Genomic DNA, 57671 nt, shown 5'->3' on the forward strand with positions numbered 1-57671 from the left:
CGGACTAAAATCCTCTTTTTTACTAAAATTGCAACGTTTTGAGGAATTTAACGTTTTTTTGACACATCTGGCTGCTTTGATGCTGCCGATTTTATGAGAAGTCACCGCTTAAACTTAAGCCGGCTTCCTTCTAGCTTGTGCCAAAACAATTACCACTAGCTGTAATCCAGCTTGTGATTACTTAATACTTTTTAACTTATCACATTGGTTCTGCTTTACGCCTGGTTTACATCAGTAAATCGGGTATTAAAAACAAACCTATTAAATATTATCAATATCAGAAATTTTACAATCTGACACAACTTTTCTCAGAAATCTTAAAATAAACTTGCAATAGAGCCTGCTCCAGTGGCAGACTTTTAAAGGGTAATTGTCAAACACCAAGGTAGTCCCATGACGACATCAACAACCATTAACAAAGGCGAGCCGCCTAATGATAATGGCTTGGCTTCGCAAGTTTTGCATCAAAAAGTTATCGGTTCACGTCGGTTTAGTAACTACTGGTGGGCAACTATCGTCACCTTGGGAGCTACAGGCTTCTTATTGGCTGGGATATCTAGTTACCTAAGAGTAAATTTACTCATAGTTACTGATCCAACTCAACTAGTATTTTTCCCCCAAGGTTTAGTGATGGGGTTGTATGGTGCGGCAGGCTTGCTTTTAGCTTCATACCTATGGATAGTAATTCTATTGGACGTGGGTGGCGGATACAACGAATTTAATCGGGAAACTGGCAAAATCAAAATTTTTCGTTGGGGATTTCCTGGTAAAAACCGCCGCATCGAAATTGACTGTAACACTCAAGATGTACAATCTGTACGAGCGCAAATCAAAGAGGGTTTGAATCCTGTTCGCGCCTTGTACTTGCGTGTTAAGGGACGGCGTGACATTCCCCTAACTAGAGTCGGACAACCCATGTCACTAACAGCGTTAGAGACGCAAGGCGCAGAATTAGCAAAATTTTTAGGAGTGCCTTTAGAAGGTTTGTAGGTAATTTAAGATTTGGGATCAAACACCAGAGTTTGGCAACTAGCAGTAAAAGTCAAAGAAATAACGAAAAAATCAGCTACTGGTGACCGAAAACAATATCTTTAACAGTGTCAGTTACACTTACAGAAGCTAAGATACTCTGGTTGAGTCTATAACTGGCGATGCGGTTAAAAATTTCTGAATTTTTAGTTGTGCTTGTGATTGTTGGTAGCTTGATAGTAGGCGGATGTTCTACACAGCAAGTAGCTTCTAATGCTTCTCCTCCTGATTCTACAGCTACAGAAGCAAGCACAAAAACAACAACAGAGACAACCACATCTGTATCTGAAGTTACAAAAGAGGCTGTTCCTGGAATGAACAATTTACCAAGACTTGAAGGCAAAGCCACTGTGGAGATGATAGTTAATGGCTCGCCGATCACAATCGAAGTAGACGGCACCAATGCCCCCATCACAGCTGGCAACTTTGTAGATTTAGTTAAACGTGGTGTATACGATGGAGTCGCCTTTCATCGAGTCATAGGCCCTCAGAGTAACCCGCCGCAAGATCCTTTTGTAGCTCAAGGTGGAGATCCTCAAAGCAAAGATCCCAAAGTTCCTGCACAACGATTGGGAACAGGTAATTTTGTCGATCCGAAAACAGGTAGTCCGCGCTATATACCCTTAGAAATAAAACCAAAAGGGGCAAAGGAGCCGATTTACGGTAAAACAATTACCGAAGCACCTGAGTTACCTCATAAACTCGGTGCGATCGCCATGGCGCGATCGCAGGTGCCAAATTCTGCTTCTTCTCAGTTTTACTTTGCTTTGGCAGACTTATCTTTCTTAGATGGTAACTATGCTGTATTTGGCAAGGTTACTAATGGTATGGAAGTAGTAAGTCAGATTAAACAAGGCGATCGCATTGAATCTGCGAAAGTTACCCAAGGTGGAGAAAATCTTAAAAACGGCGGACAGTAATTAGGAGGGGAGAGTGGGAGAGTGGGAGCAGAGGAGCTTCAGGAGCAGAGGGGAGGGAAGAAGAGAGCAGGGGGAGAAAGGGGAGAATCGTTATTCACGTTTACTCCCCCAGCTTCCCCAACTTCCCCAGTCTCCCCATCTCTCCTTGTCCCCTTGTCCCCTTGTCCCCCCATCCTCTTTCTCCGTGTCTCCCCGTCTCCCCGTCCCCGTGTCCTCTTTCTTTGCCCATTCCCCATTCCTAAAATTCAGAATTGGTAGAGGTTGTTGTTACTGGTATTAGTTTAATTTCTGCTTTAGGTAAAAGCCCAGAAGATAACTGGCAAAAATTAATAGCAGGAAAAACTGGTATTCAAATCCATCAGCCATTTCCAGAGCTAAACTTGCGTCCTCTTGGGTTGATTGGCAAGCAACCAGCGCAAGTAAAAAAATTAACTTCTTGGCTTGTTACTTCTGCTTTAAAAGATGCTGGTTTAGTTCCTCCTTTACCGGATTGTGCTGTTGTCATTGGATCTAGTCGCAGCCATCAAGCGGCGTGGGAAAAGATGGCACGGCAGATGTATGAAGAGGGGGGGAGAGGGGGAGAGAGGGAGAATCTATCAAAAATATTCCCCTTGTCCCCTTGTCGACGGACACTTTGCTCAACGGAGGGAACCTCCGCACGCAAGTGTCCTCCCCTTGTCCCCCTGTCCTCCTCCTTCCCGGTGTCTTTTGAAAATTGGTTAGATACCCTACCGCACATGAATGCGATCGCTGCGGCACGACAAATTGGTGCTACTGGAATTGTGCTGGCACCGATGGCAGCTTGTGCTACTGGTATTTGGGCGATCGCTCAAGCTGTCGAATTAATTAAAACTGGGCAAGTAGCGCGAGTTCTAGTTGGTGCAGTGGAAGCCGCTATTACACCCCTTACTATTACTGGCTTTGAGCAGATGGGTGCTTTGGCAAGCACAGGGGCTTATCCCTTTGATGTGCACCGTGAAGGTTTAGTTTTAGGAGAAGGGGGAGCTTTATTTGTTCTGGAGTCGGCAGAATTGGCAAGGCGACGCCAAGCAAAAGTGTACGCTCAAATCCTCGGCTTTGGTTTAACAGCAGATGCATTTCATCCAAATGCACCAGAACCAACAGGAAAAAGTGCGATCGCCGCAATTAAGCAATCTTTAGAACGCAGTAACCTGACAGTTAACAATATTGATTACATTCACGCTCATGGCACGGCTACGCAGATGAATGACCGAATAGAAAGTTTAGTTATACAACGGTTATTTCCTCAGGGTGTGGCAGTAAGTTCTACCAAAGGAGCAACAGGACATACATTAGGTGCGTCAGGAGCTTTGGGTGTAGCTTTTTCTTTAATGGCATTGCAGCAGCAAATTTTACCACCTACTGTAGGGCTGAGGGAACCAGAATTCGATTTGGATCTGGTGAGAGAGGCGCGTGAAGCTGAAATTCGACAAGTATTGTGTTTAAGTTTCGGATTTGGGGGACAAAACGGGGCGATCGCGTTGGGTTTATCTACAAAAGAATTAATGAATGGCATTGTGTTACCTTAGTATTACTTGTAAAACAAAGTGTTGAACAAGTTAAAAGGAAATCATCATCGTCATCCAAAAGCAATTAATTAACTCACAAATCAAGTCACCTCAAGTCTTCTTGATCGATCATGAGAATAACAATCGTGGTCTTACTGACACCCACGAGGCTCTAGAGTTAGCCCAGAAGGCAGAGCTTGACTTAGTTGTAGTCTCCGAAGGCAAAGATGCCCCAGTGGCAAAGATTCTCAACTATGGCAAGTTTCAATATCAAAAGAAAAAACGTCAGAAGCAGAGTGCTAGACCAACACTCAAGGAAGTTCGGCTGCGTCCAAATGTGGGTGTGGCTGATTACAACTTACGCATCAATCAAGCCATTGAGTGGTTGAGTAAAGGAAATTCAGTAAAGTTTGTCATTCGTTTGCGAGGTCGAGAACACCAAAATCGCAGTCATGCTGGAGAACTGCTAGACCGCATTGCAACTAATTTAAGTCCAGTGGGTAAAGTACTGTCGCTTGATAAACGCTCACTGATTGTTCAAGTTATTCCTGCCTAAATTAACTAGAAATCTCTTCAGGATTTCCCAACAAACGGATTAAGCTAAATGAGCGATTTGAGTATACCACTCAAATATTTAATCCGTATGTTTCTATGGGGCATTAGTGAAATAACCTACCATAACCTACTTGTTCACAACAACAGCCCAATAGAATATTTGCACTACGCGTTTGTTTTAGAAAAAATGGTGAGCTTGTGGCAACAGTAAATTACAAACAAACAGGGAAATATCTCCCACCTGAGATATTTATTTTGGGAATATGTTTTGTTCCTGGGGTAACTGAAATTAGCAGCGAACAGCTAACTGAAATAAGAACAGTTATCAAAAGTGATCGTTTGCTTCAGCATTATTTGGAGCAGAAAATTCTGATTATCAAAGATTGAGGATTTGTCTCCTCAAACTTTGTCAATCATTTTAAGTGCAAATCGATATTATAAATGCCAGTTCTAAGAACCTTACCCTGCACTAGTAATGGTTATCTTAGTAATCGATTAAATTAAACCTGAATAAAATTTGAGGCATTGCTTACTCATGGGCTTTAAGTACAAATGGAAGCATGGCTCTGTCCCTTCGCGCGACAAGGCAGCACGCAGCAAGTATCTCCTAGAAGAAGGGCAGTTTAATAACAAAAAAGACCAAAATTTAGCAGAGCAAGAAGCTCGCAAATACTTAGGTGTACCAGTGCGAATTCCAGATGATGATCGCTCCATACTGGGATATTCGCAAGATTGGTAGCGATCGCCTAATACCCTCTATCTTCTACCTACTACCTTTGCCAAAACTTGGGAAAATTGAAACTTCCAAAAGAGCGACGGTAACGGCGAGCAGGTTTTCTTGTCCGCCGCCTGGTATTTGTTGTCAAAGCAGGCTGTTCTGCTTCGGCGTTTTCTGTAAATTCTTCAGGGAGTTGAGTTCTATATTCTTCCTTGCTTTTCCACCAAGCAATCGTCCAACCTCCGCCTATACCAGCTAAGGAACCCAGTAAGATACTTACGGGTGCTTGATACCCCAACAGCACAAAGCCAAGCAAGAAAAATAACCAGTATTTTAAACCAGCATCAATACCCTCAGTAGAGGCTACAGAACCAGCCTTAGGACTACCTTGGCTAGCTGTAGCCATCCAGCCTATAGACAAACCACCTAAAACACCAAAGAAAAGGCTTTGAGATAGCGGGTATCCTAGCGCCAGTAATACTAGTGTTAAAAACAACCCAAACAGTAGTTGATTAAAAAAATTGGGCGAGATGGATAGGAAATTGCTGTTGTTCTTTTCTGGTGCCATGAGGTTAAGACTAGTAGCTAAAGATTTGCTTTAATTGTGCCTGTTGTGGTTGAGTAGTGTCCAAAATTTTAACTAATGATTTTTCTTTTTCAGTAAAAGGTTCTGCCGCATCTTGTTGAGATGCCAGTAAATCGGCAGTAGCATCAGCAATATCGCCACGGCGGTGTTGCAGTCGCTCTCTTATTACTTCTAACGGTGCTTGACAATAGAGAATTTGTAAAGGAATGTGCTTTTCTGTGGCTTGAGCGATCGCTTCTTGCCGCAATGCAGAACGGTCATACTTAGCATCCAAAATTACACTAAAACCTTGGGATGCCAGCATTATCCCCACTTCCAGTAGTTGGGCGTAGGTTTTCTGAGTCATTTCGGGAGTATACAAATCATCTCCACCACGTTGCATCAAGGGAATACCAGCCAAATGCTTCCTAACAGCATCAGAACGAAGATGAATTGCTCCCAACTGTCGAGCTAAATACCGTGCCGTTGTACTTTTGCCAGAACCAGACAACCCAGACATTAAAATTAATTGTCCTTGACGGGGTTTAGTATAATTCCAGGCTTGTTTGTAGTAACCAGCCGCAGTATTTGCCGCCTCTTGCTTAACTGGGGCTGGCACACCAGGATCGTCTAACAAAAACGAAGTTACCTTAGCTCGAACATAGGCTTGACGGCTTAAATACAAAGGCAGCAACTGTAAACCTTCCCAGTCTCCAGTTTGCTCGACATACGTATTCAAAAATGCATTACCCAAATCTTGACGCTGTCGCGCTTCCAAATCCATCACCGTAAACGCCACATCATACATGACATCGACAAAGCGAAACGGCTCATTAAACTCAATGCAGTCGAACAACAAAATTTTGTCTTGCCACAAAGCAATATTTCTCAGATGCAAATCGCCGTGACATTCTCGAATAAAATCACCAGACATCCGGCTTTCAAATAGCTCTCTACGCTCTATAAAAAACTTATCTGTATACTGCTTAGTTTCTTCAAACTGTACCTGCGTTTGCGGCCCATTAATATATTTTTCAGTTTGTTGATAATTCTCATCAAACGCCGCTCGAATTTGCGACACTTCACCAAAAGAACGAATGTAATCGTTGGTGGCAGTCTGAGCGTGGAATTGTGCCACTACCCGCCCCAATTCTTCTAAGTGAGACTCTTGTAACTTGCCTTGCTCAAACATTTCGCTCAATAGCGCTTCTTGAGGGAACTGGCGCATCTTCAGCACGTATTCTACCGCCTCTGTCTTTCCTCCCAGCTGGTATTGCCCTTCTACCAAAGTCACAGGCAATACTTCCAAATACAGTTCCCCCGCTCCTCGTTGATTCAAGCGCAACTCTTCCTCAGCAAAATGATGCCGCTTTTCCAACGTAGAGAAATCCAAAAAGCCAAAATTGACAGGCTTCTTCACCTTATAAGCAAAATCCCCAGTCAACAACACATAAGAAATATGCGTCTGTATCAATTGAATCGGTTCCTGCACTGGATGAGGATAAAATCCAGGCTGCAACATTTGCTCAATTAAAGGCGGAATAGCAGCTTCTGTCATTTCTTCTCTTTGTGTCCTTTGTGCTCTTTGTGGTTAAATCAATAAAAAACCAGGGCTTTACCCCTGGTCTCTTCAGCAATTTATCACAGATTTTAAGCAGTAGCTTCTGATTCTGTTCCCGTATCGGTGCTTTTTTGTGGAGGTAAAACACTGACAACCATTCGCGTTCCTTCATCCAACGCTGTTACACCAGACGGCAGTGCTATTTCACTGATATGTAGGTTGTCACCAATATCCATTTGAGAAACATCTACTTCAATGTAATCAGGAATATTCTGCGGATCGCAACGTACCTGCAATTGTGTAATCACAGGATCTAAAATCCCACCATTTTGTTTGACACCGATCGCATCTCCCACAAAATGTAAAGGTATTTCGACATCGGTGGGGCCATGTCCTGCTACAGCAAAAAAGCTGAGATGGTAAGGTGTACCCTTGGCTGGATGGGTTTGTACTTCCCGCAGCAAAGTTTTGCCCTGCCAAGGTGCATCAGTCACTTTTAAATCAATCAAAGTGTTGTTGACTGAAGCTTTTTTTAGCAAGCGCTCTACAACCTTAGCGTCAATGCTCAAGGCAATTGACTCTGTACCTTTATGACCGTATAAATTACCAGGTATTTGCCCAGAACGACGCAGAGCCTTTGGCTTGCTACCTTCTGGACGCTTTTGACATTCAACACTAAGTTCCATACTTCAACACTTCAAGATTCAAAAATTAAAATTTGTGAGAACACTCACACACAAAGGACACTTGGCTGCTACAGAAACCGTAATTGCCAGTGTCCTCCCCAAGTCCCAAGCTGGGATGAAAATAATAACGTATCCCCTACGCACTCAGCAACGAAGCAGGCGTACCGTCAGCGTGCAACAAAGCGCGTTTAGGGCCGTGAATGGGGTCTTCAACAATGATAGTTTGATCGCGGCTTGCTCCTAAAGAAACGATCGCGATCGGAACTTCCATTAATTCTGCCAAAAACTTCAGATAGTCCAGCGCTTGCCGTGGTAAGTCTTCTAAAGTACGGCAGTTGGCTGTGGATTGCTGCCATCCCGGCATAGACTTATAGATGGGACGACAACGGGCAAACTTACGAGCGCTGCTGGGAAAATGTTCGCAACGTTCCCCATCAATCTCATAAGCCACACAAACTTTGATTTCCTCCAGTTCATCGAGGACATCTAGTTTGGTAATTGCCAGACAATCCATGCCGTTGATCCGCACAGCATAACGACCGATAACGGCGTCAAACCAGCCACATCGGCGTTTGCGCCCGGTTGTTGTTCCAAATTCGGCACCGCGCGCACACAATAATTCTCCCACTTCCCCGTCCAATTCGGTGGGGAAAGGCCCCTCGCCTACACGTGTAGTGTAAGCTTTAGCTACTCCAATTACACGGTCAATCATTGTCGGCCCCAGCCCTGTACCGACACAAGCTCCTCCCGCCACCGGGTTAGATGAGGTGACATAGGGATAAGTACCGTGATCTAAATCGAGCAGAGTTCCTTGCGCTCCTTCAAACAAGATATTGCGCCGTCGTTGAATTGCATCGTATATTTTTAAAGAGGTATCAACGACGTGGGGACGCAGCCGTTCTGCATACCCTAGATACTCGTCTATTACCTTTTGCGGATCTAAAAGTGGTAGATTGTAAAGTTTTTCTAGAATGACGTTTTTATAATTGATCGTCCACTCTAACTGGTTACGCAGCCCTTCAGCGTCCATTAAATCTAACATCCTGATACCCGTCCGCTCTGATTTATCAGCATAGGTAGGGCCAATTCCCCGACCGGTTGTGCCAATTTTATGGCTACCCCGGCGTTCCTCCGATGCCTGGTCAATCAATCGATGATAGGGCATCGTCACATGGGCTGTTTCAGAAATAAACAGATTATCAGTGGAAATTCCTAGTTGTTTGAGCTGATCGAGTTCTGCGATTAAAACCTGTGGATCGATTACTGTCCCACAACCGATAATGCACTCCGTGTTCGGGTACAAGATACCAGAGGGAATCAAGTGCAGTTTAAAGGTCTGACCCTTAACGACAATTGTGTGTCCAGCGTTGACACCCCCTTGGTAACGCACTACAACATCTGCGGAGCGGCTGAGCAAGTCGGTTATTTTTCCTTTCCCTTCGTCGCCCCACTGGGCACCTATGACAATGACGTTAGCCAAGTGTTTATTCTAGAGAGCTACAGTTTCCACAAACAACCATTATGCGCATATTTGGTTATTTTTGTCAAGGTTGTGAATTAGCGATCGCTCTATAGCTGGTTGTTTTTACGACTATATGTAGAAGGCAGGAGGCAGAGAGAACTCTGAGCGGCGGCTTCCGCCGATCAGAAGTTCGGTAGGGCAGAGGACAAAGGGCAGAAGAAAAAGCTTATCTTATCTAGTTTCTGGCGATAAGCATTTAGGAAATTTAAAGTTCAGTGTAATATTAATTTCATCTAGATTTTATGGGTTATTATCGGCGACAAAAACCTTTATATAGTTTGAGCTAAATGCAGTAGTTAGATGCTCATCTATTTTCAAAAGCCTTAAAAACGTATTCATTATTCAATCAAAATTTTAGGTGATATCAAAATTTAAATCTGAAAGCTAAAGATTACACAGGTATCTTTACCGGAATTATCACCCAATGAAGCTATCAATTACACAAAAGCTGGCAGTAGGATTTGCAACTGCATTGGCAGTTGTAGTTGGAAATGCCATAGTCTCCTATTGGAACACTTTACAGCTGATTGATAATGAGCGATGGGTACAACATACTCACAAAGTGCTAACTCAACTTGAGAGTACACTCTCGACATTAGAAGATGCTGAAAATGGGCAGCGTGGCTATTTAATTACAGGAGATACAAGTTATTTAGAATCTTATTTTGACACAGATGGGGAAATAAATGAAAATCTCAAGAAACTGAGAGAATTAACCGCAGATAACCCCAACCAACAAGAGCGAATTTCTTTACTTGAGCAGAAAATAATCAAGAGATTAGAGCTACTCCAACAAGGACTTTCTTTGCGTCAACAACAAGGATTCACACCTGCACAAGAGTTAGTCATGTCTGGTAGGGGAAAAAGGGTAATGGATGAAATCCGCCAGATAATTAAGGAAATGCAGCAGGCGGAAAACTCACTATTAGAAAAACGAAGTCAACTGTCGCAAGCAAGTTCTCAACAGACAATTGCTACTTTCACTCTGGCTGCCATTTTGAATTTTGCGCTCATCGTTGCGCTTTACATATTTATCAGACGTTACATCAGCCAAAATCAAAAGTCACAGCAGGCGCTAAAAAATAGCGAACAACAATTTCGCGCTACATTTAATCAGGTTGCTGTCGGTATTGCTCATATCGCCCCCAATGGTAAATGGTTACTAGTAAATGAAAAGATTTGCGAGATTGTTGGTTACACTCGTGAGGAGTTACTCAACCTAACATTTCAAGATATTACTCATCCAGAGGATCTCAATGCTGATTTAGAGTATGTCCGGCAAATTTTAGCGAATAAAATTCAGACATACTCGATGGAGAAGCGTTACATCAAAAAAGATGGTGATCGCATTTGGGTAAATTTGACTGTATCCCTTGTACGCGAATCGAGTGGAGAGCCTAAATATTTTATTTCTGTTGTCGAAGACATTACAAAACGCAAACAGGCAGAACAAGCGCTGCAAATATCGCTCAAAGACTTGGCAGACATGAAGTTTGCTTTAGATCAAGCTGCAATTGTGGCATTCACCGATGCTCAAGGAAAAATCACATACGTCAACGATAAATTCTGCGAAATTTCTCAATATTCTAAAAAAGAACTTTTAGGGCAAAATCACCGCATTATTAATTCTGGCTATCACCCGCGAGAATTCTTTCATCAAATGTGGGCAACTATTACCAAAGGACAGGTGTGGAGAGGTGAAATCAAAAATCATTCCAAAAACGGCACATTTTACTGGGTGGATACAACAATTGTGCCTCTTTTAGATGCTCAAGGAAAACCCTTTGAATATGTAGCGATTCGTAGCGATATCACTCAGCGCAAAACTGCCCAAGAGAAAATCCAAGAGCAAGCACAGCTTTTAGATCAATCACAAGATGGGATTTTTGTCATAGATATGGCAGAATGCATCGTGTATTGGAATAAAAGTGCGGAAAATTTGTTTGGCTGGACAAATGCAGAAGCGATCGCAAAAAAAGCCAGCGAACTTGTCTTTAAAAATACTTCTCCCCAATTGCAAGAAGTACAAGAAACTATTGCTCAATCTGGCACCTGGCAAGGCGAGTTATATCTGGTAAAAAAAGACGGCAAAGAAATCATCGTCGATAGCGGTTGGACATTGGTACGAAATGACAAGCAGGAACCGAAATCAATCCTAATTGTCAATACTGATATTACAGAAAAGAAAAAACTGGAAGCCCAATTCTTACGCGCTCAACGCTTAGAAAGCATTGGCACCCTAGCAGGTGGTATTGCCCACGATCTCAACAACGTACTAGCACCAGTTTTGATGTCTGTACAGCTGTTGCGGATGAAATTCCCCGAACCGCAGAATCAGCAACTACTAACATTGATGGAAGATAGTGTCAAACGCGGGGCGAATTTGGTGAAGCAGGTATTATCTTTTGCCCGTGGCTTGTCAGGCGATCGCACTATTTTGCAACTCAAGCATATCATTCGAGAAATTGAGCAGATTATCAAAGAGACATTTCCCAAATCGATTGAATTGCAAACAGATTTACCAAAAGACCTTTGGACTGTTTATGGCGATGCTACTCAAATCCATCAGGTATTAATGAATTTAGTAGTTAATGCTAATGATGCCATGCCTAAGGTTGGAGTACTCAAAATTGTTGCTGAAAATGTGGTACTTGATGAACAATACGCCAAAATGCATATTGATGCCCAAGCGGGGACTTATACAGTCATTACAGTCGAGGATACTGGCATAGGTATGCCGCCAGAAGTCCAAGAACGGATTTTTGAGCCATTTTTCACTACCAAAGAAGTAAGTAAAGGCACGGGGTTAGGTCTTTCTACAGTAATTGGCATTGTCAAAAATCACGGTGGATTTGTCAATGTCTATAGTGAAGTGGGTAAAGGCACAAAATTTCAAATTTACTTCCCAGCATCAGAGGGTAATGAAACTCAGCAATCTGCCCAAGAGAGAGAAGAACTTACAGGAAATGGTGAGTTGATATTGGTAGTAGATGATGAAGTTACTATTCGTGAAATTACTAAATCTTCTTTAGAAGCATACAACTACCGCGTCATTACTGCCAGCGATGGTGTAGAAGCAGTAACAATATATGCACAGCAATGGCAGGAAATTAGTATAGTTTTGCTGGATATGATGATGCCAGCAATGGATGGAGCGATCGCCATCCGCACGTTAGAAAAAATTAATCCTGATGTCAAAATTATTGCTACTAGCGGACTGCTGTCACAGCAAACAATAGCCGAATCACAAGGCACAGGAGTAAAAGCATTCTTATCAAAACCTTGTACGGCGAAAGAATTATTACTGGCAATTAGTGCAGTTAACAAAAGGGTACTGGGTACTGGTGATTAGGGACTGGGAAGAAGACGCGGAGACAACCAGACGCGGTGACGCGGGGAAAGAGGACGAGAAGAATACCCTCGTTACCAGGTTGAACCTGGTAACAAGAAAAATCTAAAATTTCTAGTCCCTAGTCCCTAGCCTCTAGCCCCTAGCCCCTATTTTCAAGAAAAGCTCACAAAAAATTCATCCAAGTGTCGGTTGTTTTTTTATTTGTTACTGTTAATAATAATTAACATTTATTCCTAGAAAGATTACTATGGCTTTATACGCAGAATTACACAGGCATCTGGGTGGTTCGGTTGTACCGCGAGTTCTGTGGCGATATTTTGAACGCCATTCTTCGGAACTAATTTCTCGGTTTGCTGACTATCCCGAATTTGAAGAGTTTTACACGCGCCCTCGCAACACATTAGATGAGTATCTAGAGTTGCACACCCTTGTGGAAAGCGTGCAAACAGTGGAAACTTTGCCTTACTTTATCTATCGCTTACTTCGGGGTGCTTACATTTTTGAAAATTTAGCGTATCTGGAACTACGTTACACCCCTTATTTGCGAACACCCGAACATCTCAGTCAATCTCAGAGAATTGACAAAATGGCGGAAATTGTTGATGTGGTAGGTAGGGCAAGCAAAATCTCAGAATACCCAATTGTTACCAGTCAAATTTTGTGTATGCACTCCCGCCTACCCTACGAGGTAAATAAGGCGATTGTTGATCTCGCAGCACAAAGCAGACAGTATGTTTGTGCAGTAGATATTGCTGGCGGGGATAGCTACTATCGCGATCGCCTCAAAGAATGGATCGAGTTATATGAGTATGCCTTATCTTTGGGAATTAATACCACAGGACATCTTTACGAAACCACTGCTGGCTTTTACCCAGAACTTCTACCATATTTAATGCGGATTGGTCACGGTATCCAAATACCCCTGTTGTATCCCGAATTACTCCCAGATTTGGCTAAACGAAACCAGTGTTTGGAAGTTTGTCCTACAACCTACCTAAAAACTGGTACGTTACAGGATATCCGCCAACTAAAGTTAGTTTTTGACCGTTGTTTCAATGCCGGAGTAGATATTGCCATTTGTACTGACAACGCTGGATTGCACAATGTCCGTCTGCCATTTGAGTACGAAAATCTCTTGACATACGACATTATCAATTTTGAACAGCTCCAGGCTTGTCAGGATGCTGCTTTTCGTCATGCTTTCGCTTGGCCTTACAGTCAACGTCCAGCATCTCTGTTAAATGGTTTACTCAAGCCTCAATCAGCCCAAATTCTAGCGATGAAAACAAATTAATCATCGCCAAACATGAGACACTTAATCAGAATACAAAAATGTTGCAGTAAGTGAATTTTTATTATTTTTATTCAAGTATTTGATGGAAATGCATACTGAGCTACAAACAGCCGCTTGGCTGCTAGCACAATATGTATTTCCCTTCAATCAAGTGAGTTTGATTCGCAAGATTACAGCTATAGACCTTAACAAGAACAGTACTGCACAACGTGCAGTACATCAATACGAAGCCAGTACTTAATAATTAGATTTCTTCTGTTGCACCTCCAACAGATTTCCAAGCAGCAAGCCCACCTTTAAGTTCGGTTACGTGAGAAAAACCTGCTTCTCGCAATGTATTTACAGCTTGGGCAGTTTCTGTATCATTCTCACCATAAACGAAAATGTCGCGCTTAGTGTGAAAACTCGATTTAGCACGTTCTGCTAAATCTTTTATAGGTAATGATACTGCTCCGGTAATATGACCTTTATTGTAGCTATGGCGATCGCGTACATCCAGGATTGTAAAACCCGGTTGACCCCATTCTAAACGCGATTTTAGGTCATGGGCAATAGAATCAATCATATAGCCACCTCTTGATACTTTTTGCTCGGTTATTTGCCGCTTTTCGCCTCAACAGCAATCTACCAAAAATTTGATTTTCATAGAGCTTTTTTTAAAAATAATAAATATTTTTTCAAAGTTTAAATTGCTTTATACCCTCGTTACTAGGTTGAACCTGGTAACGAGAACTAGTGGTAACGAGAACTAGAGCTTCTGGCTATCTCAATTTCAGAGTAAAAGATATGAAGTTATGTATATTAACTTCATGAAATTTGTTTAAATAATACAGTGGTTGCTTTCTCGCCTACACTGGACTGTATGGTATCTACGATACAAGCTTTACCAACAGAAGTCGTACATTTAATCGCGGCTGGAGAGGTAATTGACTCTTTAGCTTCTGTAGTGCGGGAATTGGCAGAAAATTCCATAGATGCTGGTGCAACGCGGATTGTAGTTGCGATGTGGCCAGAACAGTGGCGCGTGCGGGTAACAGATAATGGTTGTGGAATGAACCTAGAGGACTTGCAGCGAGCTGCATCAGCCCACAGCACAAGTAAAATCCGTATCTGTGCAGATTTATGGAAAATTACTAGTTTGGGATTTCGTGGTGAAGCGCTGCACAGTTTAACAACTTTGGCTGATTTAGAAATTTTGAGTCGCCCAGCCCCTTCTGTGGAAGGTGGGGTTTGCGGTTGGCGAGTAGTCTATGGCTATACAGGAGAAGTAGTACATTTAGAGGCAGCAGCGATCGCTCCTGGTACGGTTGTCACAGTCTCCAACCTTTTTGGTAATTGCCTGGGGAGGCGTCAAGGCTTACCCTCAACGGCACAGCAAATGAGAGCGGTGCAAACCACAATCCAACAAATCGCCTTATGCCATCCCCACATTGCTTGGCAAGTTTGGCAAAATGACCGTGAGTGGTTTACCATCTCCCCAGCCTCAACGATGGGACAACTAATACCGCAAATTCTTCATCAGGTGCGAGCGAGCGATTTGCAAGAGTTGCAGGTAGAAATACCTGAAAAAGAGTCACAAGCTAATGATTCAAAGCTGAATTTGGTAATCGGATTACCCGATCGCGCTTCACGCCATCGCCCGGATTGGCTGCGAGTCGCTGTCAACGGACGGATGGTAAAAACATCGGAACTAGAGCAAACTATTTTAGGGGCATTTCACAGAACATTACCGCGCGATCGCTATCCCATTTGTTGCCTGCATCTATTGATACATCCAGGACATATTAACTGGAACCGTAACCCAGCGAAAACAGAAATTTACCTCAACGATGTGAATTACTGGCAACAGCAAATTAGTCAGGCAATTGAACAAGCACTCCGCATTAATTCTGCCACCGTTAAAGAAGTAGTTCATACCAGTCGAGTTGGGAAATTAATCAAAGCTGCCGAAGAAAAAAGTAATTACAATATCAACCCTTCCCAGCCAGATGAACCAAATCAAACCTCCCACTACTTAACAGCAGTCGGTCAAGTTAATAACACCTACATTGTTGCCGAACATCCAGGTGGTTTGTGGTTAGTAGAACAGCACATTGCTCATGAGCGAGTTTTGTACGAGCAATTATGCGATCACTGGCAAATCGTTCCCGTCGAGCCGCCGATAATTCTGTATCAATTATCGCCAGCCCAAGTATCTCAACTGCAACGCATCGGTTTAGACATAGAACCCTTCGGCGAACAACTTTGGGCAGTTCGCAGCCTACCCGCACTGTTGCAACAGCGAGATGACTGTGCAGACGCAATTTTAGAACTGAGTTGGGGAGGTGACTTACAAACAGCGCAAGTAGCTGTTGCCTGTCGCAGTGCCATCCGCAACGGTACACCTCTGAGCTTACCAGAAATGCAGACACTACTAAATGACTGGCAGCGTACTCGCAATCCCCGCACTTGTCCCCACGGACGCCCAATTTATTTGTCTCTGGAGGAGTCAGCCTTAGCGCGGTTTTTCCGGCGTCATTGGGTGATTGGTAAAAGTCATGGGATTTAAACTACAGGTCTAGAAAGTCTAATACGGTATCGAGATTTGATACGGACAATTATTACGAAGTCTTGTAGACTATGAATATAGATAAGACTTGTAAATCTCCAATGGTTTTGAATAAATGAAAAATGATATTTCCTAACCCACCTATTACTGAAGCAATCTTCGATATAACAGTTAATCTTCGTGATAGTTTTAATCATGAAATTTTACTAACTTTTCACGAAGAAGTCAAAGAGTCTTTTCCTAATATTCAAAAAAGAATGGCATTTCAAGGAGGTATTGAATTAAAACTAGATAATCTTGATGAGATACATCCTCAATTACTTCCTATATCTAATAAACCAGAGGGATATATTTTTGTTTCTCAAGATGAAAAAAGAGTTGTCCAAGCTAGATTAAATGGATTTACCTTTAGTAGGTTAAAACCCTACGAAAGTTGGGAAAGTTTCTACACAGAAGCAAATCAGCTTTGGGAAAAATATGCTCAATTAACATCTCCTGTTAAAGTCACTCGTCTTGCTCTAAGATATATCAACCAAATTTTGATACCAGCTACAGGAACTGTAGAGTTAAAAAATTATATAAAAACAGTACCAGAGATATCGAATGATTTATCGGTAATAATGGAAGACTATTTCATGCGAATAATTGTAGCCCATGCAGATTATCGACCATCAAAAGCAATTATTAATCAAACAATAGGTCAAGTTACCGAAAATGAAAAGGGTGAGAGAGTAGTTCCTTTGATATTTGATATAGATGTTTTTCAACAAGTCAATCTTCAGCATGATGATGAAGAAATTAAAAATATTTTTGAATTAAATTTGCGAAGTTTTAGAGACGAAATATTTTTTAAGAGCATTACCGATCAAACAAAGGAGCTTTTCAAATGAGTAAATTACTTGCTCCAGATAAAGATCAGATTTTGGATTTTACTACTAGCAGTGGTAGTAGTCAAGAATACTATAAAATATTTAGAAAGGCACAACAAGCTCAAAAACATAAGCTAGAACCAATAGCATGGAAATACAATACGTCCTTTTACTTGTTCTCCAATCTAGATATTTCTGACTTTGAGAATAGAGTAGAAGAGATTCGAGATGAAATTATGGAAGGTCATCTTAGACTTTCTAAAGAAGACATAAACTTCCTGAAGAAGGATATTAAAAAATTGGATGTTTTTCAACTTATAACTGTGACACGACTTCTGGGGCCTCTTTTAGAAAGTGAAGACCATTCTCAGGATGCAGCTTCCATAATAAGTGTTCTTCTACAGCATCCTGCCGACGAAGTGAGATATGCTGCTTTAGAGGCAATAAGTTTTGCTTTAGGAGAAGTTTCTATTGCTGAAAAAATACTTGCAGAAGCCAAGAATTTACTTAAAAATGAAGAAAGTACATTTGTACGTGAATACTTGGAGTCTCTATAAGGTGTGAGTGAATTACCTTACTACAGGAGTGTTAAAAGCCTTGCGATCTGGAAAGCAGGTAAACAACAGAAGGCGATTCTATCTTCAGAACACGCTGAACGATACCTGAGAGATATTAAGGAGGGAAAAGGTTTTCCCTCATTATGGCTACCTTCTTCTCCTGAAGATTTAGAGAAAATTTCATTAGGAATCCTTCTGAGAAAAGGGCATCTCGATACTGTAAACTTAGTTGGTTTAAATGAATCCTGCTTTAGAAATGTAGGAATTGAAGTGAGCAAGGTCGAAGTTTTTAATTTCCCTATACCTACAGTAGGCCACTTACACTATGAATTGTGTACTACTGATGATAATAAGTTAACAGCAGCTATAGAAATTTTCCTTAAATGTAATGGTAACTTTGCAGATTTTATTAAGTCAGACCCAAACAAAATTAATATGCGTAAAATAGCTGCAAAGTATATAGATGAAGTTAGTGAATCATATAAACAGAAAGCTCAAGAGTGGGCTAAACAATACCTACAGTGAAAGTTTTATAAGGAAGTTCACAATATTTTTTTGCAAATAGTACGCTGTTTTAGACTATAAAAGCTGGCAGAAGCTAAGGCTAGGGGAGATAAGCAAGCGGCAAGGGAGCATTACAAGGGACTGAAGGCTGTCTATAAGCGTCTTCCAGAGTTGGAATATTTGGATTTAACATCTCCTTTTCCGTATAGTTCGACTAGTGCGACTATTTAGTCATAACTAGGGTATTGACTTAGAGCGTACTCTAACTTGTAGAGTTTTTTCATGACTAGGGAATTAACCATCCAACAAGTTGCAGAGGCAACAGGTTTAAGCGTCCACGCTTTACGATACTACGAAAAAGTTGGGCTTTTGGCTCCGATTCAACGGGCAGCCAACGGGCATAGGCGATATTCTGTTGAGGATGTTGCTTGGTTGGAATTCCTAGTGCGACTGCGAACAACAGGGATGTCGATTCAACAAGTTCTTGCCTTTGCAAATCTAGTTCGTGAAAATCCTCATGATGTCAGAGAAAGACGCCTGCTTTTGGAGGCACACCGCGACAAAGTTAAGCAAAATCTTGAAGAATTGGCTCATCACCTACAGGTGATTGAGTTGAAAATTGAACACTATCAAGAACTAGAAGCAAAGGGAGAAAGCGATCGCAACTGTATTTTCTGGAATGACTATCTGAAACAAGCGTTAGAGTCTGAAGCCTAATGAAATAAATAGCAAGGAGACTATCAATGCGATTCCAAAATAAGGTTGTCCTCGTGACTGGGGGCAATTCTGGGATTGGTTGTGCCAGCGCGATCGCTTTTGGCAGAGAAGGCGCAAAAGTTGCGATCGCAGCTAGACGCGAGCAAGAAGGACAAGAAATCGTTCGGCTGATTCAGGAAACTGGTGGTGAAGCTACATTTATTCAAACGGATGTTTCTAGAAGTGAAGAAATCACAAGGCTCATCTCTAAAACTATTGAAATTTACGGTAGATTAGACTGTGCTTTTAACAACGCTGGAACGGAAGGTGTTTTTGCTCCCATGCTGGAGCTCAAGGAAGAGGATTGGGATAGAACGATCGCTGTCAACCTGAAAGCAGTCTGGCTATGCATGAAGCATGAAATTGAGGCATTTCTGAAACAGGGTTCGGGTGGGGTAATTGTGAACACTTCTTCCTGGCTAGCAGTTGGCGCATTGGTGGGTTCGACTATTTATTCCGCTAGCAAAGCTGGAATTGATGGGTTAATGCGATCGGCAGCTCTTGAATTTGCTCAATTTGGTATCCGTATAAACAACATTAATCCTGGCATTATAGATACACCAATGCTGCGTCGGTTTGGTAATGATGAGGCGTTTCTCAAGCCTTTTATTGCCCATACTCCCATGCAACGTTTGGGAACCCCACAAGAAGTTGCCGAAACTGTTCTTTGGCTATGTTCAGACGCTGCTTCATTTATGAACGGTCAAAGTATTTTAGTTGATGGTGGGTGGACTATTCCAGGTATAAGAAATTGGTTGCAAGAATTAAATGAAAATAGGGGCTAGGGAAGAGGTTTGATGCTGTCTTGTTGGTTACTAGAAGAAACAATGTAGTTGATAGTGATTAATTAATTTCATGCTGAAGAAATTCCTTTATACGACTGCAATTGTAGTGTTTACCTTTGGCTCAGTTCAGTCCTTAGCTGCGCCCGTCGTGCGCGTGCTAGCCCCTATCGAACTACCTTCTAATTTTCAATATCCAAATGGAATTACACGCGCCAGCAACGGTACTTTGTACGTTGGTTCAGTAACAAGCGGACGAATACTGCGTATCAATCCTCAAGGCAAAATAGAAACCTTCTTTGCCGGAAGTGACCAAGTGTTTGCTGCCAATGCTCTGCGGCTAGATGAACGGCGAGGAATCCTTTGGGGAACTTCTTCCGACTTTCTGGGAGTTCGCACTCCAAATGGTGAAACTATCCGTCGCCCACATCGGATTTTTGCTATTGATACGCGCACGGGTAAAATTTTGCGTGTCATATTAATGCCCGATGGTGGTTTTGGTAACGATATTGCACTCGATGAAGATGGCGGCGTTTATGTCACAGACAGTTCGCGCCCGCGCATCCACTATCTCGCGCCTGGAGCAACTCAACTCCAGATTTGGGCAGAAGACAGACGCTTTAGCTCCAAAGAAATAGGACTTGCTGGTATTGCGCGTAGATCTGATGGTACAACCATCGTCGGTTTGTTCTCTGCTGGAGAATTACTGAAAGTGATACCTCAGCCCCCAGGTGGTGTGAAAGTTGAGCCTATACCCCTTGTACGCAAGTTGGAAAATCCTGACGGGATGCAGTTCGCGTCTGATGGGCGTTTGCTTGTCACGGAAGGTGCGATCAAGAGCGGTAACGGCAGCCTCCTACGCATTGATGCACTTTCCCCTGGCACTCAACCCAAATCTATAGAAACCTTGGCTCGTGGTATGGAGTCACCCGTTAACTTAACTGTGAGCGATCGCGAGATCTGGGTTACGGAAGCACGCATTCGCCACCGTCTTGTTCCTGGGCGGGAAAAACAAATCCCCGATCGCTTCTTCATCCGTCGTTTCACGCTGTCACGTTAAGTTGTTGCGTCTTTTAGGATGCCTACAAACTCTGCCCAACAACATTTTCTGTCACCACAGGTTTGTGAAAAGAACAAGCGATCGCCAATTCTGCATGACGCACGAGTGTATCTTTGTCAAGGGAAGACACTAAATATTGCGGAGTTATTGCCAAGAGGCTATCAATTCGCATTCTGGCTGCTTCGATAATGCGTTCTTCAAGACTACCGTTACTCAAAGAATTGACAAAATCTTGAGCGATCGCAAAGGTGCGTTCTAAGGAAGATGAAGGCAGGTTGCGGGAGACAATGAACAAATCGCAGCCGGCGTTAAATGTCCGCGCCACAGTTCCACTTTTGGCATACATATCTGAGACAGCCTTCATATCCAAATCATCAGATACGATTACACCCTCAAACCCTAGTTCCTTTCTGAGTATGCCGTTGAGAATCGGCTGCGAGAGTGTTGCTGGTACGTCAGGATCTATATTGGGAAATAAAATATGGGCAGTCATAATCATCGGCACTTGTTCGTCAATGAGAACTTTGAACGGGATCAGTTCTCGATTTCGCAATTCTTCGATAGTTAAATTCAGTGTCGGTAGTTCCAAGTGAGAGTCTGTGCTGGTGTCTCCATGTCCGGGAAAATGTTTTGCACAACCAATAATTCCTGACTCATGCAATCCTAGATAGTAGTCACGCGCTCCAATTGCCGCAGTTTCAGGAGTAGTGCCAAATGCACGAGGCCCGATAATTGGGTTGTTGGGATTAGAAAAAATATCTGCCACCGGTGCCCAAGATACGTTGATTCCCAATGACTTTAGTTCTAGTGCTGCTGCTGTTGCAACCTCACGCGATCGCCCTCCCAACAAAAAAGCATGGGGAAATCGAGTTATGGGTAAATAGGGGCGATGAATGGTTCCTCCTTCATGATCGATAGTTATAAACATTGAGTCACGTTCGGCGTACTGCCGAATCTGATCGATCAGATTCTGATAAATTAGCAGCCAATCTTCATAATGGCTGCCATAACGAAAGTTTTTAGCATATAAAACAACCCCTACAGGTTTTAATTCGTTTAATATACGCTTGTCATCATCATTTAGAGTAGTACCGGAAATACCAACAATCAGGTGATGTCCAAAGCTTTGAATAGCTTCTGCTCCTGCCATTATCTGCTCCTTATAGCTGATGCTGTTAAAAATAAGGTTTTTCCTATCAAATATCTAAATTATGCAATTTTTATTTCAAAGATAGATAGAGCCAGCCTAAATTAAGTTAAACACTTACAAAGGCTTTTTCAGCTTGCAAATTCAAAATTTACCACAAGCGATCACAAGCTCATATTTTGCAACTTCTGCAAATCTATTAATTTACTGTAACAAATTATTTGCTGTTATAAATTTTGTAAAATTTAGCGAATTAATAAGAATCAAATTATATACTTTTGAGTTACTCTACATCTTCAAAAGTTTAAATATTTAAAAATCCTCTCAATAATTTTTAAATTTTCTATAGAATATACCTTGAGCTAGATGCATAAAAATTTGATAATTGCCACTAACTTTTAAACTTAAATTTTTTATAAAAGACACAAATAATGTACAGTCTAGATGCAAAAATCTTTTAGTCAACAACGGCTAAAGCAAGTTTTGTAAATGAATAGTCTTAATTTTTACATTGTAGATGTGTTTGCCGAATCAAAATATACTGGTAATCAGTTAGCTGTATTCACAAATGCAGCAGATATTACATCAGAGCAAATGCAAGTTATTGCCAAAGAAATTAATTATTCAGAGACAACATTCTTGACTTCAATTGAGCAAAAAGCTGGTGGTTATGACGTTAGGATATTTACACCTAAGCAAGAACTTCCCTTTGCTGGTCATCCAACCTTAGGTACAGCCTATGTTCTGCAAAGGGAAATTATTAAACATCCAGTTCCCAAAATATTTTTAAATTTAAAAGTTGGACAAATACCCGTCACTGTTGAGTATGCTGATCATGCTGTCGAATATATGTGGATGCAGCAAAAAGCGCCAACTTTTCATCAAATCCTAGCGGCAGAAACTATTGCTGAAATCCTCAAAATCCAGGCAGACGAAATAGATTCTCGTTTTCCAATTCAAGAAGTTTCAACTGGAGTACCATTTATTATTGTTCCTCTCAAGACTCTGGAAACAGTAAAAAGAATTAAAGTAAATCAAGATAAATATTTTCAGCTCATTAATACCACAGATGCTAAATGCATTCTTGCTTTTTGCTCGGAAACTTATCATCCCAACAATCAGCTCAATGTACGAGTTTTTTGTGATTATCTGGGTATACCAGAAGACCCGGCAACTGGTAGCGCCAATGGATGTTTGGCAGGATATTTAGCTGAATATTCCTACTTCGGCAAACAGAAAATCAGCGTGCGAGTCGAACAGGGATATGAAATCAAAAGACCTTCTTTACTGCTACTAGAAGCAGAAAAAAAAGATACAGCTATAGAGGTGTACGTGGGAGGAAAGGTAATAATGGTTGCCAGAGGTGAGTTTGTGTGACAAATGTGGGGTTTAAAATTCTACTAAAAGCAGTGCTTAACCATCGGGCTGACTCACCGCTGTTTGGGTGTCTACAAAGGAGGAGAAGCGTCGCACGGCGAAGCTCTCTGCCCTCGGCTTTTTTACAATCATCTGTCATCGACTGCAAATGTAACGGTTTGCAAAGTATAATGAGTACGGCAAAACCATTAAGAAATATTGAAGAGCAGTAAGGTTAAATGCGAGTAGCGATCGCCGGAGCAGGACTAGCAGGACTTTCCTGTGCTAAATATCTCACAGATGCAGGTTATACACCCATTGTCTTGGAAAGCCGGGACGTATTGGGGGGTTTAGTAGCAGCTTGGCAAGATCAAGACGGCGACTGGTACGAAACTGGGCTGCACGTCTTTTTTGGGGCTTATCCCAATATGTTGCAGCTACTCAAAGAACTGGGTATTGAAGACCGTTTGCAGTGGAAAAAACACACAATGATCTTCAACCAACCCGAAAAACCAGGAACTTATAGTAGATTTGATTTTCCGGATTTGCCAGCGCCTTTAAACGGCATTGTGGCAATTTTACGGAACAATGATATGCTCACCTGGGGTGAAAAAATCCAGCTAGCAAAGGGATTAGTTCCAGCTATGCTCCGGGGACAAAAGTATGTAGAGTCAACAGACCAATATACTTTTTCAAAATGGTTGAAGTTACAAGGTGTAAATGATGAGGTACAACAAGACATTTTTATTGCTGCCTCAAAGTCACTGAATTTCATTAATCCGGATGAAATCTCAGCTGTAGTGTTGCTGACTGCTCTGAGTCACTTTCTCCAAGAAAAAGATGGCTCTAAAATGGCTTTTTTGGATGGTTCTCCAACAGAGCGATTGTGCCAACCATTGGTAGATTATATTACAGCCCACGGTGGGGAAGTACGGTTAAATGCACCTTTAAAAGAAATTTTGCTCAACGCAGATGGAACAGTGAAGGGATTCTTGATCAGGGGGTTAAATGGCGCACCAGATGAAGTTTTAACTGCCGATGCTTACGTCTCGGCTATGTCAGTAGACGTGATCAAGGTAATGTTACCCGCTCCTTGGAAGCAACAACCATTCTTCCAAAAGCTAGAAGGGTTAGAAGGCGTACCCGTGATAAACTTGCAGTTGTGGTTTGACCGCAAACTTACAGACATAGACCAGCTGCTATTTTCGCGATCGCCTCTACTCAGCGTATATGCTGATATGAGCAACACCTGTCGTGGATATGCCGATCCAGATCGCTCGATGTTGGAATTGGTACTAGCTCCGGCAGAAGATTGGATTGAAAAATCCAATGAGGAGATTTTGCAGGCAACCCTTGCCGAGTTGCAGAAACTCTTCCCTGTTCATTTTAGTGGAGATAATCCAGCTAAATTATTGAAGTATCACATCGTCAAAACGCCGCGTTCAGTTTACAAAGCAACGCCTGGTCGCCAACAGTACCGTCCTTCCCAGCAAACTCCGATTAGCAACTTCTATCTGAGTGGTAGTTACACAATGCAACCTTATCTCGGTAGTATGGAAGGTGCCGTACTTTCCGGTAAGCTAACAGCACAAGCGATCTCTGCGAGAAGCCCTTCGGGCGTCTACGCTGAAGCAGACTCGGCGGCAAATTCATTAAAAGAGCAAACGCAAACCCCTCAGCCTGCAACGAATGCTGCAACTGCCTGATTCCCCTCCGCGCATGAAACTGCCGGTCTCTGTGGAAGAGTCCTATCAACTTTGCCGTAAAATCACAGCAAAGTACGCCAAAACATTTTATCTTGGCACTTTGTTGATGACTAAAGCAAAGCGTCCTGCCATTTGGGCCATTTACGCTTGGTGTCGCCGTACAGACGAGCTAGTAGATGGCCCAGCAGCTGCTATTACTACACCAGAAACTTTAGACAAATGGGAGCAGCAACTGGAATCCATTTTTGCGGGATACCCAGTAGATAGTTTTGATGTAGCCCTAGTGGATACCCTCCAGCGCTTTCCGATGGATATTCAACCTTTTCGGGATATGATCGCCGGACAGCGCATGGACTTATACCGCAGTCGCTACGAAAACTTTGAGGAGCTATACCTGTACTGTTATCGCGTCGCCGGCACGGTAGGGTTGATGTCCACGGCTGTAATGGGAGTAGACACCCAGCAAAATACTGCCCCTTGGAATTACTATCAACCAGCTTATATCCCTACCGAAGAAGCGATCGCCTTAGGAATTGCCAGCCAACTTACTAATATTCTTCGAGATGTCGGTGAGGATGCTCGGCGAGGGCGAATTTATCTTCCCCTAGCGGACTTGGCACAATTCAACTACACCGAACAAGACTTGTTCAAAGGTGTGGTGGATGAGCGCTGGCGTTCTTTAATGCGCTTTCAAATTGAGCGCACCCGCCAATTCTACAGCAAGGCAGAAAAGGGTATTAGCTATCTATCTCCTGATGCCCGATTGCCTGTGTGGGCAGCTCTAATGCACTACAGTAAAATTTTGGAGAAAATCGAACGCAACGACTACAATGTATTTGATCGGCGTGCCTGCGTGCCGCAGTGGCAAAAATTACGTAGCTTGCCACTAGCTTGGTTGCGAGCACAAGTGCTATAGAGTTTAGTCATTAGTCATTAGTCATTCGTCATTAGTAAATCAGCAGTCAACGACCAACAAATGAGAAATGACCAGTGACCAATGACTCAGAATTCCAAATTACTATTGACTTACACTTGACCATTTGCTAATATCTTTATTTGTGACCTGGAGAGATGGCTGAGTGGTCGAAAGCGGCAGATTGCTAATCTGTTGTACGGTTCGTAAGGCCGTACCGAGGGTTCGAATCCCTCTCTCTCCGTATATAAAGACGCGATAATAATCGCGTCTTTATTTTTTAGAAAATCTTACTGAGAGCAGCTGGGAGTATAACCCAACACGTTTCGCGTTTTCTTAGTGGCAACAACGTAAATAAATATTACTTTTTTGATACCCATTTTTTGTCAGTGGGGTGATTTTGTACTAAGAGGCTATTTCAAGCTTGTTCCCTCAACCCTATTCCCTGCTCTAGAGCAAATATGTAACCTCCTTTTACTCCGTAAGGAGGATGCTATCATTTATATGCTTTCAAGCCATTTATGTTTGAACCTAACTTTAAGGTTCACCAGAAGAACAGGCATAAATTAAGGGTATTTGAATATGAAAAAGAATATTGGTGCCTTTGCCCTAGCTTTAACAACATTACTAACAGGTTTTTTGTCAGCTTGTGAAACTACTACTTCCAACACCACATCTAACAATGGAGGTAGTGCGACTCCAGCAGGTTCAACAACTACAACCACAGGTAGCGCTCAAGGATTGAAAATTGGTTCGTTGTTACCAACAACAGGTGACTTAGCAGCGATCGGACAGCAGATGGTGCAATCTGTTCCCTTACTTGTAAACACTGTCAACGCTTGCGGTGGTGTGAACGGGCAACCCGTGACTCTGGTACAAGTAGACGATCAAACCGATCCCAGGGCTGGTGCTGCAGGTATGCAAAAACTGGCAACATTGGATAAAGTTGCAGGTGTAGTTGGTTCCTTTGCCAGCAGCGTCTCCACAGCTGCTGTTTCCATCGCCGTGCCGAATAAAGTCATGCTGATTTCTCCTGGTAGCACCAGCCCCGTATTTACTGAAAAAGCTGCAAAAGGGGGCTTTAAAAGAGACAACGTCAGCTACTGGGCGCGTACTGCTCCTCCAGATATCTATCAGGCACAAGCTTTAGCCCAACTTGCTAATAAAAAAGGTTTCAAACGAGTTGCCACGGTAGTGATTAATAACGACTATGGAGTGGGATTTGAAAAAGCATTTGTGCAAGCATTTGAAAAACTAGGGGGAACTGTAGTAAATAAAAATAGACCTGTTCGCTACGATCCCAAGGCTACTACCTTTGATACTGAAGCCCAAGCCGCATTTGCAGGCAAGCCAGACGCAGTACTGGGTGTATTTTACGAAGAAACAGGTAGTCTATTTCTCAAATCAGCCTATCAACAAGGCGTGACTCAGGGAGTGCAGATGATGCTCACCGATGGTGTGAAGTCAGACACATTCCCAGAAAGAGTTGGTAAAGCATCTGATGGTAAATACATTACTGCTGGAGCAATAGGTACGGTACCTGGTTCCAATGGTAAAGGACTAGAAGCTTTTAACAAGCTTTGGCAATCTAAAAGAGGAGCACCACCAGCACCGTATACTCCCCACGGTTGGGATGCAGCAGCCTTGTTAGTGTTATCAGCTCAAGCAGCGAAGCAAAACACTGGTGTGGGAATTGCCAGCAAACTCCGTGATGTTGCCAATGCTCCCGGTACTGAAGTTAGCGATGTTTGCGAAGGTTTGAAATTGCTGAGAGAAGGTAAAGATATTAACTATCAAGGAGCTAGTGGCAACGTGGATATTGACGAAAACGGTGATGTGGTAGGTGTTTATGATGTTTGGACAATAGGTGATGATGGCAAAATTAAGACCATCGATCAGGTTAGTCCTAAGTAGGAACTAGGAAGAGCACCAGACGCGGCGACGCGGAGAAAAGGAGACGCGGAGAAACTTTTATTTACATTCTCCTTGTCTTCTTTTCCCCTCTCCTCTTCCTAACCCCGATTAAATGCCAAAGCCTCCAAAATTATAACCAACGCCTATTGATAAACCGATATCAGTTTCATCAAAAAATGCTGCATTTATAGCTGCATTCGCCGTAAATTGGGTATTGAGTGGTACATCTACACCACCAGATAAAAGCAAAGAGACTTGAGAGTCATCACCTGTTTTAATCGCAGCGCCAGCACCAACATAGGGAGCGATTGGTAACGCTTCACTAAGTGGATCTCCTAGCTGCTGAAAAGTAAAGTCATAGCTGACAGGAATTAAAAATACCGTATCGTCTCCAAGTACCGCTGATGGGCGTACTGATAAAGCTCTGGTAAATCCAATTTTACTGATAATCATAAAATTGCCATCACCTAAAGCTGAATCGCCACCACTCAAACCAATGTTTGCTGCTACACCGATATAGCTAGAGCCTCCACGGGTTGCTGTACCGATACCAATATCGGCTTGAGCCACGTTGGGAGTAGATGTTTGGGCATTCGATTCTGAATGCTGGGGAGCGAGTGCAGCCGAGGAAGTTGCTACTGTGCCAGGGGTAGGTATAACTGAGGAACTAGATATCGCTTGAGTGTTTGCCTCTACTTCAGTTTCGGAAAGTTGGGTTAACTGCTGAGTACTGGTTGTATCTACACTCTGAGCAACAGCAGGTAGCCCACCACCTAAAACCGCCACCGCCGCTAAACTCAGCAAACCAGAAGCTTTTTTATGAAAAACAATAGTATTCACGTTCACTCCTCAAAGGATATTACCTCAATAGATAGCGAGTCTTATGGTTTTTCAACCATTTTTTGCTAACATTTAACATTTAAGCTCAAAAAATAAATTCCCACATCCATAGTTTCAAGGTAGTGCTAACGTTTGAGGAGTAAAAACTTCAAAAATATTTAGTTGGTTTGACGGATGACAAACTTCTGTAAAAATGCGAAGAATTTTGCCTCTACATTGATGGAAACGAGTCGAAATTCTCGACAAACCCGGCTTTCATCATAGTAACGTACCTATTGAGCCTAGATGCGGACAGCGATCGCTCCGAGCAGTATAAAGGAGTGACGTTTACATAACGTTAACTCTTTGTTCCTTTAGTTATGGGATAATATATTCTGTAACTCCTCAGAATTTAAAAGAAAAAATGTAATATACCCAACTAAATTTTGCTTGACTCAAATCTTCAAGCCATCGGGTAGGCGATTGATAAATATATCAAAAGTATGAGAGATTAATGAATATTCTCTCCGTAGTACTTATAACTTAAATTACTGCCGTTGTTAGACTTGTGTGGTGGTACATGCAACATAGGCGGATTAGACAAACTCCTCCTTCTACTTTTCCCTTTGAGGTTATTAGACCCAATGGAAATGTTCTGTCTGTAGTTTTCAATACAAACTGCAACGATCCCATTGCAGATTCCCGCATACCTTATCAAATGCGAGTAGTTGATCGCAATCTTCGGCGCGAATTAGAAGATAAATTAGAAAGATTTCGCTGGCTTTTGATTGTCGGACAAACAGGATTAGGAAAGACAAGAGAAGCGGCAGAATTAGCCCAACTATATAACAGAGAAGGTTGGACAGTTTTATGGCTTACATCAGCTAGGTGGGTAGATGAACCAACCCAAGAACAGTTGGAAAAGATTGGGGCTAATCGCAAATTACTGTTTTTGCTTGACAATCTCAATCAAAGGATGGATAGCCCAAATCAAGCGGAGGAATTTGAGTTAGCTCCTTTGATCCCGCCCATACAGGAGCGACTGTCACGAGTTTTGGAGGTTTACGAACAGTTCTGCGGGCAAGAAAATATGCGAGTGATTGCCACTGCTGGCAATGAAACAGAGTCTAAGATTCCAGGTAAGTTGAGCGAATGGGAAAAACTGCAATGGGAGAGATACTATAAACAATGGTGGCAGCGCTTTGAAGTTTATAAATTACCAGAACCGGACAATACAGCAATTATTCAGTTGTTGAGTGATACTGTCCCCCAAACTCAGATTAAAGCCAAGGAAGAAGATTATCTAGCGATCGCCCACAAAAATGACGGTACGTTCACAAATATAGTCGAGAATTTGCGTCTATTAAGAAATAAAGGCTTGCCCCTAACTTCTAATCATTACATTGAATCTTGTCAGAGCATCTGGGAAAAGCGCTATACATATGCAGTCAAAAAATACCCTGCTAGCCGATATATTTACGACGCTATAGATTTATTACGCCAATTTGATATTTCACTAGAGCGATGCATTGTCGAACCAACTGCCCAGTTGATGGTGCGGGGAAACTTCTTGCAGCAGTCATGGCATCGCCGACAAATTCATCAGGCTCTCAATTATCTAATTGAAACTGAACATATCCTCAGCCCCCGCAAAGGACAAATTGAAGCCAAAGGCACCAAGGTAGAAACAAGGGAATATATACGTCCTTTATCTCGGTTAATGTGGCAACTGACAGACAGATACCCCCAAAAAATGCTGAGTTCGCTCTTTAATTTTGGCTGGCGGCTGTCAATTTTAAATCATCCCAAAGAAGCCTTAACCTGCTTCAACAAGCTGATTGCTTTCAACCCTGAAATCTCCGATATTTGGTTTTACGCGGGTGTAGCTTTGGATACGTTGGGGTACTATGAGGAAGCATTTGCTTGTTGCGATAAGGTTATAGCAATCAAGCCAGATGATTACCACACTTGGCATAATCGGGGTAAGGCGCTGTACTTTTTAGGGCGCTATGAAGAAGCAGTTGCCTCCTACGACAAAGCACTCTCACTCAAGCCTAATTTAGAGCAGGCTTGGTACGGGCGGGGTTTAGCACTGAAAAACCTAGAGCACTGTGAGGAAGCAGTTACCTCTTACGACAAAGCACTCTCACTCAAACCTAAGCATTATCAAGTTTGGTACAGCCGAGGTGTAGCGTTAGAGGAATTAAAGCGTTATGAAGAGGCGATCGCCTCCTACGACAAAGCACTTTCCATTAAGCCCGATTTGGATCGAGCTTGGAACAATCGAGGCAATGCCCTGTACTTCTTAGGGCGCTACGAGGAAGCAGCTGTCTCCTATCACAAAGTCTTAGGGATCAAACCTGAAGATTACCAAGTTTGGTATAGCCGGAGTGTAGCATTAGCAGATTTAGGGCGTTACGAAGAAGCACTTGCTTGTTGCAATCAAGCACTCTCGCTCAAGCCCGACTACGAGCAAGCTTACTATAATCGGGGCAATGCGCTGTACTTCTTGGGACACTACGAGGAAGCAGTTGCCTCCTACGATAAAGCAATTATTATCCAGCCCAACGATTATCAAGCTTGGAATAATCGGGGTAATGCCCTGTTTTGCTTAGGATTTTACAAAGAAGCGATCGCCTCCTGTGACAAAGCGCTTTCCATGAAGCCTGATTTAGAGCAAGCCTGGTACTGCCGTGGTAATGCTCTGTATTTCCTGGGTTCCTACGAAGAAGCAATTACATCCTACGATAAAGTCTTAGAAATCAAGCTCGACTTAGATGAGCAAGGCTGGTACAACCGTGGTAATGCCTTGTATTTCTTGCGGCGTTATCAGGAAGCAGTGACATCCTACGACAAAGTGTTGGCAATCAAGCCCAATCACGAGCAAGCTTGGAATAACCGAGGCAATGCACTGTACTTCTTAGGGCACTACGAGGAGGCGCTTGTCAGCTTTAATAAAGCAATAGAACTTTCTCCTGATTCCTTTGGCGCTCATTACAATAAAGCTTGTTGCTATGCTTTGCAAGAAAATGTAGACTTGACGCTTGAGAATTTGAAAGAAGCGATTAACCTTAATCCTGAATGCTTGGAGATGGTAAAAACCGACTCTGATTTTGAAATAATTCTCAAAGATGAGCGGTTTAAGACGTTGATTGCTAATAACTGAGGTAGCGATCGCCTTTCATAGCAGCAAAACTCTCTAATGCTTAAGTTATAAGACTACTGCTGTAATTATTTGTGAGTGTAGCTACTGTCTAATGAATTAGGTATAAATTATGTTTCAATCCATAGAAGGAGTTTACAAGCACGGTAAGATAGAACTTTCTGAATTACCATCAGACATATCAGAAAGCCGTGTGATTGTAACTTTTTTAGAATCAAAAAACAATAAACCAAAAAAGCAAATAATGCAGTTTGGTATGTTTTTTGGGGAAAAACAATCAACGGAAGAGGACTTTCAAATTGCTGAATTTCATGGGGAGATCGAGGATGAACTAGACTGGTCATAGGCAATTATGAAGTATGTCATCGATACTCATGCACTAATCTGGTTTCTTGAAGGGAATTCACGATTAGGTGCAAATGCCAACGCTATTCTTTCTAACCCTGATTCTCAATTAGTTATCCCTGCAATTACATTAGCTGAGGCTGTTTGGATTGTTGAAAGAGGAAGAACATCTATTCCTTCTGCCAAAGATTTATTTTCAGCAGTTGAAGCTGATCCCCGCGTGTTAATTTATCCACTTGATAAAGATGTAATTGAAATAACTATGAGCTTATCCGCTATTAATGAAATGCATGATAGGCAAATTACTGCGACTGCAATAGTTTTAGCAAGCAAAGGTGAAATAGTGCAGTTATTAACGTGCGATCGCAATATAACTGCATCAGCTTTAGTTCCAGTGATTTGGTAGTTTTATTAATCTTACCTATCCTGTGGCTGTAGCTTATGCCAACCATACCAGTGGCGAACCGCCAGCCAAATAGCTGAAAGTAATCCTGCTAAACTCAGGGTAAGCCCACTATAGGGTACTAATAATCCAAACACGGGCAGCACTGCCCCAGCAATGGTACAAATAACGGCTGCGAGGGAAGCACGACGGCTCGATCCCAAACCCCATGTCAATGTTAGCAAGATGAGTGAAATCAAAGTCCAGGCTAACTGCGGATTCATGATGCGGCTCATATAAGTTAAAGCCAGCAAACAAGCAAAGAATATGCCACCAGCAACAGCTATATTTTTTAAACTCATCGGTAGTGACAAGTACAACAACAGCATCCACCACAGAAATAATGCTGGCGCTAACAGTAACAGCCGGGGAAGAATGCCTGTGTGACGAATGGGGTTAGTGTTTGTAAACACGCCAAAAGGATTTTTAACTGCAACATTGTCATCAAATGTCCAAGTAAATTGGGTGCTTTGTCCCTCGCCTGCAATTTCATTTGGTACAATGCCACTGGCAAAATCTGCTCCTGGAAAGTTAGCTGTTGCTACTAGACGAAAGTTTTTGAGCAACTGCCCATCAGCACTATATACCCAACGCGATCCCCCTTGAGCTTTATAGGTGAGTCGAAAGTTCGTTTCTTCACCTGGTTGTAGACGGAAGGGAAAGCCGTAATCACCTGGATTAATTTGTTGCAACTTTTTACCAGATTGCTCAATTTGATAGCCAGCAAGCAAAGAGTAGCCGTTGGGTGGTGGAGCTTCAAAGAAAAAACTATTAATATTCTGAAGCTGATTAATTACTTTATAGTCAGCAGCATAATCTACGCGATATACGGCGCGGCGATTTTGAACATCTGGAGTTTGATCGATTTTTACCTGAATTTGCGAACCAGCCAGTGTCAAGTAGCGGTTTTCTTCTCGCGTCTCATTTACCTTAACTAGCTTGTTATTAACTTGAGTTGTATAAGTGTATGGTACTTTAACTACATAGCGTACTTGCGGTGCAACTTGTTCTAGCCTGTCACCAGCGACACTTTCTGCTACCTGCGCTACCTTTGCTTGTTCCCAGTGATGATATCGATTGCTCAAAGTAGAACAAAGAAAAAATCCAGCTACTAGCAAAACTAATAACAAAAATAAATGTTGCAATCCTCGTAGAAGTTGGGAGTAACGAATAGCCCATTCGTCTATGAATATCGCTTCTTCTGGTTGATTGCGACGCAGGGAAAAGTTGATGAGAGCGATCGCTACTCCTAAAGCGATAACTAAAAATACCAATAACAGCGAAGCTTTGAGTGCATGGGTTCCAAATTGGAGGAGTTCAGTAGGATGCGTAAGATCGGGTATTCCAGGAATACCTTGGGCTGGTTCAGACATAGGGGAAATTTCGGAGAATTTGGAGAAGCAGACAGATAAATTCTCTCAAAAGTTTCTCGTATTAAAAAAACATTCCCATTTCCCTGCTAGCCCTACAAAACCAACAATATGATCGCTTATTTGATACAGTCGCAAACCGTGCGTAGAGAGCTACGCTTCTTGTCGCCAAACATCGCATTTACGAAACGCATTTTGTGGAACTGGTGCTTTCCTATCGGTTAGAGACTTTAAGATGAGAACATATAATTTCAGGAGATTAGCTTAATGACATATATCTCCCAAAAAACCTTCACCAAAGAAGATTTTCTCTCTCAATACCGAGATAATCCCCGCTATGAACTAGCAGACGGAGAACTAATCGACATGGAACCAACTGGCCCCCACGAAACGGTGAGTGGCAAAGTTGCAACTCAAATTGGTATACACCTTGTTGCAGAACAACTTCCCTGGTTTATTCCTCGCACTTGTTTAATTTACCCGTTTGCGGATGCAGCCACAGTTCGTCGTCCTGACGTTGTAGTTCTTGATGAAACCGTTCTCGACCGTGAACCCCTTTGGGAGCGAGAACCCGTAATTACGCTCTCGAGCTCAATTAAACTGGTGGTTGAAGTTGTTAGTACCAATTGGGAAACTGATTATGCTCGCAAAGTTGAAGAATATGCGCTTTTTGGCATTCCTGAATATTGGATTGTGGATTATAAAGGATTGGGTGGAGTCGCATTTATTGGTAAACCTAAACAACCTACCTTCACTGTTTGTCAACTAGTTGAAGATATGTATATTCAACAACAATATCGATTAAATCAATTAATTAACTCACCACTTTTGCCTCGCCTTCATCTTCGCCTAGATGATATTCTTCCTCGTTGAGTGTATGTATTCACGTTGAGGTGCGATCGCGTAGCGGCGATTGTTCTATCACCTCAATTAACCGCACCACCAAAAGTGCGATCGCAGAGAAATCCCCCAGTGATTTTTTCTGGGGTTAAGTACCTTGCTAGCCCTACAAAGCCAACAATGCGTAGTAGCTATGCTTCTTGTCGCCAGACATCGCTAATTTGATACAGTTGCGAAGTGTGGGTAGAAGTTGCATCGGCTTTCGCGAGACATCGCTTGTGAAAATAAGCTAACGTGAGAACAGTCTCTATAATTCAATGTTGCCAAAACTTTGAGGTTTTTACAATGAAATGGACACTTGAAGAAGCAAAAAAACAGCTATCTTCAATAATTAATGCGACTAGTCAAGAACCCCAGCTAATTTATACTAAAGAGGAACTAGTGGCTGCAATTATAGACCCTGAGCTTTTCTATGAATTTTTAAGCTGGCGGCAAAAAATTGCGGAAACATCTCTAGCTCAAGTCTTTAAAGAACTTCAGCAGTTATGTACTGAAGAAAATTATAGCTTAGAGATACCAACACGAGGCGATCGTGACAATCCTTTTACTGAAGAATAGGATGAGCCATCTTTGTGACACTAATATCATCAGTGAATTAACTCGTCCAATGCCAAATTTAGGAGTAATAGCATGGAATAGTACTGTGACATCTATTAATTTAAGTGTGATTACAATTGAAGAAATTTATTATGGTTTAACAGTGAAGCCTAATACTAGAATCCAAAACTGGTTTGAAAACATGAGAATTACTGCTGTTCAAGATCCCTAATTCTCCTACGTACTCTCTGACGCTCTGTTGTTTTAAATAAGTTTTGATAGAGGCTTTCAGCTTGTCGATAATTTTCTATTGCTAGCTCCCTATTCTCTAAAGCATGGTAGGCATCACCCCGCTTCTCATATGCGAGATCAAATTCAGAGTTAATTTTAATAGCTTGGGTATAATCCTCAACAGATGCTTGAAATTGACCTAATTCATATTGACAAAGACCTCTCCTGTAGTATGCTTCAGAAGGACTTATGCTCTCCCATTGGCCGTTAACTTCAATAGCTTGAGTGTAAGCCTGAATCGCTGCCTGATAATCTTTATTATTTTCGTGGACTAACCCTTGATTGTAGAAGGCAAGACAATAATTGGGTTTGAGCACGCTTGCCTGATTCCAATCTTCAAGGGCTGCCTGCTTGTTATTTGAATCATAATAGCCTAGACCTCGTTCAAAATAAATAGTTGCTTCATCCAGTTCATAGGATGTACTGTTGAGTTTAATGGCTTGAGTGTAATCATCAATTGCTGCCTGATAATCCTTTAAATCAAAATAAGTTAGACCCCGCTCATAATAGGTACGAGAAGATTTTGCTTCGTGGTTAATAGATTGAGTGTAATCTTCAAGGGCTATTTGCTTATTACCTGAGTCATAATTGGCAATACCTCGTTCAAGATAAGCACGAGCAAGGTTTATAGTTCCCCACTCACTATTGATCCTAATGGCTTCGGTATAATCCTCGATCGCTGCTTGATAATTCCCTAAATTATGATAAGCAAGTCCACGATTGAAGTAAGCAACAGAGTAATTAGGCTTAAGCTGAATTGCTTTAGTATAGTTACGAATTGCCCCTTCGTCATTCTTTTTCTCGTAGTTTTTTAATCCCCGCTCAAAGTAAGCTCCAGCACTTGTAAATTTCCGCTCATTGAACTTTTCTTCAATAGAAGCCACATCAATATCCTTAAGTCCTAATATATGCTGCAAGTACCTTAATTCATCCCTTATCTCTTCATTCACAGGAAAGTCTAGTAGAATTGCCTCCTCAAAGTTCTGCTCATATAACAGTCGCTTTTCTTGAAATTCCTGGGTAGGCTGAAGCACCTCAGCCATGATTTTTTCTGCTTCCTCTGGTGACAGTCCTAATTTTTTGCGGTTCTCTTCTAATGCGCTGAGGAGAATACTGGAAAATTTTCCCTGTCTGCGTTGCGCCCAAAGTTCAACCTCTTTACGGTAGGTAAGTTTATAATCACCTATAGGAGCTTTTGCCAATCGAATGGCATAACCTTCCTTGACTGGGAAAAAGTTTGGCTTCATATCAGATCTCGCTGCCTGAGTTTTCCACTTGGCATACTCATGCAACTCTTCCACTGTGATTATGCCATTTTTATCCGTATCAGCTGCTCCCGTCTCAATGCCTTCTACAATAAAGCGAGTATAAATACCTACACTGCCCTCTTCAAAAGACTCTTGTGTTTCGGTAGAGGAGGTTAACACTGCTCGACCTTCTCCACCTAATAGAGTTGCAATTTGAATCGGCACTGAATTCAAACCTCTTCCCGTTGCTGACAAGCCTTTTGCAAATGCACCGCTAAAGCAACAATCTAGAATCAGTACCTGTCGTTTAGAAGGACTTCGATTCATGAAACCTTGAATAGTTTGAGCGGGTACAGCAGTTGCAGTTAAAACGTCCCTTTGCTGATTTTGGCGAGTATTTCGAGTGGCAAAGTACAAATTATCATGTTCATCTCGAATACCATGACCTGAAAAATAAAGCAAAACTAAATCATCCTTTTGGCGACCTTCAGCAAACAACCTTTCGATCTCTATTTGCATTGTTACCAAATCGGGGTTAAGCAATGGCTTGACATCGTCAAACTCACCCATATTTCGATCGCGTAAGACTCTCTCCATCTCTTGGATGTCTTTCTTAGAACCTGGAAGTGAAGGCAATCCATGTTCGTATTCGCTTACAGCAATTAACAGTGCTACTTTTACCATTTGTGCCTGCCTACCTATGCTGCAATAAAATCTTGAGCAGCCTTGATCGCTGCCTCAAGTTCCTCTAGACTATTAGCTTTTACCTGAATTTTTTTGCCGTTCGCCTCTACTGCTAATTCAATAGGTTTCCTAGCTAGAGATATTCTCAAAAAATTCAATACCTTTTTAGCATTAGCTACATTTACCTCAGCCGTAAGCAAGCCAACTAAATATCCTCCTAATGCTCTGCTATCTTTTGGAGTACTAGGAACGGGAACGCGATTGACGGCATCTACTTCTCCCATTTCCCTCAATTCAGCCATTAACCGCAGAACTTGTTCGTTTTGTTCCTCAGCTTCAAGATTAGGATCGTTGAAGTGAATTGTAAATTTGACACTGGAACTATTTGCCATGCTGTCTTACCTAGTATTACAACCGCACTTATTTAACCTTTGATGATTGCTTCAAGGTTGGGTCTTTCCTTTTCTGAAAGCTGTTAAAACTTCTTTATAAAATCGACGGTAGTCCTTAGTAAGGTTATATTTGTGTCTTTGCGATTCATATTCAAAAAGCGATCGCTCTCTTCCTTTGCGGTAAATTGACAAATGCAAGCACGCAGAGGAACAAGTCATGAAAGCAGTATTAATGACAGCAGCGGGAAATCCTGAAGTTCTGCAAGTGCAGGAAGTGACAAATCCCGGTGTGCCTGTTGGCGAAACTGAACTTTTGGTACGTTTAAAAGCAGCAGGCGTTAACCCCATTGACACAAAACTTCGCAAACGCGGCACTTTCTACCCCGATCGCATCCCTGCCATTTTAGGATGTGACGGTGCGGGTGTAGTTGAGGCAGTAGGTGCTGGCGTGCAAAAGTTTCGCGTCGGTGATCATGTTTATTTTTGTAATGGTGGCTTGGGCGCACACCAAGGCAACTATGCTGAATTTACCACCATTGATGAGCGATTTGTTGCCCGCAAACCCGCATCTATATCTTTTGCAGAAGCAGCAGCAGCACCTCTAGTATTAATCACGGCTTGGGAAGCTTTATACGAGCGGGGAAGACTCGAACCAGGCGAGCGAGTATTAATTCATGCTGGTGCTGGTGGCGTCGGTCATGTGTCAATTCAGCTTGCTAAACTTAAAGGTGCTCATGTCTGCACCACAGTAAGTTCCCAAGACAAAGCAAATTTTGTCAAACAACTCGGTGCTGACTACCCCATTTTGTACAAACAAACAGATTTTATCCAAGCAGCCTTAGATTGGAGTGGTGGTGAAGGTGTAGATTTAGCTTTTGATACTGTCGGCGGAGAAACTTTTCACAAAACCTTTCCAGCAGTGCGCGTGTATGGCGATATTGTGACGATTTTAGAACCAGACGCCAATACAGTTTGGAAAGCTGCGAGATTGCGCAATCTCCGCATTGGTTTGGAATTAATGCTGACACCGATGTTGCAAGAAATGGTGGAAGCACAACAGCACCAAGCCGAGATTTTAGAAGAGTGTGCAAAATATATAGATGCAGGCAAGTTAAAAATTCAAGTTAGCCATAGGTTGCCACTAGAAGAAGCAGCCAAAGCTCACGAATTACTTGAAAGTGGTTCGATGACGGGTAAAATTGTTTTGCTGATTGGCGAGGAGTGATTGAATAGATTTTTTTTTCAAACGCAAAGGAACGTAAAGGAAAACGCGGAGGAACGCAAAGGCAGAACTCTGCGTTTAACCTCTGCGTGCCTCTGCGTTTCGATAATTATTTTCTTTAGCCTTATCTTCCTTCCCCTACCCGCTTGGGGCGCACCTGCACAACCAGAACGCACGCCCTTAACTTTAGAATTGTTGCAAGAACGATCGCGCACGCCGACAATTCGCGAAGGCAATTTGACTATAGATTTGCGGCAGATGGTGATAGATTTACGCCCAGAAAATGCTGCCTTCCGCGATGCTTTTTACCAAATGCTGCGGAAAGAATTGCAAAAGGCTGGTTCTAAGCCTTTGGGTTTAGACTTGAGTTTTTCTCTGATTCAAGGAGATTTTATCGGTAGCGATTTGGGTTTAAGAACTCCCCTTTATGCCCAGGCGATCGCACCAATATTTACTGCCGCAGAACAAGAACAACTCGAACGCTTGCGTGTGGTTTGCTTGCAGTCTTTTACCTTGGCGTTTCCCACCTCTAAAGATTGCCGATCGCTTTTGGCAACTCCCCCAGCTGCATCTAGTGAAATCAGTGTTTTCCGTGGCTCGGTAGTGTTAGAGCAAACGCATTTTACTGGGGCTGTGCAGTTTGCCAATACATTTTTTCTTCAACCTGTAAATGCTACAGGCGCTATTTTTAGCCAAGAAGCGAATTGGATGGAAACGCGATTTAGTCGTGGAGTGAGCTTTGCAAATGCCACTTTTCGGCGCGAGAGTCAGTGGCAGAGCAGTATCTTTTTTGATAAAAGTAATTTTAAACAAAGCCAGTTTCAGGAAAATGTTTATTTTCAAAACAGTATCTTTGCAGACACTGCCAATTTTAATCAAGCTATTTTTAAACAGTTAGCAAAATTTAATCGCGCCCAGTGGCAAGGAAATGCAGATTTTTCTGGTGTGCGCTTTGTCAATTCAGCCCAGTTTACCAAAGCTAATTTCAATCAGTTCTTGTTTTTAACAGAAGCTGCTTTTGAGCAAGCTGTGACTTTTCGGGAAGCCCAGTTTAACCAATCTGTGAATCTGCGGGGTGCTAGCATTCTCAATCAAGCAGATTTTAGCGATGCTGAATTCGCTCAAGAAGCTTTTTTAAATGTCTCTGGGATCGCTTTTAATTCCAATCAAGCCAAAATTTTAGGCAATCCTGGTCAAATAGGTGAAAAGTTAGTAGTATCAACTTTACAAGGCAATCAAAATGTCTTGCGGAATTTGGGGCAAAATTTTCGCCAGTTGCAGCAAATTGCTGATGCCAATCAATTGGAGTATACAAAACAGCAATTGCGATTGGCACAGTTAAACCATCTTTTGGTTGGTGCAAATATTAATAGTGCTTCCGAAAAACGTTTAATAAATCTTGGTTTTTCACCAACTCAAGCAGAAGCGATCGCCCGTCGCCGCTTGATCCAACCATTTCGCAAACAGAGTGAGTTACTGACTCTCGCAGACATCGATTTAGATACCTACACGCAACTGAGTTCTCGGATTGTTGTTGGTGAACCCATCTCGTTTGGTAGGTGGTTGTTACAAGCTTGGCATTGGCTGACATTGAGTTTATTGCTGCTGCTTTCTGGCTACGGAACGGATTTTTACTTAGTATTTGGTGTTGGTTTGATTGCGATCGCTTATTTCGGCATCTTATTTTGGCTAGTCGATCGTTTTCGTCGCCTACACCCTGTACCAATTCTGCCTACAGTTTATGAGACTATATCAATGCTAACTAGTTTTAGCCTGTTGACAGTGTTTGGTGTCTTTGCCATTTTTCGTACTGCCGAACAACCTTGGCTAACAATGGGTTGTTTGACAGCGATTATTGTTCCCGTGCCAGTACTTTTGTTGCTCCGCTTATATCAACAAGGGCGCTATCATGACTTAATGAATGTTTCCTATTTCACAGAAGACGGGAGTATGCGGCAATTAAGATTACTAATTGGACGCTTGCCAGTCATACCCAGGTTTGAAATATTTCGCGATCGCTATCTGCCACTACTGTGGAACAGTCGTTGGAATTGGCTAAACTACTATGACTTTAGCCTCAACAATCTACTCAAACTCGGATTTAATGACGTTCGCCTGCGAGATCAACATCTTCCCGGCATCATCACTACACTAGCTTGGTTGCAGTGGAGTTTAGGTATACTTTACATTATCCTGGCTTTATGGACTCTTTCCCGCACCATTCCAGGATTGAATTTGCTGATTTATTTAAAATAATCGATAAAATTTACCACCAAGCATGATACAAGGGCATAGGTAAAAAGATTTCTTCCCCTGCATTCCCACATCCGTTTCAATTCATGTGTTCACGAGAAAACCTCTCTTCCCTAGCCTCTAGCCCCTAGCCCCTATTTCAGATACTCCCAAAATCTCTCCATCAAATTGGCTTTAGTAGATAACTTGTCATCAACCGGAACAATCAGGCGATCGCGATAACAAAAAGTTTTTTTTAAAGCTCCTAGTTTTCGCTTTTTTTGTTTGCGGTTACGAAGATGTGTCATTTTCAGTTTTGCTTGCAGTTTATAAACGCTTACATCTTGCGCTTGCACTCCGAAAACGGTATCAAACCATTGTTGTAATTGGTTATACCGTTTAATTGTCCCATTTGATTGTTGAATTTGTTCATCTGAAATTTCAACTGTCCAATACAGTATTTTACGCACTTTAAATAGACTCTTTTGAGACTTTAGTACTGAGGTTATTCCTCCCTCTCGGTAATCTATCAACCACTTTTGGATTGTGGATTTGTCTCTGCCGAGTATCTTCGCTATTGCGCTTACACTCATACCTTCTGTTTTGATTAGGTAGAGTGCTTGTATACGCTCTTTGAGTCGCAGATTTTTCTGCTGGCGCAACAGCACCTCCAAGTCTGCTGCACTCTCATTGATTTGAAATTGGGTAACACAGGCCATTATTTGTCACTCATGCAATCTCTTCTACCATGTACCATTTGTCTTTTTTTTAGACTGGTATGGTAGCCCATTATTTCAATACAATTCAGGAGCGGAGCCAGAGACGTTTCCGTTAGCTCCAGTCAGAATTCAGTAGAATTTACACGAAAAATATCAAAAATGATGTCTCACAAAAATGGATTGAGATTGCTAACTCTGACTGCTTTGGGAACCTCCTGAGCTTGAGAGTAGAATTCATTGGCAAGATATAAGCGGCTGTAGGGTTCATTGTAAGCATGAACTCCATTTACTATTAGTCCTAAAACATTTTGACCTGATTTCTCTAAAAACTCCTTCGCAAATAAACCGCTAGCATAATCAACAACCCCAGGGCGAGCGACAAACAAAACACCATCAGCCATATGTCCTAAAGTGGCAGCATCAGCAGCAACTGTCAAAGAGGGAGCATCAACAATCACAAAATCATAGTTGCTAGTAAAAGTTTCCATCAACGCAGCCATTTTTTTGGAATCGAGGAGGGAAGCTGGAGAAGGAGGTACTACACCAGCACTCAGAATATCCAAATTTTCCATTACAGTTTTGATTGCTGTTTTCAATTGTGCTTCTTTGACAATCACATTGCTTAACCCTTCATGATTTGGTAGTTCCCAAATATGATGCTGAACTGGGCGGTGTAAATCCCCATCTATCAGCAAGACTTTACGCTCCATCTGTGCCATAGCGATCGCTAAATTAGCGGCTACCGTTGACTTACCTTCTGTAGGCACAGAACTAGTCACAACAATCACTTTTAACTCTTTATCGGCACTCATAAACTTGAGATTAGCTCGCAGCATCCGAAAAGCTTCACTAATAGGCGATCGAGGAGCATTGCGAACTACAAGCCTTTGGCTGCACACCTCTGGTTCTTTCTTATTACGCAGAGATTTTTTCGACTTGTCAAAAGAAGGAATCACCCCCAATAAAGTAAATCCAAACAACTCCTGTGCTTGTTGAACAGTGCGAATAGATTTATCTCTAGCTTCCAAAATATACACAGTAGCCAAAGCTGCCGCACTAGCCAATACACCAGCGCTGAGGTACAAAACAATAGGAGAAGACATTGGTTCTTCTGGAACTTCAGCTTTGGTAATAATACTGGCATTACCCACATTTTGATTTTCAGCAATCCGGCTTTCTTGTAATTTTTGTAGCAAAAGTGAGTAAGTTGTTTGCGCTGCTTCCACTTTACGTTCAAACTGCCGCTGCATTTGTTCCAATCTCGGCAGATTGTTCAGTCTTTGCCTGTAAGCATTTAGTAAATTAGACAAAGTAGTCGCTTGATTTGCTAAACCTTGACGATTTGCTTCTAATTCTGCCAGTCTTGCGGATAGTCGTTGTTTCAACTCTCCAAGTTGCAAGTTTGTGTTTGGTTGTGGTTGAGTGCTTCCTCCAACGAGTTTAATTCGTTTTTGCATTAGTCCATTTAAAGACTGGATTTTTTCTTCTAAATCTATGATTTGTGGATGGGTATCTTGCAAAACAGTGCGCCTAGCTGCAAGTTGCGTCTCTAACAGTTGAATTTCTCTCAAGACATCTTGCACCCCTGGTGTTTGGCTCAGGGCTGTCGTCGCTAATGCCTGTTGAGAGTTCATATCCAACTGTTTGCGAACTTGTTGAGATTGGGCTTCAACATTGGCGAATTCAGATTGAACTGTGTTAATTTCCTGTTGTAATTCTGCAATCACTCCCACTGCCCTAGTTGCTTCTTCCTCTAGAGCAACAACTTTGTACTTTTCTTTAAACTTTGCTAATTCTGCTTCGGCATTGCGAACTACAAATTCTGCATTTGGTAGTTGTTTTTCGATAAACTTGCGGGCTGCTGATGCTTCGGATCTCAAAGAAGAAACATTTTGCTCTAAATAGTTATCCATCAAATTATTAACAACCTGCGTAGCTATCTCCGGATCTTTATCCTGATAAGTAATTTGGATAACATCGGCTCCTTTGATATCTTTTACAGTTAGTCGTTTCAGAAAATCTTTGGGTTTTAAGATATCTCCTTTATTGTCTTGCAGGTCAAGTTCTCTAATAGTTTTTTGGATCATCGGTAAAGAAGTGATTACTTCTGCTTCTGTTTTGAGAGGATTAGTTTGAGTATCACGTCCTACTGTTTCTAATGTGCTTAATTCTCTTCCTACTCCTGTCAGAAGTGATGTAGTATTTGTGCGTTGGAACCGCAGTTTTCCTTCTGCTAAATAAGTAGGTTTTTTAAAAAAAGTCAAACATATGACAGCAATCAGAAAAGTGGGTAAAAATATGTTTAAAGCAGGCACCCAGCGCTGTTTCAAAATTTGATAGTATTTCGCTAGTGGCAAAGAATTTGCTTGGGTTTCTATCATAAATTTCTCCTCGTGACAGATAGAATTAGTATTTAAAAATCAAGAATTCAGGAGTTAGGGGGCAGAAGACAGAATCAATTCTGAATTCTGATTCTGCATTCTTCATCAATGATTGTGTTTTAACAAGAAATAATAAAGTGCCTGTAGGGTGGTCTACAATTAGTGGCGGGTCTAAATCTCCCATAAAGAGTGTTCTGGCTTCTGGATTCTTTTTTAATACTTAGAAAATTAATAAAGGTTCTGTTTTTCTAGAAACATAGTGCACTGCGATAATTTCATCAATCACTCGCTCCAAATCTTGGTCTGTGAGATTAGAACCAGAAGGCAAGCAAAGTCCTTGTGTAAATAAATTTTCTGCCACTGCACCACCAAAACATTCACATTCGGCAAACACGGGCTGGAGATGCAAAGGTTTCCAAACTGGACGAGATTCAATTTGCTGTGCGGCAAGGGCGAGGCGGACTTGTTCTCGATCTGCACCAAAAGCTTTTGGATCTATCGTCAAGCAGGTTAGCCAACGAGTAGCACATCCATAATTAGCTTCCGGCATAAATTCTATTCCCGGTAAAATCCCCAAAGTAGAAGCGTAGCTCCTAAAGTTGCGTTGTCTAGATGCAACCCGCTCTTTCAAAACACGCAACTGCCCGCGCCCAATCCCTGCCGAAACGTTGCTGAGGCGATAGTTGTAGCCAATTTCTGAATGTTGGTAGTGGGGAGCCGGATCGCGTGCTTGAGTTGCCAAAAAACGAGCTTTTGCCACTAACTGCTCCTCAGGCGAAACCAACATTCCTCCACCAGAAGTGGTAATGATTTTATTGCCGTTGAAGGAGTAAATACCAATACGTCCAAAAGTACCGGGAGAACGTCCTTTATAGGTAGCACCTAATGCCTCAGCTGCATCTTCAATTAAAGGAATGTCATATTGATTGCAGGCTTTGAGGATTGGATCGATATCTGCACTTTGACCATACAAATGTACAACTATAACTGCTTTGGGTAACTTGCCAATCCGGGCGCGCTTCTCTAGTGCTTCCTGCAACAATTCAGGATTCATGTTCCAAGAAGTGCGATCGCTATCAATAAATACAGGTTTTGCTCCGAGATAAACAATCGGATTGGCACTAGCAGCAAACGTCAGAGTAGAGCAAAAAACTTCATCCCCACGTTCTATACCGACTAGTTGCAAAGCTAAATGCAAAGCCGCCGTGCCAGAAGCTAGAGCCGCAGCATAATTAGCACCAGTTACCTGGCAAAATTCCTCTTCAAAAGCATCAATATGTGGCCCAACAGGTGCTATCCAGTTGGTATCAAAGGCTTCTTTGACAAATTCTAGTTCGCGATCGCCTATGTGAGGAGTTGAAAGCAGAATTGGTTTTTTCATCTTCATCCCTTCTTCTTAAGAACGATAGGCAGGAAAAAAATCTGATTTGAGTAATTCTTCAGTTTGAATGTTTAATTTTTTTGCACGCAATTCAACTAGATAGCGATATTTTTCTTCGTCTGTAATTAAGCGTAATGTCGAGAAAGTGTAGCTTTGTTTAGAAAAACCTGCTTTGAAATGGTAGAGACTATCTTGAGAACTTCCTAGCCCCCCACCTAAATGAAAAACTTGGTTGCCGCGTTCCTTTGCCCAGAATCTCACATAATCAAACATGAGCTTGCTTGGAGCATCTTTCAAAAACTTTGTTTGCGTACCGCCCAGGTGATACTGAACTATTCCACAGCATTCAGCAAACAAACCTGCACAAGCTATTTGCTTATGAAATTCAACAATACATAGATGCAGTTTATCTCCCAAGAAATAAGCTATATCTTCAAAGTATTTTCTTCCAAAATAATAGAAGTCTTTAGCTTCTACTCGATTCATTGTTTCTTCATAAATAAGATTGAACTCATCGATGTATTTATGAAGAGGCATCATTTTAGCCTTAAAACCAGAACGCTTGCATCTATTAATCTTATTACGATGTGCTGGTCTGGTTTGATGCCAAATATCCTGAGCATCTAGTGTCAAATCAATAGCAACTGTCGTGCCATTCTCCTTTAAAATATCACTGTTTAACTGAGTCAAATTCTGGTTAAGTATGGGATGAAGTCTGATAAATCCTGAACAAACTTGTTTATTCCGCAACACTTCTGTAAGTTTATCTATCGCCAAGTTTAAAAATCCTGGAGTGGCAGCAGCAGCTTCATTTAATAAAAATCCAGGATAACCATAGGGCGAGACAATATCAAAAACTTCTGTTGTAAGCTCATCGTCAAATAAATCATCACACCGACGTAGTAAGTAAGGTAGAAAAAAGATTTTTTCCTCATCGACTATCACAATAGCCTCAGGTATCGCTTTATTTCTTTTCGACTCTAAATACACATACTCAGGCAAATGATAAATGTCATAACGAAGCTTTACCAGAGTTTGTAACCACAAAGGATTAGTGATATCAATGACTTGAATATTCATGGTGAGGAGCCAAAATTTCTATGTTTACTTCCGTTCTTTCCGTCCTGTTAAGCGATAATATTTGTATGGATATCGCCAGCGAATCAATTGGGCGATGATAGGATTCATTTGCACTCTAGCTGGAATATGCTTGACTGAAAAGCCTATTCCATCTTTAAAAATACAGAGCTTTTCATCTTCAGGTGAGTGCAAACCATTGACAAGTTCATGAATTGTGTCAGAGTGTTGGCAGGCTTGCACAAACTCAAATACTAACCCTAAGTTAATATTGGTTGTTATCGCCTCCGTTGAGATATAAAGATGCTCGAAATAAGCAGTTCCACTCACAGCATATCCAGAAATATAGCCTCCTAATTTATCGCCAATCAAACCTACAAGTATTAATCGGCGCTTAGAATCTACATAGTTTGTCAAACTGGCAAGATATTCAGTTTTCGAGGGTATTTTCAAATATTCTGTTCGTTTTGCTGCTGAAATAACGACTTCATACCCCTGTTCTTGCAGCAACTTTGGAGAAGTTAGCTGGAAAATATTTACTTTCTTTTGACACTGGCGTAGATGTTTTCTACGATTTGCTGACAAGATGTGCAAACTGTAGTTTTGAAGATTAGATAACAAATGAACAGGTATTGAGCCATTGGCTGCTGTAGCATTCTGATCGCGCAAAGCCGCCCTAAATCCCCAAGAAAATGACACTGGGCAAGTCGCCTGCTCTGCACTCAAGCGAGCCAGCCAATGCAGAGGTTCATAAAAGCCTGTAAGTGTTTGCTGCCAATAACAACCCTGATGGTAAATAACCTGCTTTCCCTGCTCTACTTGCCAGTTTGCGAATTCTTCTTCCGTCATGGAGTTGAGGACAGCTTTTTTTACATCCAGTATTTGTATAGAACTCATGAGTTGTACTTCTTTAGTTTTTTGTTCATGAAACTACGGTATCGACACGTCCTAAATTATTTGTGATTAGTTCAACTTGCTCTGGTTCAACCACAATTTCATTCCAATACTTGAACATAGCGATCGCTCGTAGTTGCGGCACCGGAATCGGATCGCCCAGAACATAATGTTTGATGAGATAGTCTACCGAGTTGAATCCAGCATGGGCACGCAAAGGAGACGTACCAGAGAAACGGGCATTGATCTCAAAAATTTTAGGGATTCCTTGATCGACTCGGAATTGAAAATTTAAAGGCCCCACCCCACCAAGCTGTTCTGCAATCTTAGCTAGCAAAGAGTTGAAAGGAGCGTCAGGTTCAACATAGGCACGATAAGTATTACCATCCCGTAGTTCGCGCCTCATGGTGACTACTGCCTTGACAATTCCCTCCATGTCTACCACCACGCCACTAGTATACTCTTGGCTAGCAGTAGCAACACATTCTTGAATGATAGGATTTTCCACACAACGCAAGGCTTGATTTAATTCTTCCTCATTCTTGACAAGGTGAACACCAACAGAGCGAGCACCAATCCGAGGCTTAACGATTAATGGAAAATCACACTCCCGCAACAGATCGCAAATCCCGCTAGGCAATACTGATTTAGGATAAGGAAATCCATTTTTGAGCAGAAACTCATAAGTCAACCATTTATCATCAGCAATTTGGATAACATGGGGTGGGCTAACAATGATTCGCGTTTTATACCTAGATTCCAGTTCTAACTTGTTTTGAGCATATATCATCAGTTCTATATCTGTGCCAATCAAGACGACATCAGGTCTTTCACGCTCAAGAATCCGGCAGACTACATCTAAATAAGATGGATCGATCGCCAGGGGAACTAAATATGCTTGATCTGCCCAATACAACCCGACAGACCGAGGATCGGGATCTACCGCAATGATATGGTAAGGAGTATCAGCCATTCGCAAGCACTTGATAATGCCTTGACCTAATAAAGCACCCGCTCCGGTTACGAATACTTTCATGGCGCTCCGACTCCTAAACCATGTAATTGATCTCGACAATTAGCCAGTTGCTCAAGACGATGCACGTCTGAACCAATAGAAACATAGGGATTAATTTCTGCGCATAACTCTAGGAAATTGGGTAAATTGCGCAGATAATACGTATTAATTTCTACAGCAATTTTTCGCTCTAAGCTCACCTTCATTAACTCGCGCATGAAGTCTGTTGGAAACTCATCGTGAAGCCTAGAATACATACCACCAGGATGAGCTAACACATCTATAGGAGCAAACTTCAGCAAGCCAAGAGCTAATTCAAATTCAATTTGAGCAAACTCCTCTAGTGTCAATCTAGACACGTTAATATACCCCCCTTGCCCATTTGGAAAGCGGTGAACGCTACCTAATACCAAATCGCACTCAGCCAAAATTTCCTCTGAGACATCAAAGCCACCATTGGTATCAAGAGCCTTTGCTTCACAACCAACTAGCACCCGAAGTTGAGGATAAGCCTCTGCGTATGACCTAACTTCTTGTACAAACTCTGGAAACCAATTTGTACTTTTACGAACATGCTCTGTAAAAGCTACGCAACTCAAACCTTTTTGAACAGACAATTGCAGGATGTCTGAAACTCTAGCTTTGCCGTCTGTCCAACTAGTATGCATATGCAGATCGCAGTTAATGTCTGACCACTGCAAATCACGAAAACATCTAAATTGATACGGTTTGTTAGGATTTTTAGTATCTGTATTATTGGCGATCGCTATAGTCGTCATTGCATTTACCTTTACCCGGATAAGGCTGTGGAATTGATTAGAATGCTGAAGCAGTAGCAAATTCTGGTTGCGATATAGCCTCCGTATATAAAGCTTCGTATTGCTTCAAGATTTGCGGCACTTCATAATTCGTAATCCGCTCACGTCCACGCTGGGCTATAATTCTGGCTGCCTCTGGGTTATCTAGAATCAATGCCATCGCCGCTGCCAGTTCCTCAATGTCTCCCACTGTGAAAAGTAAACCACTGCCTCCTTCTAGTAAGTCCCTAGTTCCACGAATATCTGTACCGATCGCCGGAGTTTCCATACACAAAGACTCCATCACACAATTGGGCAACCCCTCTCGATCAGAAGCCAGCACAGTTGCAACCGCAGTACGCATTAAAGTTGGAATATCCTGGCGTAACCCCAAAAAGCGAACTTGATTTTGTATCCCCAATTGAGATGCTAACTGCTGCATCTGGGGCATTAACGGCCCATTTCCCGCAAAAGCCAAACAAGCTTCTTTGCGAGCTAGACGAGCAAATGCTCTCAAAACATCTTGGGGATGTTTGCGCTTGATGAACTCAGCGACAGAGAGAAACAATGGAGTCTCAGGCAGTAAACCCAACTCTTGCCGCAGCTGCACAATTTCAGCTTCAGGAATGGCATGACGATTAAAACGTCCAACATTTAGCCCTGTTCCTGGTATGTAGCGGACTTGTTCAGGCTTAATAAGATGACGCTTCGCTGACTCTTCATCTTCGCGATTAACCACTACTAGATAGTCAGTCCAGGGCGCAGCCAGCTTTTCTAGCCCCAGAAAGACAGAGTTTCTAATTATTGGCCCCCCATTGTAGAAGTGAAATCCTTGGGCAGTATAAATCACTTTCACTCTTCCCTGCTTTCTCAAATCATTCAGTGCATACCGCGTTACAAATGCAGCTACTGGTGTAGTTACATTTACTATGTCATATTCCTGCTTTGCAAATACCTCGCGAATTTGTTGCGGGGCAACCATCAGATTTTGTGGCTTGAGAGGATTGCGTGACCAGTCTACATCCCAAACTCGATCAAATAGTTCCAAGCATTTAGAGTCACTAGAAATTCCAGCCGCCATCCCATCTACACGCCAGCCCTTAGCTTGCAAGTGGCGTGTAATGTAGGTAAAAAAGCTACTTAATGTAATTGGAATTGTCGCAACTATTAACAGTTTATTCATAGTTCCCCTCCATAGGGATATCTCATTTCAAACTTGAAGTAGCCCTTGCTGAACTGGTGGCAAGTCAACTTTGCCGGGTAAAACAATTTAGACAACTCTGTTCAACCTCTTTCTTTGCGTCCTTTGTGTCCTACCCTGCGGGAAGCCGCTTGCGCGTCTATGTGGTTCGTTACCTTATCAGTTGCCATACCGCTAGTCACCTGTCTCCTATCTCCTATCCCCTATTTATTCCTCCTGCCTTCTTAGACAACTTGTCTCACTAGATAAAAAGCCTCAGCAGCAAAATGATTAACTGTACTTCCACGTAAAGTAGCTAATGCCCGCAATGTTTCTTCAGAACGCTCGTCGGGGAAAGGTCTAATTTGTGAAGCATACATTTGCATGGCTTCCAGTTTTGTTTCCAGGTAAGGAGAGATATCAACGAAAACGTTAGGGACAAAGTTAATTGTTAGATAAGGAGCGTGCCAGTTAGTTTCTGAAAGTGTTTCGTAAGCATATATTGTTTTTGGAGCATAAGGATTATTTGGTCTTGCTGCCACCAAAGACGATAAGAAAACTCTTTGATGATCCATGTGAATATCCCCATAAAAGGGAATAAAAAGTGTATCTGGTTGAAATTTTTTAATTAACTCAAATATTTGCCTGTTAACATCGCGATGGGGAACAGTATCTAATCTAGCTGCCGGAAATGAAAGAAATATGGTTTCTTTAACACCTAAAACATGATGTGCAGCTAAAGCCTCTTGGCGGCCTTTTTGAGTCATCTCCTCAGAATAATCGGGTGGACACCCTTTAGTCACGATCGCTACATAAACTTCAGCTCCCTCAGCCGCAAATCGAGCTATTGTGCCTCCAACACCCAGCACTTCATCGTCAGGATGAGGTGCAATAACTAGTATCTTGTTGCTCATAGTTTTCCTCAATTAAGCTCTAAGAATTTTTTAGTTTCTGGGCCGCAGCAAAACAGAGTATCCACAATTGATAGATTAGGTATGAAGCCTAATTCAGGAAAAGCTTGGGCATAAGTTGGATAACTAAACTCTTGCCATAAAACATTGATACCAGCAGTTTCAAATGCTGCCAGATCCATATAATTTTTTCCTCCAGAACCTGATAGGTAAGTATCGGCTCCTACAGCTTTACAAATATCAATTAGTAGTTCTGATTTATTACCCTCAACTTCCAATGCAGACATATAGATTATTGACTTTTTGATACCCAAATTTTCCATCACCCATTCAATCAGTGCCATATCGAGCTGACAAAGATTATTCCATTCTCTGGTTAGTATTTCTTCGAGTCCCGAACTGTACTTGTCGAAGTAAGGAGTGCGGGAATAATTTGTCATCAAGGTATGCCAATGCTTATGAGACCAAGGAAACTCTGAATTTATCAGCATCTCATTAATACGCTCTTCGTCTCTTGAACGATGGAGAACTGGTACAGTCAACCATTGCGCTCCTTGAGAGGTTTTGATTTGGTTGCGATGTTGAACACCACGCCTCTGAAACTGGACACTGTCCATAACTACAAAAATGTCACCTTTTTGGAGCTTGTGAAAGAATCCTAGATAGGGCAAATACTGTGGTTGGTGAATTACTGCTATCTTCATAGTTGTTTTTACTTTTTGGTTTGGTTAGCTGTTGTCAAAACACTTTCTTTTTCATAGACTCCTTCTTTACGGAGAACTACTGGAATCGTTCGCAAAATAATTACTATATCCAACCAAAAATTCCAGTTGTTGACATACCAAATGTCTAGCTTGATCCGTTCATCCAAACTATTTTCTAAACCACCATTTACTGCTTCCCAAGCTGTTAACCCTGGTGGCATTAATAAACGTCGTTTTTGGCAATTATTATAGGTTAAAAGAGCCGAAGTTAAGAGTGGGCGCGGCCCAACTAAACTCATTTCGCCAACGAGAATATTGAAAAGTTGAGGTAATTCATCGAGATGATATTCACGTAAGAATTTACCAACAGATGTAATGCGAGGATCGCCTTTGAATGTATTGATGCCAGCACCCATGTGGATAGCTCCATCAACCATTGTGCGAAATTTGTAGATTGTAAATGGTTTTCCCAGTCTTCCTAAACGTTCCTGACAAAATAAAATTGGGCCGGGAGAATTAAGTTTTATTGCCAAAGCAGCTACCACAAAGACAGGTGATAAAACTATTAGCGCTAGAAGAGCGATCGCAATATCGAATAAGCGTTTGCATACTAGCTGCACTCTGATGTACTTATGTTCTTTGAGATAAGCTTGCTCAAATTCTCGCCACTCTTGATCTGTCCAAAATCCAGAGTAGTTATTACTAGCATTTAAGCCTCTTTCTCCATCAAAAAAACTATTATTCATAAGTGCCTACGCATAAATATTGAGCCATTTTTCGACACGAGCGCGCTGTATTCCTTTTCTGTTCCCTATCCCCTTGCCTGCCTTAACCAAAGTTCTGTTTGTTCGCGCACATACTGATAGAATGCGATCCGTTTTTCGTGCAAAATTTCATCTGTATACTCTTTGGCTTTCTCTAGATTGCGAGCTGACATCAAAGCCATGCGCTCTGGATTAGTTAATACTTCCTGAATTTTTCTAGCTAAAGCTGTCGCATCACCAGGCGGCACCATATCTTCAGGTGGTAGTAGCTCAGGAATGCCACCAACTGTAGAGCCAATTACAGGTAGCGATCGCCCCATCGCCTCTACCATTGCTCTTGGCAAGCCTTCTTGATGGGAAGGCAAAATGAAAAGGTCAGCTCGATCTAACTGATGGCGCACAGCATCGCCAGCGGGCAATACACCCAGAAAGCTAACACGCTTACCCAAACCCAACGCTCTAACTTGTGCTTCTAATTCTGTCCGGTGCTTGCCATCTCCAATCAAAGTCAACTTGATGTCTAATCCCTCACGCACACAAATAGCAACAGCATCGATCAGCACGTCGGGAGCTTTATAGAGTTGAGCCAGTGTCCCCACAAATATTAGATTCCATGTGCGTACTTCTTGAATTTGTGGACGAGGCTGAGAGGCGATCGCCCAGTCGGGAAGTTCTACATCTGAGATGCCCACAGAATAGTTGGCACATGGGTATCTTTGCTGCAAGGCTTGTTTGGTGACATAGGCGGCGGCGCAAGCTCTAGCACATTGATGTTGCAGTTGGCGGGGAAAAAACCAACGAAACAATGGACGGAGGGGATGCTTGATGGAGCCGGAAGCAAAGACATCATAAGGATCGGCTACAACTTCGACCGCGTAGGGGTGGCCAGTTTTATCTAGCAAGGGTTGGACACAGTTAGCAATTGTTGAACCTACACGTAGAATCACGGCATCGTTCATACCCACTGCATTTTGGGCAGCACGTTTGACTTGACGCGATCGCTGCAAATATTGCCACGGGCCAACATAGTATGGTACTGCTGCAAATGAAACCCTTTCACCATCAGCACGTTTAGATCCGACTGGTATCAAAGGCACCTCACGCACACGGGCTACTACGCGCACGCGATCGAAAACTTCTAGATAGCGCTTCCAAAACTGATGAGCAAAGGCTGTTTGAGTCCACACAGCGCCATCCGGTGTGCGATCGAAACGATGCTCAAGTGTTACAACAATATCCATAATCAGCATTCCGAATTGATAGCTTTACACTTATTCAGCGCTTTTGTGGTGGCGACATCAATGTCAAACCCAAGCGGCTTTCCTTTTTGAATTTTTGCTTTGGCACGCCGGATTACATCCTCTGCACCTTTGGGAATGCGGTTTTGCCACCAATCCATTCTTTCACCCCAAACCCATGCATACTTGTCTGTATTTTTGAGTGCATGGTAGATGTTGTGCTCTAACAATTGCAGTCGGTCATTTGGTGAGAGAAAATGCGGCATTCTCATCCCATACCAGGCGTTTTTAGCGTTGTTAGCGGGCTTCTCAAACAGATCTAGCACAAGATCCATATAGACTGCTTGACCAATCTTCACTTGGTTGTCATACTTCTTGCGGTTCGCCGGATCGACAAACGCCCGTGCATCTTTGCGGATTAGGTCACGCATACCTGCAAACCAAGCTGCACGATAAAAGTAGTATGCACCTTCGTTGCCATCAATGATGACAGAACCAGGTCGCGCTGCATCCAGCATTCCGTTGACAAAGGCTGGCCATAGTCCATATTTATCGTTGACTAGTTTCTGCTGCAACTTTGCCGGATCGGTTGTCTCTGCCAATAAAGCTTTCATCCAACTGAAAAGCCCAAGTGTTAATACCTCAGTTTGAGGTTGCGTTGTTTGCAACACTCTCATAAACCGGGCACCGCGCTTTCGCACCTGCCGTTGATACTCTTGAAATGTCTTGTTATCGTGTTGGGGCTGCACTTCATAGTGCCACGGGGTATAACCATAAGGCTCTAGATCGAAGGCGATGCCTTTAAAGCGACCAGCTTTAGCAGATTTGGCAAAGTTTTGAATGTTCTTTTCAGCAGCAGCCCAATCATCATCGTTGAACCAGTCCCACCCTTCCTCAATAGCAGACCACATCACTATAAAGTTATTAGCGAGTTTGGAGGATTTTATAGCAGCAAGGTCTTTTCGGTCTTGCGTAAATACTGTATCCGGATAGGGCTTTTTCTTAAAAACTTCTTTACCCGCATTGAGTTTAATAATTACGCCATCAAACGGACGCTGCTCCATCTGCTTGATATGCTCTCGGAAAAATTTAGGGGTTGGCATATCCCAGCCAGACTGAATCAATTTTTTTGTGGTTGCTTGGGATTGTACCGATGCTGTTGACAGGTGCATCATGACTGAAAGCATCACGAGTATGAAACCTAAAAAGAGCGTTCGACGGATCGTATTTGCAGAAATGCGTGGAAAACTGAAATTACGGTGATAATTATGGAGTGCTAAGACTAATTCTTCTTGATAACTCATATTTATTCCATAGTAATTAGATAACATCTAGGTAAACAAATAATGCTTGGCAAATATTAATTTCAATTATTTGGCTTTTGACATTAACAATTTTTGTTTTTCAAATTTAAGCAACTTGCTTTCTGCCAATTTATTATCTTTGTGTACACTAACTACACTGACATTTAATGCTAGAGCACCAAATAAGTAAATCCACCAAATCATATTAACTTGGGCATTTTTGAAAATAAAAAAGTCAAAAAACATTGAAAATCCCGAAGCAAAAATTCCACAATTAAAAATAGCCGATTTAATTCCCTGGTAATTGCGAAGGAGAAGCCTAATTAAAACAATCCACAGGATAATAAAATAAATTAAACCTGGAATTCCTAATTCGACAACACATAACAGAAAAGTAGAGTGAGGATGATAGAGCAAATATCCATAAGGATATACTAAAATGATGGGAGCGCCATTCATGAAACCAACCCTCATGTCATCCATATCTGTAAGATACCAAGACCAATAAGAGCCATAACCAGAACCAGTAATGTTAAGCTCTGTATTGCGATGACTAATAATTTGAAAAGAAGTTAAGTGTGTATCTGAACGAGTTGTATCTTCAAAAGATTTAATGCGATCGCTACTCGCTTTTGAATAAATAATTGTTGTAGCTGTAGAGATTAAAATAATCATCATTATAGCAGCGATTATTGCTTGCTTTTTATTTTTCATGAATAAGATTAAACATAAAAAGAATAAACCCATAACTAATAGAGCAGCTCGTGAACCAAGACCAATAATAGTCAGTGTTAGAGCCATGACAACTGCCAATTTAAATAAACGTCGAGTATGACTTTGCATGAACTCTTGAATGGCAAAAGCTAAAGCTGGCAATAAAATGAAATGTCCAGTAGCAGAGCCAAAAAGAGGCCCTTGTACGCGTACTATCCCAAATTCACTTCCTCCCGCATTCAAATCGGCTCTCACGTCTCCCATGCCCAAGGAGAATAAAGAAGCTGCTGAGTAGAGTAACCCTAACGCAGCTATGATTACTGTCAGTCGCCATAAAAATGAGCGCACAGATGTAATAGATTTTCTTGCCAGGAGAATATAGCCAAGTAAAAAGGCAGATGCTGTCAAAACTAAAGTGTATGTCATTGCTCTAGCATTGCTGGCATCTATACCACTCCTTTGTATGGATACTGCAGCGTAAAACAGTAAACAAACTGTCAAGATTGGTAAGTGACAATGCCAATTCCATGGTCTATCTTTGGTACTGCCAAAATTGGTAAGTGCGAGTAGTAATAAGTAGAAAAAAGCAACTCCAACTAGAACTAAATCTTTAGCATTGACAGGTATAGATAAAAAATCGAACTTTGGAGTTGCAGTATCTGCTAGCAATGACCAATAAGAAAAACTTAACCAGAAAGGTAGTTCCAACAAAAACTGGGAGAAAGAATTAGTATTAGCATTTTGAGAAGTTAATTTCATAGACTTCTAACAGTTTTTTTATACTTGTCTCAATATTGAAAGCGCTCTTTTCGACAATGTTTAGGGCATCTATTCTAGTAAGAATTGATGCATTATTTGGTACTGTTAAAACTGCTTCTGCCCAGGCAGAGGCAGATTGTGACAAAGAGATTCGCTTCACTAAAGGCTTGACTACATCTGCTTCCTCTGGAATCACATCCGAAAAGATACAGGGTAATCCCGCTGCTTGTGCTTCAACTAACACTAAGCCTAATCCCTCATACAGAGATGGCAAGACGAAGACATCCATAGCACCCTGCATCAATCGTGGTACATCAGATCGGCTGCCTGCGAAGATAACGCGATC

At 42.0% G+C, this 57671-nt stretch carries 53 protein-coding genes and 1 tRNA gene (1 of these 54 running past the window's edge); 29 read left to right on the plus strand and 25 right to left on the minus strand.

Annotated features, from left to right (window positions below):
* Positions 1–393: 393 nt before the first annotated feature.
* From UYC_RS0117815 to UYC_RS0117845, 6 genes are all read left to right on the plus strand, one after another.
* Positions 394–990, plus strand: a complete 597-nt coding sequence (locus UYC_RS0117815; protein ID WP_016875963.1) for a photosystem I assembly protein Ycf4 — start codon at positions 394–396, stop codon at positions 988–990.
* 161 nt (positions 991–1151) lie between these two features.
* Positions 1152–1949, plus strand: coding sequence for a peptidylprolyl isomerase (locus UYC_RS0117820; RefSeq protein ID WP_016875962.1), 798 nt, complete (start codon positions 1152–1154; stop codon positions 1947–1949).
* 251 nt (positions 1950–2200) lie between these two features.
* Positions 2201–3499 (plus strand): beta-ketoacyl-ACP synthase, encoded by a 1299-nt coding sequence (locus UYC_RS0117830; RefSeq protein WP_016875960.1) that lies wholly within the window; start codon positions 2201–2203, stop codon positions 3497–3499.
* A gap of 67 nt (positions 3500–3566) precedes the next feature.
* Positions 3567–4034, plus strand: a complete 468-nt coding sequence (gene infC / locus UYC_RS0117835) for a translation initiation factor IF-3 (protein WP_268744644.1) — start codon at positions 3567–3569, stop codon at positions 4032–4034.
* Between the two features lie 197 nt (positions 4035–4231).
* Positions 4232–4420 (plus strand): hypothetical protein, encoded by a 189-nt coding sequence (locus tag UYC_RS0117840; RefSeq protein WP_016875958.1) that lies wholly within the window; start codon positions 4232–4234, stop codon positions 4418–4420.
* A gap of 148 nt (positions 4421–4568) precedes the next feature.
* A complete protein-coding gene (locus UYC_RS0117845; protein WP_016875957.1) occupies positions 4569–4772 on the plus strand; it encodes a hypothetical protein in 204 nt (67 codons plus the stop codon).
* Positions 4773–4803: 31 nt separating this feature from the next.
* On the opposite strand, the gene UYC_RS0117850 is transcribed toward UYC_RS0117845, so the two are convergent.
* The 4 genes from UYC_RS0117850 to UYC_RS0117865 form a co-directional block, all read right to left on the minus strand.
* Entirely contained in the window at positions 4804–5319 is a 516-nt protein-coding gene (locus UYC_RS0117850; protein ID WP_016875956.1) for a hypothetical protein, read from the minus strand.
* 10 nt (positions 5320–5329) lie between these two features.
* Entirely contained in the window at positions 5330–6874 is a 1545-nt protein-coding gene (locus UYC_RS0117855; protein ID WP_016875955.1) for a bifunctional aminoglycoside phosphotransferase/ATP-binding protein, read from the minus strand.
* Between the two features lie 92 nt (positions 6875–6966).
* A complete protein-coding gene (locus UYC_RS0117860) occupies positions 6967–7563 on the minus strand; it encodes a 50S ribosomal protein L25/general stress protein Ctc (protein ID WP_016875954.1) in 597 nt (198 codons plus the stop codon).
* A gap of 136 nt (positions 7564–7699) precedes the next feature.
* A complete protein-coding gene (locus UYC_RS0117865; protein WP_016875953.1) occupies positions 7700–9043 on the minus strand; it encodes an adenylosuccinate synthase in 1344 nt (447 codons plus the stop codon).
* A gap of 466 nt (positions 9044–9509) precedes the next feature.
* On the opposite strand from UYC_RS0117865, the gene UYC_RS0117870 reads away from it, so the two are divergent.
* The 3 genes from UYC_RS0117870 to UYC_RS38950 all read left to right on the plus strand — a co-directional run bounded on the left by UYC_RS0117870 (position 9510) and on the right by UYC_RS38950 (position 13972).
* Positions 9510–12437: a PAS domain S-box protein gene (locus tag UYC_RS0117870; RefSeq protein WP_016875952.1), complete on the plus strand. Its 2928-nt coding sequence runs from the start codon at positions 9510–9512 to the stop codon at positions 12435–12437.
* Between the two features lie 247 nt (positions 12438–12684).
* Entirely contained in the window at positions 12685–13731 is a 1047-nt protein-coding gene (locus UYC_RS0117875) for an adenosine deaminase (protein WP_016875951.1), read from the plus strand.
* An 82-nt stretch (positions 13732–13813) separates the two neighbouring features.
* The gene (locus tag UYC_RS38950) at positions 13814–13972 is read left to right on the plus strand and encodes a hypothetical protein (protein ID WP_016875950.1); all 159 of its coding nucleotides are present in this window, start codon (positions 13814–13816) and stop codon (positions 13970–13972) included.
* Positions 13973–13975: 3 nt separating this feature from the next.
* On the opposite strand, the gene UYC_RS0117885 is transcribed toward UYC_RS38950, so the two are convergent.
* The gene (locus UYC_RS0117885; protein WP_016875949.1) at positions 13976–14296 is read right to left on the minus strand and encodes a rhodanese-like domain-containing protein; all 321 of its coding nucleotides are present in this window, start codon (positions 14294–14296) and stop codon (positions 13976–13978) included.
* Between the two features lie 297 nt (positions 14297–14593).
* Between UYC_RS0117885 and mutL the strand changes: the two genes are divergently transcribed.
* The 7 genes from mutL (at position 14594) to UYC_RS0117920 (ending at position 20807) form a co-directional block, all read left to right on the plus strand.
* Positions 14594–16279, plus strand: a complete 1686-nt coding sequence (gene mutL, locus UYC_RS0117890) for a DNA mismatch repair endonuclease MutL (RefSeq protein WP_016875948.1) — start codon at positions 14594–14596, stop codon at positions 16277–16279.
* Between the two features lie 122 nt (positions 16280–16401).
* Positions 16402–17169, plus strand: a complete 768-nt coding sequence (locus tag UYC_RS0117895; protein ID WP_016875947.1) for a TIGR04255 family protein — start codon at positions 16402–16404, stop codon at positions 17167–17169.
* Complete coding sequence (locus UYC_RS0117900) at positions 17166–17705, plus strand: hypothetical protein (protein ID WP_016875946.1); 540 nt, start codon at positions 17166–17168, stop codon at positions 17703–17705. The genes UYC_RS0117895 and UYC_RS0117900 overlap by 4 nt, the downstream gene beginning before the upstream one ends.
* A 3-nt stretch (positions 17706–17708) precedes the next feature.
* Positions 17709–18230 (plus strand): hypothetical protein, encoded by a 522-nt coding sequence (locus UYC_RS0117905; protein ID WP_016875945.1) that lies wholly within the window; start codon positions 17709–17711, stop codon positions 18228–18230.
* A 261-nt stretch (positions 18231–18491) separates the two neighbouring features.
* Positions 18492–18926 (plus strand): MerR family transcriptional regulator, encoded by a 435-nt coding sequence (locus tag UYC_RS0117910; protein ID WP_016875944.1) that lies wholly within the window; start codon positions 18492–18494, stop codon positions 18924–18926.
* Between the two features lie 26 nt (positions 18927–18952).
* On the plus strand, positions 18953–19750 hold the full coding sequence (locus tag UYC_RS0117915) for a glucose 1-dehydrogenase (protein WP_016875943.1): 798 nt from the start codon (positions 18953–18955) through the stop codon (positions 19748–19750).
* Positions 19751–19820: 70 nt separating this feature from the next.
* Entirely contained in the window at positions 19821–20807 is a 987-nt protein-coding gene (locus tag UYC_RS0117920) for a Vgb family protein (protein ID WP_016875942.1), read from the plus strand.
* Between the two features lie 22 nt (positions 20808–20829).
* On the opposite strand, the gene UYC_RS0117925 is transcribed toward UYC_RS0117920, so the two are convergent.
* Positions 20830–21957, minus strand: a complete 1128-nt coding sequence (locus tag UYC_RS0117925; RefSeq protein ID WP_016875941.1) for a glycoside hydrolase family 3 N-terminal domain-containing protein — start codon at positions 21955–21957, stop codon at positions 20830–20832.
* Positions 21958–22443: 486 nt separating this feature from the next.
* On the opposite strand from UYC_RS0117925, the gene UYC_RS0117930 reads away from it, so the two are divergent.
* From UYC_RS0117930 to UYC_RS0117950, 5 genes are all read left to right on the plus strand, one after another.
* A complete protein-coding gene (locus UYC_RS0117930; protein WP_016875940.1) occupies positions 22444–23331 on the plus strand; it encodes a PhzF family phenazine biosynthesis protein in 888 nt (295 codons plus the stop codon).
* 218 nt (positions 23332–23549) lie between these two features.
* Positions 23550–25016 carry a 15-cis-phytoene desaturase gene (gene pds / locus UYC_RS0117935; RefSeq protein ID WP_016875939.1) on the plus strand — a complete coding sequence of 489 codons (1467 nt, stop codon included), beginning with the start codon at positions 23550–23552 and terminating at the stop codon, positions 25014–25016.
* Positions 25000–25932, plus strand: coding sequence for a 15-cis-phytoene synthase CrtB (gene crtB, locus UYC_RS0117940; RefSeq protein ID WP_016875938.1), 933 nt, complete (start codon positions 25000–25002; stop codon positions 25930–25932). The genes pds and crtB overlap by 17 nt, the downstream gene beginning before the upstream one ends.
* A 149-nt stretch (positions 25933–26081) precedes the next feature.
* Positions 26082–26173: transfer RNA gene (locus tag UYC_RS0117945), tRNA-Ser, on the plus strand.
* Positions 26174–26511: 338 nt separating this feature from the next.
* On the plus strand, positions 26512–27843 hold the full coding sequence (locus tag UYC_RS0117950; RefSeq protein ID WP_016875937.1) for an ABC transporter substrate-binding protein: 1332 nt from the start codon (positions 26512–26514) through the stop codon (positions 27841–27843).
* Positions 27844–27951: 108 nt separating this feature from the next.
* On the opposite strand, the gene UYC_RS0117955 is transcribed toward UYC_RS0117950, so the two are convergent.
* Positions 27952–28683: a hypothetical protein gene (locus UYC_RS0117955; protein WP_016875936.1), complete on the minus strand. Its 732-nt coding sequence runs from the start codon at positions 28681–28683 to the stop codon at positions 27952–27954.
* A gap of 559 nt (positions 28684–29242) precedes the next feature.
* Here UYC_RS0117955 and UYC_RS0117960 point away from each other — a divergent pair.
* The 3 genes from UYC_RS0117960 to UYC_RS0117970 all read left to right on the plus strand — a co-directional run bounded on the left by UYC_RS0117960 (position 29243) and on the right by UYC_RS0117970 (position 32576).
* Positions 29243–31828 (plus strand): tetratricopeptide repeat protein, encoded by a 2586-nt coding sequence (locus UYC_RS0117960; RefSeq protein WP_016875935.1) that lies wholly within the window; start codon positions 29243–29245, stop codon positions 31826–31828.
* 109 nt (positions 31829–31937) lie between these two features.
* Positions 31938–32171 (plus strand): hypothetical protein, encoded by a 234-nt coding sequence (locus UYC_RS0117965; RefSeq protein WP_016875934.1) that lies wholly within the window; start codon positions 31938–31940, stop codon positions 32169–32171.
* A gap of 6 nt (positions 32172–32177) precedes the next feature.
* A complete protein-coding gene (locus UYC_RS0117970) occupies positions 32178–32576 on the plus strand; it encodes a type II toxin-antitoxin system VapC family toxin (RefSeq protein WP_016875933.1) in 399 nt (132 codons plus the stop codon).
* Positions 32577–32587: 11 nt separating this feature from the next.
* On the opposite strand, the gene UYC_RS0117975 is transcribed toward UYC_RS0117970, so the two are convergent.
* Complete coding sequence (locus tag UYC_RS0117975) at positions 32588–33985, minus strand: hypothetical protein (RefSeq protein ID WP_016875932.1); 1398 nt, start codon at positions 33983–33985, stop codon at positions 32588–32590.
* 264 nt (positions 33986–34249) lie between these two features.
* Here UYC_RS0117975 and UYC_RS0117980 point away from each other — a divergent pair, with 264 nt between their 5' ends.
* The 3 genes from UYC_RS0117980 (at position 34250) to UYC_RS0117985 (ending at position 35440) form a co-directional block, all read left to right on the plus strand.
* The gene (locus tag UYC_RS0117980) at positions 34250–34855 is read left to right on the plus strand and encodes a Uma2 family endonuclease (RefSeq protein ID WP_016875931.1); all 606 of its coding nucleotides are present in this window, start codon (positions 34250–34252) and stop codon (positions 34853–34855) included.
* Complete coding sequence (locus UYC_RS37895) at positions 34856–35047, plus strand: hypothetical protein (RefSeq protein ID WP_127011368.1); 192 nt, start codon at positions 34856–34858, stop codon at positions 35045–35047. It abuts the gene before it with no gap.
* 120 nt (positions 35048–35167) lie between these two features.
* Positions 35168–35440 carry a hypothetical protein gene (locus UYC_RS0117985; RefSeq protein WP_016875930.1) on the plus strand — a complete coding sequence of 91 codons (273 nt, stop codon included), beginning with the start codon at positions 35168–35170 and terminating at the stop codon, positions 35438–35440.
* Positions 35441–35628: 188 nt separating this feature from the next.
* Here the strand turns inward: UYC_RS0117985 and UYC_RS0117995 are convergent, their stop codons facing one another.
* Both UYC_RS0117995 and UYC_RS0118000 read right to left on the minus strand, forming a co-directional pair.
* Positions 35629–37641 carry a caspase, EACC1-associated type gene (locus UYC_RS0117995; RefSeq protein ID WP_016875928.1) on the minus strand — a complete coding sequence of 671 codons (2013 nt, stop codon included), beginning with the start codon at positions 37639–37641 and terminating at the stop codon, positions 35629–35631.
* A 14-nt stretch (positions 37642–37655) separates the two neighbouring features.
* The gene (locus tag UYC_RS0118000) at positions 37656–38033 is read right to left on the minus strand and encodes a hypothetical protein (RefSeq protein ID WP_016875927.1); all 378 of its coding nucleotides are present in this window, start codon (positions 38031–38033) and stop codon (positions 37656–37658) included.
* 217 nt (positions 38034–38250) lie between these two features.
* Between UYC_RS0118000 and UYC_RS0118005 the strand changes: the two genes are divergently transcribed.
* On the plus strand, positions 38251–39258 hold the full coding sequence (locus tag UYC_RS0118005; protein ID WP_016875926.1) for a zinc-dependent alcohol dehydrogenase family protein: 1008 nt from the start codon (positions 38251–38253) through the stop codon (positions 39256–39258).
* A 105-nt stretch (positions 39259–39363) separates the two neighbouring features.
* Entirely contained in the window at positions 39364–41511 is a 2148-nt protein-coding gene (locus UYC_RS0118010) for a pentapeptide repeat-containing protein (protein ID WP_412093825.1), read from the plus strand.
* Between the two features lie 131 nt (positions 41512–41642).
* Here the strand turns inward: UYC_RS0118010 and UYC_RS0118015 are convergent, their stop codons facing one another.
* The 15 genes from UYC_RS0118015 to UYC_RS0118085 all read right to left on the minus strand — a co-directional run.
* Positions 41643–42206, minus strand: coding sequence for a helix-turn-helix domain-containing protein (locus UYC_RS0118015; protein WP_016875924.1), 564 nt, complete (start codon positions 42204–42206; stop codon positions 41643–41645).
* Positions 42207–42373: 167 nt separating this feature from the next.
* Positions 42374–44587, minus strand: coding sequence for a GumC family protein (locus UYC_RS0118020; RefSeq protein ID WP_016875923.1), 2214 nt, complete (start codon positions 44585–44587; stop codon positions 42374–42376).
* A gap of 220 nt (positions 44588–44807) precedes the next feature.
* Positions 44808–45968, minus strand: a complete 1161-nt coding sequence (locus UYC_RS0118025) for an aminotransferase class I/II-fold pyridoxal phosphate-dependent enzyme (protein ID WP_016879603.1) — start codon at positions 45966–45968, stop codon at positions 44808–44810.
* A gap of 15 nt (positions 45969–45983) precedes the next feature.
* Positions 45984–47048, minus strand: a complete 1065-nt coding sequence (locus UYC_RS0118030; protein ID WP_016875921.1) for a GNAT family N-acetyltransferase — start codon at positions 47046–47048, stop codon at positions 45984–45986.
* Between the two features lie 24 nt (positions 47049–47072).
* Positions 47073–47942 (minus strand): hypothetical protein, encoded by an 870-nt coding sequence (locus UYC_RS0118035; RefSeq protein ID WP_235082987.1) that lies wholly within the window; start codon positions 47940–47942, stop codon positions 47073–47075.
* 25 nt (positions 47943–47967) lie between these two features.
* Positions 47968–48975: an ATP-grasp domain-containing protein gene (locus UYC_RS0118040; RefSeq protein WP_016875919.1), complete on the minus strand. Its 1008-nt coding sequence runs from the start codon at positions 48973–48975 to the stop codon at positions 47968–47970.
* Complete coding sequence (locus UYC_RS0118045; RefSeq protein WP_016875918.1) at positions 48972–49733, minus strand: PHP domain-containing protein; 762 nt, start codon at positions 49731–49733, stop codon at positions 48972–48974. The genes UYC_RS0118040 and UYC_RS0118045 overlap by 4 nt, the downstream gene beginning before the upstream one ends.
* Positions 49734–49770: 37 nt before the next feature.
* Positions 49771–50934 (minus strand): glycosyltransferase, encoded by a 1164-nt coding sequence (locus tag UYC_RS0118050; RefSeq protein ID WP_016875917.1) that lies wholly within the window; start codon positions 50932–50934, stop codon positions 49771–49773.
* A gap of 242 nt (positions 50935–51176) precedes the next feature.
* Entirely contained in the window at positions 51177–51845 is a 669-nt protein-coding gene (locus tag UYC_RS0118055) for a PIG-L deacetylase family protein (RefSeq protein WP_016875916.1), read from the minus strand.
* A gap of 8 nt (positions 51846–51853) precedes the next feature.
* Positions 51854–52546 (minus strand): WbqC family protein, encoded by a 693-nt coding sequence (locus UYC_RS0118060; RefSeq protein ID WP_016875915.1) that lies wholly within the window; start codon positions 52544–52546, stop codon positions 51854–51856.
* An 8-nt stretch (positions 52547–52554) separates the two neighbouring features.
* Positions 52555–53292 carry a sugar transferase gene (locus tag UYC_RS0118065; RefSeq protein ID WP_016875914.1) on the minus strand — a complete coding sequence of 246 codons (738 nt, stop codon included), beginning with the start codon at positions 53290–53292 and terminating at the stop codon, positions 52555–52557.
* Positions 53293–53357: 65 nt separating this feature from the next.
* On the minus strand, positions 53358–54551 hold the full coding sequence (locus UYC_RS0118070; RefSeq protein WP_235082986.1) for a glycosyltransferase family 4 protein: 1194 nt from the start codon (positions 54549–54551) through the stop codon (positions 53358–53360).
* 2 nt (positions 54552–54553) lie between these two features.
* On the minus strand, positions 54554–55852 hold the full coding sequence (locus UYC_RS0118075) for a hypothetical protein (protein WP_016875912.1): 1299 nt from the start codon (positions 55850–55852) through the stop codon (positions 54554–54556).
* 66 nt (positions 55853–55918) lie between these two features.
* Positions 55919–57325: an O-antigen ligase family protein gene (locus UYC_RS0118080; protein WP_016875911.1), complete on the minus strand. Its 1407-nt coding sequence runs from the start codon at positions 57323–57325 to the stop codon at positions 55919–55921.
* On the minus strand, positions 57300–57671 hold the end of the coding sequence (locus UYC_RS0118085) for a glycosyltransferase family 1 protein (RefSeq protein WP_016875910.1). The gene runs 789 nt beyond the window's last position; 372 of the gene's 1161 nt are visible here — the last part of the coding sequence; the start codon falls outside the window, past its right edge; the stop codon is at positions 57300–57302. The genes UYC_RS0118080 and UYC_RS0118085 overlap by 26 nt, the downstream gene beginning before the upstream one ends.

The organism is Chlorogloeopsis fritschii PCC 6912, from assembly GCF_000317285.1.
GTDB classification, from domain to species: domain Bacteria; phylum Cyanobacteriota; class Cyanobacteriia; order Cyanobacteriales; family Nostocaceae; genus Chlorogloeopsis; species Chlorogloeopsis fritschii.

Coding starts and splice junctions, on each gene's coding strand:
- UYC_RS0117815 (WP_016875963.1), top strand. CDS start 394: ATGACGACATCAACAACCATTAACAAAGGCGAGCCGCCTAATGATAAT.
- UYC_RS0117820 (WP_016875962.1), top strand. CDS start 1,152: ATGCGGTTAAAAATTTCTGAATTTTTAGTTGTGCTTGTGATTGTTGGT.
- UYC_RS0117845 (WP_016875957.1), top strand. CDS start 4,569: ATGGGCTTTAAGTACAAATGGAAGCATGGCTCTGTCCCTTCGCGCGAC.
- UYC_RS0117850 (WP_016875956.1), bottom strand. CDS start 5,319: ATGGCACCAGAAAAGAACAACAGCAATTTCCTATCCATCTCGCCCAAT.
- UYC_RS0117855 (WP_016875955.1), bottom strand. CDS start 6,874: ATGACAGAAGCTGCTATTCCGCCTTTAATTGAGCAAATGTTGCAGCCT.
- UYC_RS0117860 (WP_016875954.1), bottom strand. CDS start 7,563: ATGGAACTTAGTGTTGAATGTCAAAAGCGTCCAGAAGGTAGCAAGCCA.
- UYC_RS0117870 (WP_016875952.1), top strand. CDS start 9,510: ATGAAGCTATCAATTACACAAAAGCTGGCAGTAGGATTTGCAACTGCA.
- UYC_RS0117875 (WP_016875951.1), top strand. CDS start 12,685: ATGGCTTTATACGCAGAATTACACAGGCATCTGGGTGGTTCGGTTGTA.
- UYC_RS38950 (WP_016875950.1), top strand. CDS start 13,814: ATGGAAATGCATACTGAGCTACAAACAGCCGCTTGGCTGCTAGCACAA.
- UYC_RS0117885 (WP_016875949.1), bottom strand. CDS start 14,296: ATGATTGATTCTATTGCCCATGACCTAAAATCGCGTTTAGAATGGGGT.
- mutL (WP_016875948.1), top strand. CDS start 14,594: ATGGTATCTACGATACAAGCTTTACCAACAGAAGTCGTACATTTAATC.
- UYC_RS0117895 (WP_016875947.1), top strand. CDS start 16,402: ATGATATTTCCTAACCCACCTATTACTGAAGCAATCTTCGATATAACA.
- UYC_RS0117900 (WP_016875946.1), top strand. CDS start 17,166: ATGAGTAAATTACTTGCTCCAGATAAAGATCAGATTTTGGATTTTACT.
- UYC_RS0117910 (WP_016875944.1), top strand. CDS start 18,492: ATGACTAGGGAATTAACCATCCAACAAGTTGCAGAGGCAACAGGTTTA.
- UYC_RS0117915 (WP_016875943.1), top strand. CDS start 18,953: ATGCGATTCCAAAATAAGGTTGTCCTCGTGACTGGGGGCAATTCTGGG.
- UYC_RS0117920 (WP_016875942.1), top strand. CDS start 19,821: ATGCTGAAGAAATTCCTTTATACGACTGCAATTGTAGTGTTTACCTTT.
- UYC_RS0117925 (WP_016875941.1), bottom strand. CDS start 21,957: ATGGCAGGAGCAGAAGCTATTCAAAGCTTTGGACATCACCTGATTGTT.
- UYC_RS0117930 (WP_016875940.1), top strand. CDS start 22,444: ATGAATAGTCTTAATTTTTACATTGTAGATGTGTTTGCCGAATCAAAA.
- pds (WP_016875939.1), top strand. CDS start 23,550: ATGCGAGTAGCGATCGCCGGAGCAGGACTAGCAGGACTTTCCTGTGCT.
- crtB (WP_016875938.1), top strand. CDS start 25,000: ATGCTGCAACTGCCTGATTCCCCTCCGCGCATGAAACTGCCGGTCTCT.
- UYC_RS0117950 (WP_016875937.1), top strand. CDS start 26,512: ATGAAAAAGAATATTGGTGCCTTTGCCCTAGCTTTAACAACATTACTA.
- UYC_RS0117960 (WP_016875935.1), top strand. CDS start 29,243: ATGCAACATAGGCGGATTAGACAAACTCCTCCTTCTACTTTTCCCTTT.
- UYC_RS0117965 (WP_016875934.1), top strand. CDS start 31,938: ATGTTTCAATCCATAGAAGGAGTTTACAAGCACGGTAAGATAGAACTT.
- UYC_RS0117970 (WP_016875933.1), top strand. CDS start 32,178: ATGAAGTATGTCATCGATACTCATGCACTAATCTGGTTTCTTGAAGGG.
- UYC_RS0117975 (WP_016875932.1), bottom strand. CDS start 33,985: ATGTCTGAACCAGCCCAAGGTATTCCTGGAATACCCGATCTTACGCAT.
- UYC_RS0117980 (WP_016875931.1), top strand. CDS start 34,250: ATGACATATATCTCCCAAAAAACCTTCACCAAAGAAGATTTTCTCTCT.
- UYC_RS0117985 (WP_016875930.1), top strand. CDS start 35,168: ATGAAATGGACACTTGAAGAAGCAAAAAAACAGCTATCTTCAATAATT.
- UYC_RS0117995 (WP_016875928.1), bottom strand. CDS start 37,641: ATGGTAAAAGTAGCACTGTTAATTGCTGTAAGCGAATACGAACATGGA.
- UYC_RS0118000 (WP_016875927.1), bottom strand. CDS start 38,033: ATGGCAAATAGTTCCAGTGTCAAATTTACAATTCACTTCAACGATCCT.
- UYC_RS0118005 (WP_016875926.1), top strand. CDS start 38,251: ATGAAAGCAGTATTAATGACAGCAGCGGGAAATCCTGAAGTTCTGCAA.
- UYC_RS0118015 (WP_016875924.1), bottom strand. CDS start 42,206: ATGGCCTGTGTTACCCAATTTCAAATCAATGAGAGTGCAGCAGACTTG.
- UYC_RS0118020 (WP_016875923.1), bottom strand. CDS start 44,587: ATGATAGAAACCCAAGCAAATTCTTTGCCACTAGCGAAATACTATCAA.
- UYC_RS0118025 (WP_016879603.1), bottom strand. CDS start 45,968: ATGAAAAAACCAATTCTGCTTTCAACTCCTCACATAGGCGATCGCGAA.
- UYC_RS0118030 (WP_016875921.1), bottom strand. CDS start 47,048: ATGAATATTCAAGTCATTGATATCACTAATCCTTTGTGGTTACAAACT.
- UYC_RS0118035 (WP_235082987.1), bottom strand. CDS start 47,942: ATGAGTTCTATACAAATACTGGATGTAAAAAAAGCTGTCCTCAACTCC.
- UYC_RS0118040 (WP_016875919.1), bottom strand. CDS start 48,975: ATGAAAGTATTCGTAACCGGAGCGGGTGCTTTATTAGGTCAAGGCATT.
- UYC_RS0118045 (WP_016875918.1), bottom strand. CDS start 49,733: ATGACGACTATAGCGATCGCCAATAATACAGATACTAAAAATCCTAAC.
- UYC_RS0118050 (WP_016875917.1), bottom strand. CDS start 50,934: ATGAATAAACTGTTAATAGTTGCGACAATTCCAATTACATTAAGTAGC.
- UYC_RS0118055 (WP_016875916.1), bottom strand. CDS start 51,845: ATGAGCAACAAGATACTAGTTATTGCACCTCATCCTGACGATGAAGTG.
- UYC_RS0118060 (WP_016875915.1), bottom strand. CDS start 52,546: ATGAAGATAGCAGTAATTCACCAACCACAGTATTTGCCCTATCTAGGA.
- UYC_RS0118065 (WP_016875914.1), bottom strand. CDS start 53,292: ATGAATAATAGTTTTTTTGATGGAGAAAGAGGCTTAAATGCTAGTAAT.
- UYC_RS0118070 (WP_235082986.1), bottom strand. CDS start 54,551: ATGGATATTGTTGTAACACTTGAGCATCGTTTCGATCGCACACCGGAT.
- UYC_RS0118075 (WP_016875912.1), bottom strand. CDS start 55,852: ATGAGTTATCAAGAAGAATTAGTCTTAGCACTCCATAATTATCACCGT.
- UYC_RS0118080 (WP_016875911.1), bottom strand. CDS start 57,325: ATGAAATTAACTTCTCAAAATGCTAATACTAATTCTTTCTCCCAGTTT.